Annotated in this window: 19 protein-coding genes and 1 pseudogene (2 of these 20 cut by a window edge); 14 read left to right on the top strand and 6 right to left on the bottom strand. The window is 49.8% G+C overall.

Annotation, left to right across the window (positions count from 1 at the left end):
* The 5 genes from ACOMG9_RS20385 to ACOMG9_RS20365 all read left to right on the top strand — a co-directional run.
* Window positions 1-430, top strand: partial view of a hypothetical protein gene (locus ACOMG9_RS20385; RefSeq protein ID WP_448218230.1) — the 3' portion only. Its footprint begins 137 nt before the window's first position; 430 of the gene's 567 nt are visible here — the last part of the coding sequence; its start codon lies beyond the left edge, outside the window; the stop codon is at window positions 428-430.
* A gap of 174 nt (window positions 431-604) precedes the next feature.
* The gene (locus tag ACOMG9_RS20380) at window positions 605-1,183 is read left to right on the top strand and encodes a hypothetical protein (protein ID WP_494529309.1); all 579 of its coding nucleotides are present in this window, start codon (window positions 605-607) and stop codon (window positions 1,181-1,183) included.
* Window positions 1,184-1,252: 69 nt separating this feature from the next.
* Window positions 1,253-2,533 carry an ISKra4 family transposase gene (locus ACOMG9_RS20375; RefSeq protein WP_494529308.1) on the top strand — a complete coding sequence of 427 codons (1,281 nt, stop codon included), beginning with the start codon at window positions 1,253-1,255 and terminating at the stop codon, window positions 2,531-2,533.
* A 32-nt stretch (window positions 2,534-2,565) separates the two neighbouring features.
* Entirely contained in the window at window positions 2,566-3,063 is a 498-nt protein-coding gene (locus tag ACOMG9_RS20370) for a hypothetical protein (RefSeq protein WP_494529307.1), read from the top strand.
* Window positions 3,064-3,227: 164 nt separating this feature from the next.
* Entirely contained in the window at window positions 3,228-4,286 is a 1,059-nt protein-coding gene (locus ACOMG9_RS20365) for a hypothetical protein (protein ID WP_494529306.1), read from the top strand.
* Between the two features lie 532 nt (window positions 4,287-4,818).
* Here the strand turns inward: ACOMG9_RS20365 and ACOMG9_RS20360 are convergent.
* Both ACOMG9_RS20360 and ACOMG9_RS20355 read right to left on the bottom strand, forming a co-directional pair.
* Window positions 4,819-5,904 carry an IS630 family transposase gene (locus ACOMG9_RS20360; RefSeq protein WP_448218589.1) on the bottom strand — a complete coding sequence of 362 codons (1,086 nt, stop codon included), beginning with the start codon at window positions 5,902-5,904 and terminating at the stop codon, window positions 4,819-4,821.
* A gap of 63 nt (window positions 5,905-5,967) precedes the next feature.
* Window positions 5,968-6,789 (bottom strand): hypothetical protein, encoded by an 822-nt coding sequence (locus ACOMG9_RS20355; protein ID WP_494529305.1) that lies wholly within the window; start codon window positions 6,787-6,789, stop codon window positions 5,968-5,970.
* A gap of 454 nt (window positions 6,790-7,243) precedes the next feature.
* Between ACOMG9_RS20355 and ACOMG9_RS20350 the strand changes: the two genes are divergently transcribed.
* Window positions 7,244-7,840 (top strand): CPBP family intramembrane glutamic endopeptidase, encoded by a 597-nt coding sequence (locus tag ACOMG9_RS20350; protein WP_448218226.1) that lies wholly within the window; start codon window positions 7,244-7,246, stop codon window positions 7,838-7,840.
* A gap of 241 nt (window positions 7,841-8,081) precedes the next feature.
* On the opposite strand, the gene ACOMG9_RS20345 is transcribed toward ACOMG9_RS20350, so the two are convergent.
* Both ACOMG9_RS20345 and ACOMG9_RS20340 read right to left on the bottom strand, forming a co-directional pair.
* A complete protein-coding gene (locus ACOMG9_RS20345; protein WP_494530399.1) occupies window positions 8,082-8,633 on the bottom strand; it encodes a hypothetical protein in 552 nt (183 codons plus the stop codon).
* Entirely contained in the window at window positions 8,591-8,965 is a 375-nt protein-coding gene (locus ACOMG9_RS20340) for a trypsin-like serine protease (protein WP_494529304.1), read from the bottom strand. Before ACOMG9_RS20340 ends, ACOMG9_RS20345 begins: the two co-directional genes overlap by 43 nt.
* 394 nt (window positions 8,966-9,359) lie before the next feature.
* On the opposite strand from ACOMG9_RS20340, the gene ACOMG9_RS20335 reads away from it, so the two are divergent.
* The gene (locus ACOMG9_RS20335; protein ID WP_448218224.1) at window positions 9,360-10,001 is read left to right on the top strand and encodes a hypothetical protein; all 642 of its coding nucleotides are present in this window, start codon (window positions 9,360-9,362) and stop codon (window positions 9,999-10,001) included.
* Window positions 10,002-10,036: 35 nt separating this feature from the next.
* Here the strand turns inward: ACOMG9_RS20335 and yhbY are convergent, their stop codons facing one another.
* Window positions 10,037-10,342 carry a ribosome assembly RNA-binding protein YhbY gene (gene yhbY / locus ACOMG9_RS20330; RefSeq protein WP_448218223.1) on the bottom strand — a complete coding sequence of 102 codons (306 nt, stop codon included), beginning with the start codon at window positions 10,340-10,342 and terminating at the stop codon, window positions 10,037-10,039.
* Window positions 10,343-10,604: 262 nt separating this feature from the next.
* Between yhbY and rlmE the strand changes: the two genes are divergently transcribed.
* The 7 genes and pseudogenes from rlmE (at window position 10,605) to ACOMG9_RS20295 (ending at window position 22,990) form a co-directional block, all read left to right on the top strand.
* Complete coding sequence (gene rlmE / locus ACOMG9_RS20325) at window positions 10,605-11,225, top strand: 23S rRNA (uridine(2552)-2'-O)-methyltransferase RlmE (RefSeq protein ID WP_422135258.1); 621 nt, start codon at window positions 10,605-10,607, stop codon at window positions 11,223-11,225.
* Between the two features lie 324 nt (window positions 11,226-11,549).
* A complete protein-coding gene (ftsH, locus tag ACOMG9_RS20320; protein ID WP_448218222.1) occupies window positions 11,550-13,538 on the top strand; it encodes an ATP-dependent zinc metalloprotease FtsH in 1,989 nt (662 codons plus the stop codon).
* A gap of 334 nt (window positions 13,539-13,872) precedes the next feature.
* Complete coding sequence (locus ACOMG9_RS20315; RefSeq protein ID WP_494529303.1) at window positions 13,873-17,121, top strand: CHY zinc finger protein; 3,249 nt, start codon at window positions 13,873-13,875, stop codon at window positions 17,119-17,121.
* A 293-nt stretch (window positions 17,122-17,414) separates the two neighbouring features.
* Window positions 17,415-18,266, top strand: coding sequence for a dihydropteroate synthase (gene folP / locus ACOMG9_RS20310; protein ID WP_494529302.1), 852 nt, complete (start codon window positions 17,415-17,417; stop codon window positions 18,264-18,266).
* 313 nt (window positions 18,267-18,579) lie between these two features.
* Window positions 18,580-19,917 (top strand): phosphoglucosamine mutase, encoded by a 1,338-nt coding sequence (gene glmM / locus ACOMG9_RS20305; RefSeq protein ID WP_494529301.1) that lies wholly within the window; start codon window positions 18,580-18,582, stop codon window positions 19,915-19,917.
* 211 nt (window positions 19,918-20,128) lie between these two features.
* Window positions 20,129-21,539 (top strand): annotated as a pseudogene (locus ACOMG9_RS20300) (ISNCY family transposase).
* Between the two features lie 710 nt (window positions 21,540-22,249).
* Window positions 22,250-22,990 (top strand): 4'-phosphopantetheinyl transferase family protein, encoded by a 741-nt coding sequence (locus ACOMG9_RS20295; RefSeq protein WP_494529300.1) that lies wholly within the window; start codon window positions 22,250-22,252, stop codon window positions 22,988-22,990.
* A 694-nt stretch (window positions 22,991-23,684) separates the two neighbouring features.
* Here the strand turns inward: ACOMG9_RS20295 and ACOMG9_RS20290 are convergent.
* A protein-coding gene (locus tag ACOMG9_RS20290; protein WP_494529299.1) for a non-ribosomal peptide synthase/polyketide synthase crosses the window boundary here: on the bottom strand, window positions 23,685-57,671 show its 3' portion. The gene runs 31,302 nt beyond the window's last position; the window shows 33,987 of its 65,289 coding nt (coding positions 31,303-65,289); the start codon falls outside the window, past its right edge; it ends in the stop codon at window positions 23,685-23,687.

The following is a 57,671-nucleotide window of genomic DNA, read 5'->3' as shown; positions in this document are numbered from 1 at the left end:
TGATTATGAAGGTGGAGAAAAAGTTCAAACGAGTGAGGGGCGCACATTTTATATTGCAAACAAAGATGGCTGGCAGTCTGATTTTGGCCGAATGGTTAAAGTTTTCTTAAGAAATGAAATTGAATTGAACAAAGGGTTGCTTTATTTAACTGGTTCTGAAATGAGTGCAGGTGTTTTTGAAAATTTTAAAGACTGGATACAAGGTAAGAATGCTATTTGTACATGCAGTAACCCAGCTTGCGAAGCGGGATTTACAACAACAGTTCCGGATAGAACCTACCGTTCGACTATTAAAGTAAACAATGAAATGACTTACTCAATAACATTTATTATCGAAAATAATGCACTTACCCTGACAGTTGTGGATGATACGGCGCCTTCAAATAGTGTGAAAATAACATACGAATGCGCAGTCAATTCAAGCAGTTAACCTATTGAGTCAGTTTATGGGGACAGGTAATGCCGGATTCATTGTCAGGTGGCATGTATCTTGAGGTAGTTCACAAGGATTCTATTATCTTATTGATATATTAAACAAGGGAACTTTTTACAAGAGGTTTGGTCAAAGGATGTATGATCAAAGAAATTGAAAGGATGCTAATCCATGAAAAATAAAGCTTACTTATTATTATTTCTTTCTCTGGCGTTCTCACGTTATTCATACCCGTGTCTTGTAAGTGATAATTACAAAGGCTACAGGTCAGAGGCCATTTGTACTGAGGAACCTCTGTCTATCGAAGAAAAAGCTAAAAAGATTCTGGCTAATATCGAAAAACGTCCATTGAAACAGAAGAAAATAAACGCCTCTATAAAATCAGCTTACTTAGAGATCAGATCATTGACCAATAGGCTAAGTAATGGCAAATCTACAGAAAGGTTATTTTTAGTTGTACGCGATCAAAATAGAACGTTTTCAAAGGATATAACTGAGTATTCACTCGTACTCTTTAATGATGGGATGCTCCTGTTCCCGGATGCATATGATCTTATGCATGTAATGGAAGATTCAGGATTTTCAATTTCATATATTAATAAAATTAAAGATAAATTAAAGAATAAGCATTTGACAATGGCTTTTCCAGAAGTCCTTTCAGATCTTGGTATTCCTATGGATCAAATTTTTATAAAAGATGGATTTTCAAAGTATATATCGAGAATTAAAGTAATGGGGTGTTCTCTCTGAATGATTGAAACAAATGTACACTCAATTTACAGCTATTATGGAGACACCTTTTCTTAGTGGTAACCCGCCATGTCTGCTTCTGTCATTGCCCGCCGAGAGAAAACTATTGTCCTTCAGATTGAGGTGCCTATCAATTCTGGGAACATGCTGAATCTTGAAGATGGTTTGCAGAGAGCACTGAATGAAGCAGGGCAGCTCGGAACCCAAGAGTTACTGAAGCTATTTGAGCCACCTAATAAAGAACCCATCGTCGTTAACCAGCAGAAGTGGAGCTACAAGGGAAAAGTGCTGAAGCACTATGAAACCTTATACGGGCGCGTACCCATGGAACGTTCTGTTTATCAGGGGGTAAGGGGTGGAAGCACTTTGGCACCGCTTGATCTTCGCACTGGAATCGTTGGCTCTGCTACACCCAAATTTGCCAAGACGCTTGCCTGGAAATACAGTCAGATGCCTGCTCCTGCTGTAAAAGAAGATTTTGAAACCAATCATCAAAGAGTACTGTCAAACTCGTACATCAAGCATTTATCCGACAGAGTAGGTGCGTTAGTCGAAGACCTGAAAGACACTCGCTACGACTTGCCATCACTTACAGAACCTGTGGAAACAATCGCTATCGGACTGGATGGCACCTGCATGCTGCTTTGTGAAGAAGGCTGGCGAGAAGCAATGTGTGGAACATTGAGTCTTTATTCTGCGGATGGCGACAGGCTCCACACCATCTATACTGCGAGCTCACCAGAATATGGCAAGCAGGGCTTCACGAGTAAGCTTAACGAGGAAATTGCAGAGCTCAAACGGCTCTATCCAAAAGCGACATATGTTGGAGTAGCTGATGGTGCCAAAGAAAACTGGCGTTATCTTAAACAACATACCACAGCTCAGATACTTGATTTTTATCATGCATCAGAATATCTGGCAGGGGCAGCAGAAGCGCTGTTTCCAACCAGTAAATCAAAGCGGCATCACTGGCTTGAAGACAGGCTTCATAGCTTGAAAAATAAGCGTGGAGCAGCCAGGAAAATACTTGAAGAAATTGAATCAGCCGAGCTTCCGAAAAAGACAATTGCACTGACCGAAAAGCGTTACAAGGCAGTGACCTACTTTACAAACAATCACCATCTGATGAAATATCACCAGGCTCTTAAGCATAACTGGCCCATAGGTTCCGGAGTGACAGAAGCGGCATGTAAGACACTGGTAAAACAACGATTGTGTAGTTCAGGGATGAGGTGGAAACCCACTGGTGCAGAAGTTCTTTTGGCAACAAGATCTCTAATCCAAAGCAAAGGACGCTGGGATCAGCTTTGGTCTAATTTCATGTCTGGGAAAATGTTAATTGACGTATGAGTCAGTTATCAAATTGAGAGAGCACCCAAGTAATGATTGACGCTTCTAAAAAAGAAGCATCGCTTTCTGGAATGTTGCATAGGAATACGCCTCATGTTATTGCTTTATTGCGATGTCATTTTCCTGATATCAAACAACTACATTTGGATATAATACCCGGTACTAATAACGCGGTTTTTGTGTACGAAGCAGCTTTACTTGTACGTTATTTCTCTTTAGACACACACATAGGAAAAGACAGTCACGTTTATTCTGGGGGTGTTATATTGTTTTTCTCAGGTGCGAACAATTTTTTTCACAGTCGAGCAATATTAAAATTTCACGGTTGGCAGGCAAATACTATTGAACAGGGTCAACCTGGGAGTGAATTTAGTGATGTACAATTAATGCTCAACGATTTAACAGAAACGCTTGGTTACCCTGTTTTGCTTAAGGAATTGACAAAAAGTTTAACACCTGACATCTTTCATCGATTTACACCTGATGAGTTATCATCTATGGGGGCTGTTCTCGTTAATGATGAGCTTTGAGGCATAAACCTTTAAAACGCAGGTTGACGAAATGTAATGATTTTCTCAGGATAAATGGACATAGGTTTAATAGCTAAGTTAACCATCTCGTGTTCTACTTTAGGTCGGTCATTGCAACACACATAATCAAAGATATATGATCAAAATTAAAAGGATGTTTACCTATGAAAAATAAAACTTACTTATTATTAATTCTTTCTCTGGCGTTCTCAAGTTATTCATACCCGTGTCTTGTAAGTGATAATTACAAAGGCTACAGGTCAGAGGCCATTTGTACTAAGGAACCTCTGTCTATCGAAGAAAAAGCTAAAAAGATTCTGTCCAATATCGAAAAACGCCCATTGAAAGAGAAGAAAATAAACGCCTCTATAAAATCATCTTTTTTAGAGATTAGATCTTTGTCCAAAAGGCTAAGTAATGGCAAATCTACAGAAAGATTATTTGTAGTCGTGCGTGATCAAAATAGAACGTTTTCAAAAGATATAACTGAGTATTCAGTTATAGTCTTTAATGATGGATTGATCGTGTTCCCAGATGTTTTTGATCTTATTCTTGTAATGAAAGATTCAGGATTTTCAAACTCATATATTAATAAGCTCGAAGATAAATTAAAGAATAAGCATTTGGCAATGGCTTTTCCAGAAGTCCTTTCAGAACTTGGCATTCCTATGGATCAAGTTTTTATAAAAAATAGATTTTCAAAGTATTTATCGAGAATTAGAGTAAAGGTTGATACTTCTGAAAAAGTAGCATCGCTTTCTGGAAAACTGCATAAGAATACACCTTATATTATTCCCTTGTTGCGACAATATTTTCCTGATATCGAACAGTTGCATTTAGATAAAATATCCGGTACTAACTACTTAGTTCATGTGTTCGAGGCAGCTTTGCTTGTACGATATTTCTCTTTAGACACATACATAGGAAAAGACAGTCTCGTTTATTCTGGCGGGGTTACATTGTTTTTCTCAGGTGCAAACAAATTTTTTCACAGTGGAGCAATATTAGAAGCGCACGGTTGGAAGTCAGATACTATTGAACAGGGCCAACCAGGAAGTGAATTTAGTGACCAGCAATTAATGCTCAATGATTTAAGAGAAACTCTTGGTTACCCCGTTTTGCTAAAGGAATTGACAAAAAATTTAACACCTAAAGACTTTCATCGATTCACACCTGATGAGTTATCATCTATGGGGGCTGTTCTCGTTGATGATAAGCTTTGAAGCATAAACCTTTAAAGCGCTAGTGTCGAACGTAATGATTTTCTCGAGTTAAAATGGACATGGGTTTACTAGCAAAGTTGTCCATCTCGTGTTCTACTGGAGGCCTGTCATTTAAGATCAAAACTATTAACTCTCTGCGGCTCTGATTATCTGCATAAATTTTATTCTGTCTTGATCATTATAAACAGTATTTTCACTCAAGCTGCGATCAATATCACTGGATCGGGAAGATAGAATTATAGATTCCTCCTTAGTAATGTGTGCCAAAATCAACCTTAAAAAATCTATGGCTGTCTCAGCATTTATCAATCTGACTTTGGTTAAATGTTCACAAGCAGAGATTGTATCTTTTACATCTGATCTGGATTGACGAGCATAGCGTGCAATTTTACGAAAAGTCTTGGATTTATTTAATTGATACAAACGCTCAAATAATTCGTTTCTTGTGCAAGTCCCGGTGTGATCTTGGCTTGAAATGAGAGATGAATAAGCACAAATTGCATCTTCAGCCAGTGGAATAGCTCTAATGTATCTAGTGTAGTGCGTCGTTCTTTTTGCAACTTAACCGGCGATTAGCCCGAACGACTTTTTCTAAGATATCATTTGCCTTAGCAGTCCAGATAAACGGCTTTGGATTTTGATTATGCTTTTCAATATATTCATCAATCGCACTGACTAGCTGTGGCACACTGACAAACACACCACGGCGTAAACGCTGACTCGTGAGATCCCGAAAAAATCTCTCAACCATGTTTAACCATGATGCTGACGTTGGCGTAAAGTGCATATGAAAACGAGGATGTTTTTCCAGCCATTCTCGCACCTTCGGGTGTTTGTGAGTCGCATAGTTGTCGCAAATCAGGTGCAGCTCTTTGTCTTTTGCCGTTTCCCTATTTATCTGTTTAAGAAACTTCAACCATTCCACATGGGTATGACGCTGCTGGCACTGACCGATGACAGCACCATCAAGTACATTCAGTGCTGCAAAGAGAGTGGTTGTACCATGTCGTTTATAATCATGAGTCATTGTTGCGGCACGCCCTTTCTTCAACGGTAAGCCAGGCTGTGTTCGATCGAGTGCCTGAACCTGACTTTTTTCATCACAGCACAGCACCAACGCATGTTCAGGAGGAGACAGATAGAGTCCGACAATATCTTCAAGCTTCTCCACAAATTTCGGGTCTCGGGACACCTTGAATGTCTTTTCCAGGTGAGGCTTGAGGCCATATGCATGCCATATCCGGCGAACACTTCTCTCACTGATACCGCTAACAGCAGCCATAGTTCGGGTGCTCCAGTGAGTGGCATTTTCCGGAAGGGTGTTTGTGGTCAGACTCACAATCTCAGCAGCATCAATCTTCTTTTTACGGCCACTGCGAGCTCGATCCTGTTCAATCCCGGAGAAGCCTTCCTGAGCATATCGGTCACGCCAGCGGCTGACCTGATGACGACCGATCTTCAGTATTTGCGCAATCTCAAGATTGCTTTTTCCTTCTGCAGAGAGAAGAACAATCTGGGCACGGCGGGCCAAGCGAAGAGGGCAAGTATTTGATGAAGTAATCTTTCTGAGTCGTATTTCTTCAGAAGCATCAAGTATTATCTCTGTGGCAACTCGCATAGTAAAAACAGGCAGTGGTTGGAATAACATCCATAGTAGACCGTTAGGAGTCTTTATGTACTGTTAATTAGGTCGCACTACACTAGTGTTTTCCACGCCTTGAACTAAACCATTGAAAGGGTTCATCGAATAGAAGTTACCAAAGTATTCAATTACATTAGATATGTTAAAATAAGAGACTTCTAGATTTTCCTCTACCAGTATTTTAATTAGACTATCCATGTCATCTTTTGAGAAATAGTTTGCCTCTATGGCTTGTATACGGCATTCACTTAAAGCTGATTTGAATTCCTCTAATCTGCTTTGCGATGAGAGACAGTGTAGCTCTCCCATTGCTTCTTTATACATTGCCGCTGATTCTAAAATTTCTGATTCTACTTCGTCTGCTATACATCCTGATTTCTTTAAAAGCTCTAAAGATGACTGGACTAACTCATCAAAAATTTCGGGATTGATTAAAGTTAAGAAGGTCAATTTTTCCAATATTTTTTCAATGAATTTTAAAAGAACAGAGTCGCAGTCAACTTGTATGATCAATTTTGATATTCTTGAAAGCTCTGGTATACAAGATAGTAAACCTGACTCACCCGTTACAATGGATACTCTTCTTTCATTTACTGTGGGTGAGTTACGAATCCCAGCAATAGTTGATGCTAACGAAACATGTTCGCATGCATAAACTGATGAAATTTCATTTGTAAACCAGAAATGACTTTTCAGGGAATGATTTTCTAATTTTGAAATTGGAAATCGGTTTGCAAGTCTGTCAGCAACTCTGGAAACATTAAACCCAGCAAACTTACAAGGAGGCCTGGTTTCAGGCTCCAGATTATAACTTGCTTGTATGTTCTCTGTTGATAATGATAAAGACGAAATATGGTTCATTTTATTAACATCCCTGTTATTCATTTATCATTTAGACAATTTTTTTATTCTTTAGTTCAAAGTTGTAAGCGTTATCTTGTGTCTAAGACTTGCAGCAAAGGAGGCGAATACAATGAACTATCATCTTCCCCGATAAAATAGACCCCGAAAAAATCGACATAGGTCTATAGCTAAGTTGTCAGCTCGTATTCTACCGGCGATTGCTTATTGAAGCTTGAATGACATTGAACTCGATTATAAAAATGCTGTCTGTATCCCGCTATAGCATCTCAAAGATGCTGGATTATCCGTAACGTCTTTACGAACACGAGCTTCACCTTCAAGGTTTCGAAGAAGAGGACCATTTCAGCGTTTCTGACGAGCTTTAGGAATATGGCTCTCGTTTCAGTTGGATTTAATGCCGGAATTTTTTTTTAGATGCTAAACTTCCTGATTTGTATATGAATAGCTGCCAATGAAAACTTTTCTACTTATTACACTTTTGCTGTGCCCATTAATCGCAAGCTCTGTCTATGAAGAGAAACCAGAGTCTTCATTAAGGATCATAAGCAGACAGATAATGATTGGTGTGATCTGTGGTACCATTGAATTTACTTTTTCAACTTGCATTATAGTCCCGATAGCTTCTATATTCCTTCCTGAAGGTCAAAGGATATGCGATGATTGTGCAACCAGTCGGCCTGTTTTTATCAGGGGTTTAGCGCTTGTTGTTGGGTCAGCCATGGAAGAAGTCTTTTTTCGCTTTTATTTGCAGCCAATGCTGAATTATGTCCTGTGCCGAAGATTGTGCCGTCCCCGATCATTCATTGATACTTTATTTGTCAGCCAACGTTGTATTGCCAGTGATCTCTCTTTATGTTTTAGCAACATTTTTTTTGGATTTTGTCATTTATTAGGTCCAAGCTGGTCACCTGTCCAAGCTTTTAGTGCTACAGTAGCAGGTTTTTACTTTTCATATATATATAACCATCATGGTCCAATCGCTGTAATCACCTGTCATGCCACACACAATCTTATCTGGCTTGTTCTGAGACCCTACCTTAAAAGATAAAAGGCAACTGACGCTTGTGAAAGCAAGATAGTTAAGTACTCAACCATACGAAATCATATTTTCTGACTTATTCTTCAGGCACTCGCGGCAACTGCTCCTGCGTTGCTCTAGCTCCTGCATCCATGCAGTCGTGATGCGTTGCAACTCTGGTCACATAGCTTGCTATGTTCCCGTCGTTGCGCCTTGCAGAGCACCTGCCCAATAAGCCAGAAATATTCGATTCCGTATGGCTGAGTACTTACTATCGTAAATGCCATGTAGAATGTGTTAAAAACACAACTAAAAAAAGCATAGTCGTTGAAGCCTTTGATGTTGATGAGGCAGTTGAAGCCGGTGGGCATTCTAAAGAAATCCACTCAATTTGGGGTTGAAATTGAGCTGAATCTTCAGAGTTTTGGAAGTGGCTTGTTGAATTTTGTATGAAATCAACATTATGCATCATAGTTTCATAAATGTTACCACAGTTATTGCAAAACAAACTTTGAATTGCTACGCCTAAAACATGGTAAGAATTATTTCCCCAATAGAATAATGGCGAGCCTGAATCGCCTCTTTCAGAGTAGCCATCATAGGATAAATAGTATTTATAAGGACCATTAGGCTCAGCACATTCTTGATTTGTTTCCCATGTTAAATTAGCTTCTCTCAGAGAAGTTCGCATTGCATATCCTGAACCAATGAGACTCTGAAAACTGTATAGCTCTTTACATGTATAGGGTTGAAAGTCAATAGCAGGCGTTGATGATAGTATTAGTTTTTCTTCAACAGGGGTTGATAATTCAAGAACAGCGATGTCATTAAATATATTTTTTTGTAATTATATAGAGGGGATAATGCGATTCTATTTATCTGTATGAAAAATGGGTTTTGATAATTAAGAAAGTGTACAGATAAGCACCTCCTTTTCTCAATATTATCAACAACATGTGCCGCTGTTAATACATATCGTTTGTTGATTAAAAACCCGCTGGACTGACGACCCCTTTGATTGATTGTCTGAATTATCCAAGGGTATTTATTAATTGGTACTTTAATACTTGTATGAGAGTACCTTTTTACAATTCCCTGAGCCTGTAAAATTGATGAAAGAGCTACAAGGACAAAAATTTTACACGCTGCTTTCATGAAAAATCAATCCATCAACTTGCAAAATTTCAAGATTAGCTGTTTTCCCTGATTTGGCAATATTACGAATTCTTAGAAAAAATCACCATAAAAGCTGTTATCTTCAAGAGAGGCTGAAACGGATTTTGCGTTTGAAACACTCTCTCTCAGAAGTCAGGAAACCCTGATAATCCCTCACACCGTACTCTGCTTTCAATACTTCCAGATCCACTTGATGGGCATACGGTTTTCTGAGAGAGAAGTTTACAAGTGCTAAATCTGATAGAGCGGCTTTGATATAATTGGATGACTGCAAAAGGATTAAATTAATATTCAAAGTGAGTGTCTTGGAGAGAGTAGCCTTAGAAATGTTTTTTCTACAGGCCCGTTATATTGATTCAGAAAGGTATCAACAATGTATTACTTTTTCTTTTTATTATTTTTTGCAGTGGTCAGCGCAGTTAAGGCTTCTCCTGATCAATGTGAAAAAGGTTATCTGATTTTAAAGCTAGGCGAAATGACAAAACAAGAAATCATACAACAAGGTAATAAATCTGAGAATAAAATTTATCTGGAAGATGATGCAGGAAACAGAATAGATCTTCACTTTATAAAGCAGTTGCCTGAAGAATTATCTAGCGACTTTTTTCAATATAGCTATATGGGGGTTAATTCTGTCTCAGAAATAAATTCTGCATACGGAGGAGATTGCCTGTTTTTTAGTTTTGATTTGCCTGAAAATCTTTATTTGACCGGATTCTTTGGTTCCTTCCCTATATTCAATAAAATAAAACATGAATGTTTAAAATGTTCAATATACGTGTTCTTGGATGATGATTTGTACTGGGCTACAGGCCGTTGGTTTGGATTTACAAAGGAGTCAGGGGACTTCTTGTCACTTATATTGCCAAGGTATGAAATTAAGTGGAAAAGAAAAAACAATGAAGTTTTACGAGAGCTTTTACTATTACCCCCAGACAAAAACAAAGGCTTCCCTGGAGGTATGGAATATCTAAAAGCTAAAGCTCATTTTGAAAGTTATACGAAAAAGAACTGATCAGGGCGCCTGAAACATACAGGCACCCTCAAAAGTCAGAAGCTTTTGATATTAGACAGGTTGGGCTTGGCGTCTTTATTCTCTTTGAAGATAAGAGCAATGTTACCAATGGTCTGAATCAGTTCTGCCTGAGTCTGGTTGCACAGCTCGTCAATAGCTTCTTTCTTGACTTCACGGTCACCTACTGCAAACTTCACCTTGATCAGCTCGTGATCGTGCAGGGCGCGCTGTGTTTCTTCAATAACGCCGTCACTCAAACCGTTGCCCGCTACCATGACAACAGGCTTCAGTTTATGGCCGAGGGAACGGTAGTGTCTCTTTTTTTCAGAACTAATGCTCATGATTTCAGAATCCTGAGGCTGCTTATCCAGTAAGCCGATTGCCTACAGCCATGGCAATCGGGCAACAGATTCCTGATGAGCGATTAAACAAGGTTGTATTTTACAGACCTGAATCGGGGCTCGTTTCCCGGTTTTTATAAGATTGGGAAAAACCGGGTTGGAAACTGTTGATCAAAAGTTCATCATTGTACTTTATTCTCTGTGGCTCACAAGTCCAGTAGTCATGAATAATGCTTTTTAAGCTAGGTAATGTAAGGTAGAAATGGCCAGATCCAAAAGCAGTGCCCGCTGGCTGCAGGAGCACTTTGAAGACAAATACGTAAAGCGTTCACAGGAAGACGGCTATCGATCCAGGGCCAGCTATAAGCTGATTGAAATCCAGGAGAAGGACAAGCTGATCAGGCCGGGGATGAAGGTCGTTGATCTGGGGGCGGCTCCTGGCGGCTGGTCTCAGGTGGCTATCGAAATGGTAGGGGATAACGGTCGTGTGGTGGCTTCAGACATTCTTCCCATGAACCCCATTGCCGGAGTCGATTTTATTCAGGGCGATTTTACCGAGGACGCTGTACTGGAAAAAATCCTCGAGACGATCGGAAGTGATAAAGTAGACCTTGTAATTTCAGATATGGCCCCCAATATGAGTGGTACACTGGCGGTTGATCAGCCCAGAGCTATGTATCTGGCTGAGCTGGCTCTGGATCTGGCCAGACAGGTGCTGAAGAAAAATGGCTCTTTTCTGACCAAAACATTTCAGGGTGAAGGGTATCAGGAGTATCACAAGGATATGAAAACCTCATTCCAAAAAGTGATTACCCGAAAACCGGGCTCCTCAAGAGCACGATCCAGAGAGGTGTTTCTGCTGGCCAGAAATTTTGTATCTTGAGAACATTGCTTTAACCTGGACGTTGCAATGTTTTGTCTGTTCAAGGGTGATGGTTAAACGCTATCGAATCTTGACAGAAACCTGACAACGCGTTAGGTAAACGCGAAAAACCTTGTCGCAGCGCAGTTTCAAGCAGACCTGTCGGCATTATAGATTTTTTCTATCTGCCCAATAGCCAGCTGATGACTGTCACCCTCACTGCCATTCGTGTATGGTAGAAGCTGCGGATTAACCATAAGAGAGAGCAGAGCCGGTAATTATGCCCTTTAAAACCGTTAGCCACAGGCTTCAGTACGCTCAAGTGAGGGTAGCCCTTTGAATGATATGGCAAAAAACTTGATTTTATGGGTCATCATTGCCTTGGTGCTGTTGACCGTATTCAAAAACTTCGATGGCATGCAGTCTTCTACTCAGAAGCTCAGTTATTCAGATTTCATCAGTGCAGTAGAAAACCGTCAGGTCAGCAAGGTAGTGATTGACGGGTTTTCCATTACTGGACTCATGAACAACAGTGAGCGTTTTGAGACCAACCTGCCCCCGGCAGTGCCCGATAATCAGCTGATGGACGAGCTATTGCGCGGTAATGTTCAAATTGAGTCCAAACCTATTGAAAAGCAGAGCATCTGGACACAGTTGCTGGTTGCCAGTTTCCCGATTCTGGTGATTCTTGCCGTCTTCATGTTCTTTATGCGACAGATGCAGGGCGGCGGCGGTGGCCGTGGTGGCCCAATGAGCTTTGGCAAGAGCAAAGCCCGATTGTTGTCGGAAGATCAGATCAAGACGACTTTTGCTGATGTAGCGGGTGTTGAAGAAGCCAAGGAAGACGTACAGGAACTGGTGGATTTCCTGAAAGACCCGGGCAAGTTCCAGCGTCTGGGTGGCCGCATTCCCCGTGGTGTCCTGATGGTAGGTCCTCCGGGTACTGGTAAAACTCTGCTGGCCAAGGCTATTGCAGGTGAAGCCAAGGTTCCGTTCTTCACCATCTCTGGTTCTGATTTTGTTGAAATGTTCGTGGGTGTGGGTGCTTCCCGTGTCCGTGACATGTTCGAACAAGCTAAAAAGCAGGCACCCTGCATTATCTTCATCGATGAGATTGATGCTGTAGGTCGTCACCGTGGTGCTGGTATGGGTGGTGGTCATGATGAGCGTGAGCAAACACTTAACCAGTTACTGGTAGAAATGGATGGCTTCGAAGCAAACGACGGTATTATCGTAATTGCGGCAACGAACCGTCCCGACGTACTGGATCCGGCGCTGCTGCGTCCCGGCCGTTTTGACCGTCAGGTTGTGGTAGGTCTGCCAGACATCCGTGGTCGTGAACAGATCCTGAAAGTTCATATGCGCAAGGTGCCTATTGGAGATGACGTTGAGCCGGCAGTGATTGCCCGTGGTACTCCCGGTTTCTCCGGTGCAGATCTTTCCAATCTGGTCAATGAAGCGGCACTTTTCTCTGCCCGCGCCGACAAGCGCACGGTAGGTATGCATGAGTTCGATCTTGCCAAAGATAAAATCATGATGGGTGCCGAGCGCAAATCCATGGTGATGAGTGAGAAAGAGAAACGAAATACGGCCTATCATGAAGCCGGTCACGCTATTGTTGGCCGTCTGGTGCCTGATCATGATCCTGTATACAAGGTCAGCATTATTCCTCGTGGTCGAGCACTGGGTGTCACCATGTTCCTGCCCGAGGAAGACCGTTACAGTCAGAGCAAAGAGGCTCTGATGAGTCAGATCTGTTCACTGTTCGGTGGTCGTATTGCCGAAGAAATGACGCTGGGTAAATCGGGTGTCACCACTGGTGCTTCCAATGACATTCAGCGTGCAACCCAGATTGCCAGGAATATGGTGACCAAGTGGGGTCTGTCAGAGAAGCTGGGTCCTCTTCAGTATGATGATGAAGAAGGAGAAGTGTTTCTGGGCAAGAACTACGGCAGTGGTGGCGGACGCATGAATGTGTCTGGCGAAACTGCCAAGATGATCGACGAAGAAGTGCGCAGCATCATTGATGAGTGCTATGACACTGCTGAGAGACTTCTAAAGGAAAACCGCGACAAGCTGGATCTGATGTCTGATGCATTGATGCAATACGAAACCATTGATACTGATCAGATTGATGACATTATGGAAGGCAAGAAGCCTCGACCACCCAAGGAATCTTCCGGCTCTTCATCCAACGGTGATGGTGGTGCGGGTATCAAGGCAGAAGAGACTCCTGAAGCATCCAAGTCAAAAGGTGCTGACGGTGATAATAATGCCAACAGCGACAATGATGATAAGAAAGGACCTATTGGTGGGCCGGCTGGCGAACATTGATCCCTTCTTATGAAACAAAAAAGGCAGGATTGTTATCCTGCCTTTTTTGTATGGCTTGAGAAGAGGCTAAGTTTGTTGGGCTGGTTTGTAATGGATAAGTACTTTTCCGGTGAAGAGGTTGATCCTGTGGAAAGCTCTGTGGCACAAGACAACCAGTCCATATAGCGATTCAGAAATTCTTGGCTATTCTCTCTCTGTACTTCGAATAATGAAATTGGCCAATGGCGTTCCTTTATTTTTCCAGAGCAGAAAGTCAACACAGATTGAATTGGTTTTCTATCAGACAAAGTGGGCGGAGTTGGTATTATTGACCAAATTGTACAGAGAGACTTTAGTGCATTTTTACCGCTCATTGGTAGCCTTAATAGCGTTTGTTTTTTCATTAATAACAACGGTGGTTGTGCAGTTATGCTATTCCTCAACCGTCATTGATCGGCATACTCCTGATGGTTACAAGCTTCGGATTGAAATCAATGATGATGCAGATCCGCAGGATAAGATTCAGTGGCAATTGATTTTGCTGCTCCCGGAGGGTTTCAATGACCGAAACAGTATTCTTTGCTTTAATGCACCTGTGGCGCCAGCAAATTCGAACAGTATCGCAATATCAATCACGAACGACTTGAGCAACTATTGCTATCAGCTACTGATACTGTCAGAGGGGCAAATATCCATTTTCCAGCATGTATCAAAAGGTGTCTCGGAAAATGGCATAACTGTTCGTTTAAAATCCACGACGGCAGACAGACCTGAGCTTACTTCTGTAAACACCGATCCGCTTCTGAATAACAAACCCCATGCTACCTCACTTATTCTTCTGGCCTATTCCGACAACATGACTGTCAGTGAGCTGGAAACGCAGCAAGCTCTGAATAACACAATGACATTGACAGGAGGCAAGCTCACTGGCATTGCTGATTTTTCCAGTGACGGGGGTGGTGGCTTTTTCTATTCGCTCCCACCCCCGCCTCCGCCCGGAGGCGGCGGCAGGCCGTCGGGATTATTCGAAATAGACCTGCTTATCCTGAAACCCGTCATCACATGGTTGATGTCCATTGGCAAGGATTCTATTTCGTTTGACCAGCAGTCATCCCCGGCACACCTGAAAATTACACGCGTTAATAGCGATGGTACTTCCAGCGAAGTCGCTATACCCGTTAGCTGGCTTGACTTTCTCGATATTGAACAATTGATCGATGTTGATTTCTGGAATACTCTTCTCCGGCGTGCAGCCAATACCTGTCCTGCCAGCGAAAGTCTTCAGTGGCAGCTTGGCTGTTTCAAACTATTTCTTGAGAGTGCTGTCTTGAAGGCTGGTAATGGGGATGGACAACCCTCTTATAGCGTATCCGATGCAGGACCTGAGAACGGAAATAACGACCATCAAGAGGAGGAAAGAGAAGAACCTGAAGATCAGGAGGGCCAATCATCTGGAGAAGACAGTGATGGTAGCGGAAATGAAAATAACAGAAAAGACGATGATGGTGACAAGAGTGAAAAAAATGCGACGACTCAAGACCTTCAGGAACTTGCTGACCAGCTTATTGCCATTATTGAAGGCAGCGATCGCAATGCAGTTTATAAGCTGAGACAAATACTGGATGAACTGGACAGGCCTCAACGTTTACAGGTTTTGGAAACAAAAGGCACGAACATCAGGGGGAATACTGTCACTCCTCTTGAGGCGGTACTGGAACTGCGGCGTTCTTGCAAAGAGAATTCATTGCGCAACCGTTTTATCGAGCATCTGATAGAAGCCACGAGCGATACAAAACAGACTTTGAATGACCTTGGTATTCTGTCTTCACTGCAACCGATCATTCCAACTGACGAGACACTGCTCAAAGTCGGCGAAAACAACCTGATGATTTTGCATAAGATTGTTCAGGACGTGATTCATAGGGTCAATCAACCTGATCAACAGCCACCTATAGGACAATTTGAAAAATGTTGCTTTACTGAGTACTTCGTTCATTTGTTCCTGATCTATTCAAACCCCATTGAACTTATTCGTAATCTGTTAGGGAAAATATCAGATGTCGCTATAAGTCACGATATCATGATTTATGCACAATCATTTACATTTTCCACCTCTTTTCTGGATACCCTTATACGATTTGATCAGCACCCATCATCCCGTGAATTAATACGCCTTTCAGAGAAACTGTACATGCAGTTGCAATCTTGCTCTTCAGCACAAGAGCCTGTGATCTGTAGCAGTGATAATATTGCCAACGAAATAATTGCCAGCAATGCAAATACATTCACAGATCCCATCCAGCAGATTGTTAGCTACGCGAGTGCCTCTGGCTTTGCGGGCAGTTCCTCTAATCTGACAGCTGACAAATACTTACAGCAGGGAGCAAGGCCAAAACAGCCCGGGTTTGCTGATCAGCAAAATGACTCTTCCCGAAAGAGAGCCAGCCTTGGACAACCTTCAGACCTCCCGACGATTACTCCGGTAAATGCAGTGAATGCTGACAATAGCTCCAACGATCAACGGTCTGAAAATTTGAAACGTGATTTGAAAAAGTTAGAAAGTGTTGTATGGAATTACCTCAGGCTTAGAAAAGAAATTGATCTGAAAAGAATCGCTAAGGAAAAAGAAGAGCAAAAAAGACAACAGATAGAAAGAGAACAGACTGAAAAGTTAACGGTAGAGTTTCAAAGGTTAACAGTAGAAAATCAAGAATTAACACAGGAGGTTCAGGGGGTAAGAGCAGAGAATCAGGAGTTGGCTATAAAGAATCAAAATCTTACTGCAGTAGCTCAAAGGCTCTGGGAACGGGTGACCCATTCAGACACTGAAAACCAACGCTTGAGGGAAAATATCGAAAAGTTGGAGGCTGAGCTCGGGAAACAACAAGAATTAACAGACTTAATGATCCAGCAAGCCCTCCAACAGGCGGCAGCGGCCAGCCCGGCGATGTCAGCCAGTGACCCGAAGAGTTCTGCTTCTTGCCAGCAGTCGAGCCTACCTGATGTGAAGGCAAATCGTTCGGTTGAGGTGTTGCCGCTATCTCAACAAGAAACCATAAAGCCAATGTGCGAACATTACCACAGGCGCTGCCTTGTGAAATTCAAGTGCTGTGGCCTTTATTTCCCCTGCCATAGATGTCATAACGCAAGCCCCCGCTGTCAAGCTGAAAATTGCAAGGCTTCTGACGCAACACACCTTCAATGTACAGTCTGTGAATATGAAGGTGAAATTACGGATGGTTCCCAGACATGCCCGGGATGCAACGAGCGGATGTCTGACTTTTTCTGTGCAAAGTGTAAACACTTCATCAGTGCAGAACTAAATCCGTACCACTGTGATAAATGCGGCATTTGTCGAGTATATGAGGAGAAAAACTATCACTGTGATGTTTGCAACATCTGCCTGAATAAAAAGTTAAAAGGTGATCACATATGCCGACCCGATTCAGGGCACGATGAATGCTGTATCTGTCTGGAAGACTCTTTCGGCGGCTGCCAGATACTGCCCTGCTCCCACAGAGTCCATACGGAATGCATCGAGGCGATGATTCAAAATGGAGTGAGAAGCTGCCCAGTGTGCAGGGATCCCCTCCGGTTATGGTGAATACCACATCTGCGCCACCCTTGGCCTGGAGGTTGAATGCAGTGGTGGAAATATTAACCTTGCCAGGCTGTATTTGTGGATTAATGGCCTGAGGTTTGAGTGTGGAAACGGTCTGTTGTGGAAAATCTTCGCTTCGGCTATAAGCTTCTATTCTCAGGTGTTTGAGGGTTTCCAGACGGGCGCTGTAAAGCCTGATTGATGGGCAGAATGAAAGAGAGTCTCAACAATTGGCCTGTAAAATCAGGCAGTAGCTGAGTCTGGATGATTTTTAGTGGTATTCGTAGATTGGGTATATGAAAAAAATGAAGACGTTAAATTGTGCCGGAAAGTCTCTGACTTTTGACCGAACGCTGGTCATGGGAGTATTGAATATTACCCCGGATTCCTTTTATGAAAGCAGTCGTTATCAGAGTCTGGATCAGGTGCTGAGTACTGCTGAGCAAATGGTTCGCGATGGGGTCGATATTCTGGATGTGGGTGGTGAATCCACAAGGCCGGGAGCTGACGGGATGGTCTCCAGTGAGCAGGAGCTTGAGAGGGTTGTGCCTGTTGTAGAGGCTTTGAGAACGAACTTTGATCAAGTGGTCTCTGTGGATACCAGTTCTGCCCTGGTTATTTCTGAAGCCAGCAAAGCCGGTGCAGGGATGATTAATGATGTGCGTGCTTTGCTGAGGCCCGGAGCTCTTGAGGCGGCAGCGGCAACCAGTCTTCCTGTCGTTTTGATGCACTCGCTGGTTGAACAGCCAGAAACGGGGTTTGTGCCTCAATACGATGATGTGGTCAGCAAAGTTAATGAGTATCTGCTTCAGCGTGTCAGTGCCTGTGAAACGGCCGGTATTACCAGAGATCGACTGATACTTGATCCGGGATTTGGTGGGGGCATGTTTGGAAAAACACCTGCCCATGATCTGCAGTTACTCAAACATCTGGATCGTGTGCTTGCTCTTGGCTTCCCGGTGTTGGCAGGAATGTCCAGAAAGTCATTCCTTGGTGCTGTGTTGAATAAGCCTGCAGAGCAGAGGTTAAGTGCAAGTCTGGCCGTTGCTACTCTGGCTGCCCGGGCAGGGGCTCAAATTATTCGAGTTCATGATGTTGCTGAGACCGTTGATGCTGTTCGCATGGTGGATGCAGTCAGGAACGCCTGAGGTGTTTAAATCGCCTGTTCTTTTGGGCAGGCATTGGCTCTGGTTCTTTTTTTATTTCTTCCTTTTTGCCTGGCGTTTGCTCTGAGCGCAGGTAGGGAGAATTTTGTCATTTGTAAGACAATCATTTCTATTAAGTCTGTATGACAGTCATGTCATAATTCAGAGTATATCTTCAGTATTTTTTGTTCTGCGACGCCATCATGGCAAAGCAGAATATCGCCTGTTTTCACCTGTCACTCCTTTTTGTCTAGCCATTTGAGAGTGCTGTCTGACAGCGGATTCAGGCGCCAGATTATTGCATAAGGGTTGCTTTATGGGTCGCAAATTTTTCGGCACCGATGGTATTCGTGGCAAGGTGGGTGAATTTCCTATTACCCCGGATTTTGTTCTCAAGCTGGGCTGGGCTGCGGGTAAGGTTCTGGCAGCAGAGGGTGAGGGTAAAGTCGTTATTGGTAAGGATACCCGTATCTCCGGCTACATGTTTGAGTCTGCTCTGGAGGCCGGTCTGTCTGCGGCGGGTATTGACGTATGTTTGACCGGCCCTATGCCGACACCTGCTATCGCTTATCTGACCCGCACTTTTAATGGTCAGGCCGGAATTGTAATCAGTGCCTCTCATAATCCTTTCTACGACAACGGTATCAAGTTCTTTACCGGTAATGGCAGCAAATTGCCAGACGATGTTGAAGCAAAAATCGAGGCTCTGATAGAAGGTGTTATTGAGGTCGTTGACTCTGGTGAGCTGGGTAAAGTGACCCGACTGGATGATGCTTCCGGTCGTTATATCGAATATTGCAAAGCCAGTACTGTCTACCCTCTCGACTTGCGCGGCATGAATATCGTGATTGATGCCGGTCATGGTGCTACCTATCAGGTGGGTCCTGCTGTTTTCAGAGAGCTGGGTGCCAATGTTCACGCCATTGGAATTAACCCGAACGGTTTGAATATCAATGAGGGTTGTGGTTCTACCCAGCCTGACAATCTGGCCGAAATTGTCAAAGAACGTGAAGCTGATCTGGGAATTGCTTTTGATGGTGATGGCGATCGAGTCATCATGGTGGATGACAATGGTGAGATTGTTGATGGTGATGAGTTGCTGTTCGCTATTGCTCTGGATCGTCTTCAACATAATGAGCTGAAGGGAGGGGTTGTCGGCACTCTGATGACAAACCTGGGAATGGAGAAAGCTCTGGAAGCTAACAATATTCCTTTTGCCCGAGCCAAAGTCGGCGATCGTTATGTCAATGAGTTACTGCTGGAGCACGATTGGCAGATAGGTGGAGAGTCCTCCGGTCATATCATCTGTAGAGATGTGTCCACCACCGGTGATGGTATTGTCTCTGCGCTGCAAGTTTTGAAGGCCGTAGTTCGTTCTGGTAAAAAACTGTCTGAGCTGCGTAGAGGAATGAGCAAGTACCCGCAGACCATGATTAATGTCCGGGTAAAAGAGAAAAAAGACACTGATAAAGTACCGGGTATTGTTGCCGCTGTGCGACAGTCTGAAACTGAACTGGCAGGTCGTGGTCGTGTACTCTTGAGGCCTTCCGGCACTGAGCCTGTTATCCGTGTCATGGTAGAGGGTGAGAATGCCGAAGAAGTTCGTGCTCACACCGAAAGACTGGCCATGGTGGTTGAACGGGAAATGTCCTGATTCTTATTTCTACAGGCTGGCCGGATGATTTCCAGTCAGTCTGATGCTTTTGAAGTTTATTATTGATCTACGACAGTTTTAAGCAACCTCTTGCTTCTCTGAATTACTTTCCTTAGGTAGTGCCTGTCCGAAAACCCTCAAGCACTTGAAAACATAGGCTTATAGCTCAATATAAGGAACGAAGATTTTCCACAACGAGCCTTTTCCACTTATGCGCCAAACCATCAACCCACAAATGCAGCTTGGCGAGGTTGACATCTCTGCCATCACATTCAACCTCAGGTCAAGGGACGATATTCCTCGATTACTCCTGGCATTGCAGTATATCTGAACAAATATCGAGTTGAGGAACCAGGTTTTTCACGTGCTTGAGGGTATGATAACTGCCGACCAAGGTAACGGGCGTCCCGGAATGGATCTCTGGAGGGTGTTGGTTTTTGGCACTTTGCGGCTGGTCATTAACTGCGACTACGACCGGCTTCTTGAGCTGGCCAACGAGCATGGAACTCTCCGAAAGATGCTGGGCCATGGGCCTTATTGTGAGCATCAGTACAAACTGCAAACTTTGCAAGACAATATCTCGCTGTTCACACCGGAAATCCTTGATCAAATCAATCAGGTCGTCGTCAATGCCGGTCACCAGCTGGTAAAAAAAAAGAAGAGCGGCTATGCGCCCGCGCTGACTCGTTCGTCGTAAAAACCAAGGTTCACTTTCCGACGGATATCAACCTGCTCAGGGATGCCACGCGCAAGATGATAGAGTGGGCAACCACTCTGTCTTCGGAGCAGCATGAAAGCCTGTGGCGGCAGAGCCGCTACTTGCAGGTGCAGCATAAGAAGCAATTTCACAAAGCCCGCAACCTGAAACGATCCACCTCGACCAGAGAGGCGCTTCGGGATGCTCGGCAGAATGATATTGAAGCGGCCCATGCCGACTATGTTGCCTACAGCCAGAAGCTTATTAGCAAGGCAGAAATCACCTTAAAGCTCCTGAGAGCACGTACGCCGGGAGACGTGCGGCTAAAAGAACTGGAACGTTGGGTAAAAGATTCATACTACCAGTGTCAGCTGATTGTCCCTCGTGTATTAAACCATGAAAGCGTCCCTCATAATGAGAAGGTTTTTTCTTTGTTCGAACGTCATACCGAATGGATCAGCAAAGGTAAGGCTGGAACCCCTATGGAGCTTGGCCTCAGAGTCTGCGTATTGCAGGATTAGTTTGGCTTTACCCTGCACCATCTGGTTATGGAAAAACAGACGGACGACCAAGTGACTGTACTTATTGCGGAAGGTACCAAACAGCGATTTCCCCAGGTATCTCAAGTCAGTTATGACCGAGGTTTCTGGTCAAAGAAAACCTTGAAAAACTGAAAGAATTTCTCGACCGGGCCGTGTTGCCAAAAAAAGGCAGGTGGTCGAAACAGGATAGACTTCGTGAGCGACACCCGGAGTTTATCAGGGCAAAAAGGAAGCACTCCGCTGTAGAATCTGACATTAATGCCCTCGAACAGCATGGGCTGGACCGATGCCCGGATACTGGCATTGATGGCTTCCGTTGTTATGTGTCACTGGCAGTTCTGGGAACCAATCTGCATCGATTGGGTACCTTGCTGCAAAAGTAGGCAGCCCAGACAAGTAAAAAAGCGGCCTGAAAAGAGAAACGGGCTTGTTGGCGACCAGGTTCACCTTTGGGTGAGGATGCCCTGTGCTCAAAAATCGGGAAGTTGTTCATAAAATGAACAGAAATTAACCAAAAAGTAGCACCCTCAAATGAGTAGGCTAAATTTTAATTCAAAAAAATTTGGCTGCTGCCTGCTGTATTGGATTATTTGTGGGTTTTCGGGCAGGCACTAATTAGCCTCGTGTTCATGATGATTTTCATCCAGTAATAATGGACGAAAGATCCAAAAGCGTGATGCTCATTTCATGCTGGAAACAGGAGACCCCTTTAGGCTCATTTCATGTTGGAAGAGACTAGCTCTTGCCATATCAGTTGAGCGTGGGCTAAAGTGAAGTGTCGTGAATCATGGTTAGAGTGAAACTCCAGGCAAGGTGGATAAAGCTGGATTTAAGAGTACTTTGTTTTCGACAGTACCTCAATCTGAAGAAATGGCTGATTTGTTGGAAGCGACAATAACTGAGAATCAGCTGCGTACCAACAGCAGTTTTTGGAGCAGGGTGTCTGGTTAGATGGTATCCATGTCGATGGGATGAAAATTGTAATTACCAGTGTGATTATGCCTCTAAACGTGTTGGCTGCCGTCCGTTCTCGGGTATCAGCTTCTGAAAAAACGAAGACCTAACATAGTTAGCGCTACTTAAACAATGACATATGATTGATGCATTATCAGAGAACAAGAATTTTCATGGTTTGAAGGATGTAGATCGGCAGATTCCATGGCCCCATTTAATGAAGCAGAATATGTGTTTTACCTCAGGGCGGTTTGATCAAAGTATTGTTTGCGAAGCTACAATAGCTAGCTTGACCCAATCGCTGCCGGAATCGTATTTTTCTTCTGTCAAAAGCCGTAGGGCTGAGTATTTAGCGGGAAGAATGTGCGCTGCTGATGCAATAAATCGGTTACTAGGTTGCTGGTTAACACCCGGTAGTAGTATATCAGGATCACCCATCTGGCCGGAAGGCGTAGTGGGTTCTCTCAGCCACAGTGATCATAATGTTGCTTCTGTCGTGATGAGTACTTATGGTCGATTGAAGGGTATCGGGCTTGATTTGGAACAAATTGTACCTTATGACCAGATGGATGCGCTGGTGGATTTGGTATTATTGCCTGATGAGAGAAAACGATTTGTTGTAAAAGAGTTTTCGCGTTGGCTACAGAGAATAAATACCTCCATGGTTTTTTCTCTTAAAGAGAGTCTTTTCAAAGCATTATATCCACTGGTCGGTAAGCTCTTTTATTTTGATGCTGCAGAGGTTCTGAATTGTACTTTAGGTGGGCTTGCGTATCTGCGGGTTATTGAAAATTTATCACCATCATACGGACATGGTTTTCAAGCGTGTGGATGCAGTTGTCTTCATAGAGGTAATATATTAACTATTGTATATGTTTGATTTGTTTTCCTTTTTTTTGCCAGCCATATGGCACACAAGGTTCTTGTGTAAATCCAGACTTATCAACTAAAACCTCGATTTTAGAGTTTGACAAAAACCAACGTTCTATTTAATCCCCAGACAAGAGACAGCCTGATCCACCAGACTCGGCATCCAAGTCCGGTTTTATATTCGGTTTTTTTGAGAAGTGGCGTCCTTATACCGACTTCAAATAAATAAAGTTGTACGATCGTTTATCTTTTCTATTTCAAACTCATATTTTTGCCTATATCGGTTCCAACCCTCGCGAATAGCAAACCTCGGGATAATTCCAGAAAGGGGTACTCTCATCATCCCGGCAGTGGTGGTGTCTACCACCCGCCAGGGAATTCGTGAAATATTGAGGCTAACATTATTGGTTAATCAGTAACCGGGACAACTATCCTATGACACAGTGGGCTTTTAAAGCAATCAGAAAGCCTTGACTGGTCAGGCTTCCCAGTATTTTCTGGCGGGCTCCACCTTTCATGTTGAGCTCTGAACTTTAGTGGTTATTTGTCGTTTATTATTCAGGAAAACTGCTCTTATCTGGTCAACTGTATAGTTGATCAGATAAGAGCATTGGTAATTTTTAGCCGCCACTGACGCGCCATTATCAGGCAAGATTGGCAGATTTTATAACTTGCTGAATTGAACTTTAAAGCACATAAAACAATTAGTCGTGAGAATCTATAAGATATTTGATGCCTTTAATTGTGGGGTTGTTGAAGAATGATGGAAGGTAAAGTCTCTTGCCTGATTTTTTCTCAATTTGCTTGCTCATAAAGACCGCCTGAAGGGAGCTTCCCCCTAGTTCAAAAAAACTGTCATGATCATTAATGGAATCTTTAGATAAAGATAATATGCTTTGCCAGATTTCCTTAATCTCTTTTGTTTGAATGGGAGTGAGCGCAGTACTTGCTTTGGATGTAGGAGGTTCGTAGACGTATAATGATTTTCGATCAGATTCAGATAAAGATGTATGATCGTCAGTTTCAGGACATTGCAGGCTTTTTCTGGCAGACAGCTGAATATCCGATAGTTTACCGTCTGAGTTATTCACCATCCTATTTAAAATATGGATATAGTTTGTCCAGAGATAATTGATGGTTTCTTCTTTGAAACAAGAGGTTGCGTAGTCTAATTGAGCAATCATACAGGATGGTTTGTCATCAATAACCAACTTCAGGTCAAACCAGGTTGTGTCTCTTTGATAATGGATGTTTTCAGTGCCGTGAATTTCAGTGTAATCAAAATGTTGTACATTAAACATAACCTGAAACAAAGGGTTTTTCTCAGAGCTTCGGGGATTATTGAGAGCTTCTACTATATGTTGAAAAGGCAGTTCTTTAAGCTGATTAACATATGTAACTTTCTTATGGCAGTCAGATATTAGCTGACTTAATCCTTTGTCCGGTGCGATGTTTGTTCTTATGACTGCAGTGTGTACTAAAAATCCAACCAGTGTTTTAAGTTGTGGATGGTTTCTTGTAGCTACCTGAGTACCAATTGCAATATCATCTGTATCACTGTACCGGCATAACAATAGGCTAAAGGCACTAAGCATAATACTGAAGATGGTAACCGCTTCTTGCTTTGCCAGACTCCGCAATTGATCCGATAGCTCTTCTGACAATACAAAAGATTTAACGTGTCCACGATAATCAAATTGTGGTGGTCGGGGGTAATCGGTTGGCAGATGAAGGGGTCTTAGACCATCAAGTTCATGCCGCCACCAACGTTGTTGCTCCTTAATTAATGAGAGGGGCAGATTTTCCTGTTCCCAAACCGAAAAATCCAGAGAATCAATATCAGGTTCGGGGAGAGATGCCTCAGTACTATTTTTAGTATGGGGACCGGTGGCTAACAACTGGCTTAGTTCTTTAGAGAGGATCTCGAGGGACCAGGCATCAATTGCAATATGATGAAAGAGTAATAACAAAAAATGGTCTGTCTTGTCAGGTGTCTTACTATCCGCAGACAACCATAGCAGCCGCAGAGGGTATTGGGAGGTCAGATCAAAAGGCGTATTGATTTCCTTGTGAATAATAGAGCTAAGTTCGTTGTCATTGATTTGCCGGTAATCAACGCTCAATGTCTGTTCGTGTACCTGTTGAATCATTTCACCATCCTCAGTGGTCGCGAAGCAGGTACGAAGTGCTTTATGGCGGTGGACCAGTTGTTGCACCGAGGCGATAAATCTCTTGCAGGATTGAGCGTCAGAAAGTTTTAATACCCAGGGGATATGGTATGCAGCAGTCCCTTGCTCATACTGTTCGATAAACCAGAGACGTTGTTGCGCGAAGGACATGGGCGCCTGGCTCAGGTGGCGAGCCGGTATCGGCTCAATATCCCGGGTCAGTTCCGGAGCCAGCCGGGCAATGGTCGGATGCTGGAACAACAGGGCGACTGGTACGTCCACCGACAGCGCCTGGGCAATACGCTGGCAAAGTCGTATGGCTAGCAGGGAGTCACCGCCGAGCTGGAAGAAGTTGTCGTGTATGCCGATCTGCTCAATGTTCAGCAGTTCCTGCCAGAGGTCACAGAGTCGTGTTTCGTCGAGGGTAGTGGGTGGAGCGTACTGCACATGACTGCTGATCTCTGGTTCAGGCAGAGCCTTGCGATCCAGTTTGCCAGTGCGGGTCATGGGGAATGACTCAACGGCAATAAAAGCCTTTGGGATCATGTATTCTGGCAGTTCCTGACGCAATTGAGCCTGTAGCGAAGCTTCAACCTGTGGCTGTTCGCAGGTATACCAGCAGACGAGGTAGTCATACTGATCCTGCGAATCATTGCGTCGGCTGCGTGGTTGCACAAAGGCCCCGGTGATGCCGGGTATGGTCGTCAGTGTCTGTTCGATTTCAGCCGGCTCTATTCTGTGCCCCCGGATTTTAACCTGCTGATCGATACGGCCTATGTAAAGCAATTCGCCATTGTCGAGCCACTTGACCTTGTCACCTGTTCGATAGACATGGCCATGTATTCCTGGCGGAAGCGAAGGCACATCTATAAAGGCTGCTTTCGTCAACTCAGGTTGATTCAGATAACCACGGGCCAACCCGTGACCACCGATATACAGTTCGCCTGGAATGCCGACGGGGACTGGCTGCAGGTATTGATCCAGCACATAGACCTGTGTATTGGTTAATGGCTTGCCAATGGATAGGTAATCCCTGTTTTGAGTGGGGCTCAATCGCACCTGGGCAGTAGTGGCGACAACCGCAGTCTCAGCTGGGCCGTAGGCGTTAAATACCAGAGTGTGGTGTGGGCAGGCGGTAATGAACCGGTGAGCAAGGTCGTCATTAAATGTTTCTCCAATGACAAAAACCAGCCTCAGACACTGAAGAGAATCTGAACTTTTTTGTGAAATGGTTTTGAGAAATCTTTCCAGCTGTGTTGGAACAAATATGATGATGGATACAGAGTGTTGACAGATCGTGGTCGCTAATGTGTCCGGGTCATAGCGAACATCAAGCGAAGCAATGACTGTATGCCCTTTTGAAGACATACTAAATAATATTTCCCATATGGAAACATCAAACCCATGGGATATCTTCTGGATAAGAACATCGCTGTGATCCGTGGGATACCGAATCAGGCAGTCCTGAATAAAGTTGACACTGGCCCCGTGTGAAATCATCACCCCTTTTGGCTGTCCGGTGGTGCCGGAGGTGAAGATAATATAAGCGAGTTGATCATGGCTGATCAGTGCGGGCGGGTTGTACAGTGTTTGCTCTGTCCATGATATGTCGTCCAGCATCACGACAGAAACGCTATCCGGTTCATCGTGGTTGTCCCAGAAGCAGGGTTGGTGAGACGTCGTCAACACCATCCGGGATTGTGTGTCATTAAAGATAAAACGAAGACGTTCCACCGGATCGGTATGGTTCACCGGGACATACACGCACCCTGCCTTCAATACCGCCATGGCAGCAAGGTTAAATTCAAGACAGGGCTTACAGCAGACCGTGACACAGGTTTCCGGCGGGATGACACCGTCGCATTGTGCTTTTATTGTCTCCTGAATCATCATTGCCAGCTGGTTGGCCCGGTTGTTGACCTCCCGGTTGGTTAACTGTTGCTCTTCAAATACAAGACAGAGGTTATCCGGGTACTGTTCGGCCTGCTGTTCAAACAACTGGTGCAGCAGGAGGCTTTCCTGGCCTTCGGGCAGGGGAGCGTCGGTCTGGTTCCAGTCAACGACGATCTGCTGGTATTCCTCAACACTGAGCAGGGAGATCTCCCGGGTTAAACACTCCGGCCGGGCAACAAACTGCTCAAGTACCCGCTTATAGTGCTGCCACAGGCGTGTTACGGTCTCTTCCCGGAACAGGGCTGTTGCGTATTCGAGATTGGCATGAAGTCTGTCTTGCTGGTCATCCACTATCAGGGTCAGGTCAAACTTTGTAGTCTGTGCCTCCGGTGGCAGGGGAAGCTGTGATATGCCCTGACCTTGAGCCAGGGTAAAGTGCTGCACAGCAAACATCACCTGGAACAGCGGGTGACGGGAAGGGTCCCGTTCTACCTGCAACTGATCAACCAGCTGCTCAAAGGGAATATCCTGATGCTGTTGCACGACGGCGACTGATTGGTGCACCTGGCGAATCAGTTCACAGCAGGTCTGTTCAGGGGCAAGCCGGGTACGGATCACCAGGGTGTTGGCAAAAAAACCGGCAAGGGATTCCAGCTGCGGGTGCTGGCGATTGGCGACCGGGCTACCAACGGCAACATCGTCCTGACTGCAGTAACGGCTGAGCAGTACGGCAAAGGCACTGAGCATGACCGTGTACAGGGTGGTATTTTCACGATTGGCCAGTTGGCGCAACTGCGCAGAGAGTTCCGGTGACAGCGAACATTGGCAATGGCCACCGCGGTAGTCGATTTGCCGTGGTCGAGGATAATCCAGTGGCAGGTTCAGGGGTTCCAGGTCTGCCAGTTCCTGCTGCCACCATCGGGTCTGGGTTTCCAGCAGCTGGTCCTGCCAGGTTTCCTGCTGCCAGAGGGTGAAGTCCAGGTAATCGATGGGCAATTCGGGAAGCACGGTTTCCGGCGTATTCTGGTGGGATGGCAGTGCGCCCATCACGCCCATCAATAGTGTCAGCTCTCTGGAAAGCATTTCCAGGGACCAGCCGTCCACGGCAATGTGATGAAAGAGTAACAGGAAAATGTCTTCTTCTTGACGGATTTCAGACGCAGCGCCTGGCGGATTATCACTGACCGTAAACCAGACGACGCGAAGCGGATACTGAGTGCTGAGATTAAACGGTGTGTTAATGGAACGGGACAGAGCCGGGTTTAACTCCGCTTTAGCCAGTGTTTTTTGCTCAACCGGTAATGGGCCTTTCTGAACTTGTTGCAGAGGCTGACCATCATCATCCGTGCTGAAAAAAGTCCTTAGGGTTTTATGGCGTTGAACCAGTAGTTGCAAGGCCCCGACCAGCGTTTGTGCCTGCTTTGGCTGATGGAGTTTCAGCACCATGGGAATGTGATAGGCGGCAGTCCCCTGCTCATACTGTTCGATAAACCAGAGACGCTGTTGCGCGAAGGACATGGGCGCCTGGCTCAGGTGGCGGGCCGGTATCGGCTCAATATCCCGGGTTAGTTCCGGAGCCAGCCGGGCAATGGTCGGATGCTGGAACAACAGGGCGACTGGCACGTCCACCGACAGCGCCTGGGCAATACGCTGGCAGAGTCGTATGGCCAGCAGGGAGTCACCGCCGAGCTGGAAGAAGTTGTCGTGTACGCCGATCTGCGCGATGTTCAGCAGTTCCTGCCAGAGGTCACAGAGTCGTGTTTCGTCGGGGGTAGTGGGTGGGGCATACTGCACATGGCTGCTGATCTCTGGTTCAGGCAGAGCCTTGCGATCCAGTTTGCCAGTGCGGGTCATGGGGAATGACTCAACGGCAATAAAAGCCTTTGGGATCATGTATTCTGGCAGTTTCTGACGCAATTGAGCCTGTAGCGACGCTTCAACCTGTGGCTGTTCGCAGGTATACCAGCAGACGAGGTAGTCATACTGATCCTGCGAACCATTGCTTCGGCTGCGTGGTTGCACAAAGGCCCTGGTGATGCCGGGTATGGTCGTCAGTGTCTGTTCGATTTCAGCCGGCTCTATTCTGTGCCCCCGGATTTTAACCTGCTGATCGATACGGCCTATGTAAAGCAATTCGCCATTGTCGAGCCACTTGACCTTGTCACCTGTTCGATAGACATGGCCATGTATTCCTGGCGGAAGCGAAGGCACATCCATAAAGGCTGCTTTCGTCAACTCAGGTTGATTCAGATAACCACGGGCCAACCCGTGACCACCGATATACAGTTCGCCTGGAATGCCGACGGGGACTGGCTGCAGGTATTGATCCAGCACATAGACCCGTGTATTGGTTAATGGCTTGCCAATGGATAGGGAATCTCTGTTTTGAGCGGGACTCAATCGCACCTGGGCAGTAGTGGCAACCCCAGTCTCAGTTGGGCCGTAGGCATTAAATACCAGAGTGTGGTGTGGGCAGACGGTAATGAACCGGTGAGCAAGGTCGTCATTAAATGTTTCTCCACTGACCAAAACCAGCCTCAGACACTGAAGAGAATCTGAACTTTTTTGTGAAATGGTTTTGAGAAATCTTTCCAGCTGTGTTGGAACAAACATGATGATGGATACAGAGTGTTTACAGATCATGGTCGCCAATGTGTCTGGATCATAGCGAGCATCAAGCGAAGCAATGACTGTATGCCCTTTTGAAGACATACTAAATAATATTTCCCATATGGAAACATCAAACCCATGGGATATCTTCTGGATAAGAACATCGCTGTGATCCGTGGGATACCGAACCAGGCAGTCCTGAATAAAGTTGACACTGGCAGCATGTGAAATCATGACACCTTTAGGCTGACCAGTGGTGCCGGAGGTGTAGATTATATAGGCGAGGTGGTCTTTGGTAACCAGTGAGTCCGGATTGTGCCGTGTCAGATCAGCCCATAATATTTTATCCAGCATTACTGCAGAAACGTTTTCCTGATGATCAGGACTGTCCCAGAATGATGGTTGGTGAGACGTTGTCAACACCACCCGGGATCCTGTGTCATTGAGGATAAAACGAAGACGTTCAATTGGGTCGGTATGGTTCACCGGAACATACACGCACCCTGCCTTCAATACCGCCATGGCAGCAAGGTTAAATTCAAGACAGGGCTTACAGCAGACCATGACACAGGTTTCCGGTGGGATGACACCGCCGCATTGTGCTTTTATTGTCTCCTGAATCATCATTGCCAGCTGGTTGGCCCGGTTGTTGACCTCCCGGTTGGTTAACTGCTGCTCTTCAAATACAAGACAGAGGTTATCCGGGTACTGTTCGGCCTGCTGTTCAAACAACTGGTGCAGCAGGAGGCTTTCCTGGCCTTCGGGCAGGGGAGCGTCGGTCTGGTTCCAGTCAACGACGATCTGCTGGTATTCCTCAACACTGAGCAGGGAGATCTCCCGGGTTAAACACTCCGGCCGGGCAACAAACTGCTCAAGTACGCGCTTATAGTGCTGCCACAGGCATGTTACGGTCTCTTCCCGGAACAGGGCTGTTGCGTATTCGAGATTGGCATGAAGTCTGTCTTCCTGGTCATCCACCATCAGGGTCAGGTCAAACTTTGTAGTCTGTGCCTCCGGTGGCAGGGGAAGCTGTGATATGCCCTGACCTTGAGCCAGGGTAAAGTGCTGCACAGCAAACATCACCTGGAACAGCGGGTGACGGGAAGTGTCCCGTTCTACCTGCAACTGATCAACCAGCTGCTCAAAGGGAATATCCTGATGCTGTTGCACGACGGCGACTGATTGGTGCACCTGGCGAATCAGTTCACAGCAGGTCTGTTCAGGGGCAAGCCGGGTACGGATCACCAGGGTGTTGGCAAAAAAACCGGCAAGGGATTCCAGCTGCGGGTGCTGGCGATTGGCGACCGGGCTACCAACGGCAACATCGTCCTGACTGCAGTAACGGCTGAGCAGTACGGCAAAGGCACTGAGCATGACCGTGTACAGGGTGGTATTTTCACGATTGGCCAATTGGCGCAACTGCGCAGAGAGTTCCGGTGACAGCGAACATTGGCAATGGCCACCGCGGTAGTCGATTTGCCGTGGTCGAGGATAATCCAGTGGCAGGTTCAGGGGTTCCAGGTCTGCCAGTTCCTGCTGCCACCATCGGGTCTGGGTTTCCAGCAGCTGGTCCTGCCAGGTTTCCTGCTGCCAGAGGGTGAAGTCCAGGTAATCGATGGGCAATTCGGGAAGCACGGTTTCCGGCGTATTCTGGTGGGATGACAGCGCGCCCATCAATAGTGTCAGCTCTCTGGAAAGCATTTCCAGGGACCAGCCGTCCACGGCAATGTGATGAAAGAGTAACAGGAAAATGTCCTCTTCCTGACCGGTTTCAGACGCAGCGCCCGACGGATTATCACTGACCGTAAACCAGACGACGCGAAGCGGATACTGAGTGCTGAGATTAAACGGTGTGTTAATGGAACGGGACAGAGCCGGGCTTAACTCCGCTTTAGCCAGTGTTTTTTGCTCAACCGGTAATGGGCCTTTCTGAACTTGTTGCAGAGGCTGACCATCATCATCCGTGCTGAAAAAAGTCCTTAGGGTTTTATGGCGTTGAACCAGTAGTTGCAAGGCCCCGACCAGCGTTTGTGCCTGCTTTGGCTGATGGAGTTTCAGCACCATGGGAATGTGATAGGCGGCAGTCCCCTGCTCATACTGTTCGATAAACCAGAGACGCTGTTGCGCGAAGGACATGGGCGCCTGGCTCAGGTGGCGGGCCGGTATCGGCTCAATATCCCGGGTTAGTTCCGGAGCCAGCCGGGCAATGGTCGGATGCTGGAACAACAGGGCGACTGGCACGTCCACCGACAGCGCCTGGGCAATACGCTGGCAGAGTCGTATGGCCAGCAGGGAGTCACCGCCGAGCTGGAAGAAGTTGTCGTGTATGCCGATCTGCGCGATGTTCAGCAGTTCCTGCCAGAGGTCACAGAGTCGTGTTTCGTCGGGGGTAGTGGGTGGGGCATACTGCACATGGCTGCTGATCTCTGGTTCAGGCAGAGCCTTGCGATCCAGTTTGCCAGTGCGGGTCATGGGGAATGACTCAACGGCAATAAAAGCCTTTGGGATCATGTATTCTGGCAGTTTCTGACGCAATTGAGCCTGTAGCGACGCTTCAACCTGTGGCTGTTCGCAGGTATACCAGCAGACGAGGTAGTCATACTGATCCTGAGAATCATTGCTTCGGCTGCGTGGTTGCACAAAGGCCCTGGTGATGCCGGGTATGGTCGTCAGTGTCTGTTCGATTTCAGCCGGCTCTATTCTGTGCCCCCGGATTTTAACCTGCTGATCGATACGGCTTATGTAAAGCAATTCGCCATTGTCGAGCCACTTGACCTTGTCACCTGTTCGATAGACATGGCCGTGTATTGGAAGCGAAGGCACATCTATAAAGGCTGCTTTCGTCAACTCAGGTTGATTCTGATAACCACGGGCCAACCCGTGACCACCGATATACAGTTCGCCTGGAATGCCGACGGGGACTGGCTGCAGGTATTGATCCAGCACATAGACCCGTGTATTGGTTAATGGCTTGCCAATGGATAGGGAATCCCTGTTTTGAGCGGGACTCAATCGCACCTGGGCAGTAGTGGCAACCCCAGTCTCAGTTGGGCCGTAGGCATTAAATACCAGAGTGTGGTGTGGGCAGACGGTAATGAACCGGTGAGCAAGGTCGTCATTAAATGTTTCTCCACTGACCAAAACCAGCCTCAGACACTGAAGAGAATCTGAACTTTTTTGTGAAATGGTTTTGAGAAATCTTTCCAGCTGTGTTGGAACAAACATGATGATGGATACAGAGTGTTTACAGATCATGGTCGCCAATGTGTCTGGATCATAGCGAGCATCAAGCGAAGCAATGACTGTATGCCCTTTTGAAGACATACTAAATAATATTTCCCATATGGAAACATCAAACCCATGGGATATCTTCTGGATAAGAACATCGCTGTGATCCGTGGGATACCGAACCAGGCAGTCCTGAATAAAGTTGACACTGGCCCCGTGTGAAATCATCACACCTTTAGGCTGACCAGTGGTGCCGGAGGTGTAGATTATATAGGCGAGGTGGTCTTTGGTAACCAGTGAGTCCGGATTGTGCCGTGTCAGATCAGCCCATAATATTTTATCCAGCATTACTGCAGAAACGTTTTCCTGATGATCAGGACTGTCCCAGAATGATGGTTGGTGAGACGTTGTCAACACCACCCGGGATCCTGTGTCATTGAGGATAAAACGAAGACGTTCAATTGGGTCGGTATGGTTCACCGGAACATACACGCACCCTGCCTTCAATACCGCCATGGCAGCAATGTTAAATTCAAGACAGGGCTTACAGCAGACCATGACACAGGTTTCCGGTGGGATGACACCGTCGCATTGTGCTTTTATTGTCTCCTGAATCATCATTGCCAGCTGGTTGGCCCGGTTGTTGACCTCCCGGTTGGTTAACTGCTGCTCTTCAAATACAAGACAGAGGTTATTGGGATACTGTTTGGCCTGCTGTTCAAACAACTGGTGCAGCAGGAGGCTTTCCTGGCCTTCGGGCAGGAGAGCGTCGGTCTGGTTCCAGTCAACGACGATCTGCTGGTATTCCTCAACACTGAGCAGGGAGATCTCCCGGGTTAAACACTCAGGCCGGGCAATAAACTGCTCAAGTACGCGCTTATAGTGCTGCCACAGGCGTGTTACGGTCTCTTCCCGGAACAGGGCTGTTGCGTATTCGATATTGGCATGAAGTCTGTCTTCCTGGTCATCCACCATCAGGGTCAGGTCAAACTTTGTAGTCTGTGCCTCCGGTGGCAGGGGAAGCTGTGATATGCCCTGACCTTGAGCCAGGGTAAAGTGCTGCACGGCAAACATCACCTGGAACAGCGGGTGACGGGAAGGGTCCCGTTCTACCTGCAACTGATCAACCAGCTGCTCAAAGGGAATATCCTGATGCTGTTGCACGACGGCGACTGATTGGTGCACCTGGCGAATCAGTTCACGACAGGTCTGTTCAGGGGCAAGCCGGGTACGGATCACCAGGGTGTTGGCAAAAAAACCGGCAAGGGATTCCAGCTGCGGGTGCTGGCGATTGGCGACCGGGCTACCAACGGCAACATCGTCCTGACTGCAGTAACGGCTGAGCAGTACGGCAAAGGCACTGAGCATGACCGTGTACAGGGTGGTATTTTCACGATTGGCCAGTTGGCGCAACTGCGTAGAGAGTTCCGGTGACAGCGAACATTGGCAATGGCCACCGCGGTAGTCGATTTGCCGTGGTCGAGGATAATCCAGTGGCAGTTTCAGGGGTTCCAGGTCTGCCAGTTCCTGCTGCCACCATCGGGTCTGGGTTTCCAGCAGCTGGTCCCGCCAGGTTTCCTGCTGCCAGAGGGTGAAGTCCAGGTAATCGATGGGCAATTCGGGAAGCACGGTTTCCGGCGTATTCTGGTGGGATGGCAGTGCGCCCATCACGCCCATCAATAGTGTCAGCTCTCTGGAAAGAACTTCCAGGGACCAGCCGTCCACGGCAATGTGATGAAAGAGTAACAGGAAAATGTCTTCTTCCTGACGGGTTTCAGAGGCAGCGCCTGACGGATTATCACTGACCGTAAACCAGACGACGCGAAGCGGATACTGAGTGCTGAGATTAAACGGTGTGTTAATGGAACGGGACAGAGCCGGGTTTAACTCCGCTTTAGCCAGTGTTTTTTGCTCAACCGGTAATGGGTCTTTCTGAACTTGTTGCAGAGGCTGACCATCATCATCCGTGCTGAAAAAAGTCCTCAGGGTTTTATGACGTTGAACCAGTAGTTGCAAGGCCCCGACCAGCGTTTGTGCCTGTTTTGGCTGATGGAGTTTCAGCACCATGGGAATGTGATAGGCGGCAGTCCCCTGCTCATACTGTTCGATAAACCAGAGACGCTGTTGCGCGAAGGACATGGGCGCCTGGCTCAGGTGGCGGGCCGGTATCGGCTCAATATCCCGGGTCAGTTCCGGAGCCAGCCGGGCAATGGTCGGATGCTGGAACAACAGGGCGACTGGTACGTCCACCGACAGCGCCTGGGAAATACGCTGGCAGAGTCGTATGGCCAGCAGTGAGTCACCGCCGAGCTGGAAGAAGTTGTCGTGTATGCCGATCTGCTCAATGTTCAGCAGTTCCTGCCAGAGGTCACAGAGTCGTGTTTCGCTAGGTGTGCCGGGCGCCGTGTACTGTTTTCTCTCTGGTATGGATTCAACGCTGGAAAACTGTTTTCGATCTATTTTTCCACTGGCTAACCTGGGGAGTGTCTGTAACATATGCACGTGCTGTGGCAGCATCCACTCAGGGAGTTGTTGAGACAGTAATCCCCGAACTTTCTCTGCGTCAAGCCCCAGAACCTGGTTCGATTGCCTGGCCACAAAAAGCCGTAAATCCAAAGCGGCTGCCAGACCGCCTGTGGGGGTTGCACCGCTCTGGGCAACAGAGAACAGACGGTTGAGTCGATCAAGCCACTGATTTTCACTTAATAAGTCATGTTCACGATCGTCCTGATATTCATCACTGCCTACCTGAAGGCCTTTAAATAGATCCATTTGTGGCCAATATGTACACCCTTCAATGAAGAACAAGACTCCCCCGGGGCTTAGCAGGCTGCGAATATCTTCAAGGGCATGATCAATAACGTGAGCAACGTGCAAACTGTTTGAGGCGAATATGAAATCGAAGCTTGCCGGGTTTATACCCTGGAGTGATGATGCTTTATTAAGATCAAAAAAACGATATTCCATGCATGTGTCACCGTACTCTGCTCGTGCTTCCTTGAGAAAGAGGTCGGATACATCCGTAAAGACATAGTTAAATTCATGATTGGATTCACGCAGGAGAGGTATAATATGGCGTGTCAATGACCCCATGCCTGCCCCAATTTCCAGGCATCGGACCGGGCTATCCTGCTGGCTGCCTGAGGTGGCCAACAAGGCTGTGATCAGTTTTTCGATTTGTTGAAAGCAATAAAGGTGAGAATGCTGGTACATAATGTCAGTATTCTCTGTAAGGTAGATTTCTGCTGCATGCCTTCGACCCGTAATAATAGAAATCAGATCAAGGCTATTAACACTCCCGGTCGGTTGGTTGTTTTGGTTGTTTTGGTTGTTTTGGTTGTTTTGTTTGTTATGAGTAGCCAGATATGTTTTTACTGGTATCAGGCACCGATAGGGCACGGCATCATTTTCCGGATGCGGCTTTTGGCCGGTCAGGATGTTCTCACTGACAAGATGGTTCAGGCAACGTGTTAACCAACGTGTAAAGCGGGGCAGAATAGAACCATGGGCCATGACCTGTTGTACGGTCAGTGCTTCACCGGGCTTACTAAAAAGCCTCAGGTTATCGAACATCTCACAGAGCGTCAGGGTGAAAATACGACATTGGATTTTTATGTGCTGGTGAAAATAATGGTTGGCATCAGTGGATGAAAGCTCACGGCCACAGATTGTGCGTTGAAGCGATTTCTCCGCTTCATTATCCGGCTTGCTCAGATGGTGTTGAATGATTGAATTATCAAACTGCAATCCCGGTGGTGGTACAGGGCTGAATAGAACAGCATTGGGACTATCTGGAGTTACCCAGGCAACCAGCTGATTATCCCTGGCAATAACAACAGCATCCTTGAGTCCGGGAAGTTGTTTCAGCGACGCTTCTAACTCACCCAGCTCCACCCGGTGTCCATGGATTTTCACCTGGGTATCTTCCCGCCCTTCAAAGACCAGGAGGCCTTCCCCATCAAGATGCCCCAGGTCACCGGTCCGGTATAAATGACCATAGTCTGGATGCTCAATAAAGGCGGACGCTGTCTTTTGCGGGTCACCCAGGTAGCCCTGCGCCAGCCCGGCACCACCGATGCACAGCTCACCGGTCACCCCCGGTGGGCACAGTAGCCGACTGTCCGGCTGCAGAATGTAGAACTGCTGGTTAGCCAGCGGCGTGCCGTAGGGAATGGATGACCAGTGTTGTTTACTCTCCGTTACGGTATCCGTCACGGTAAAGCAGTTGGACCAGATGGCCGCTTCCGTTGCGCCACCCAGGGCGAGCACCTGAATGCCCGGTGCTGCCTCACGCAGCCTGTCCGGCAGGGTCAGGGGAATCCAGTCACCACTGAGCAGGGCCAGGCGCAGGCTGCCCAGGGCACCCGCCGGTGCCGCTTCAATCAGCAGTTCCGCCAGCGCAGGGACGGTATTCCAGACCGTGACCCGGTGCTGTTCTACCTGGTGACGCCAGTGTTGAGGCGATTTCACCAGGCAGTTGTCCGGTAATACCAGGGTGGCCCCGGCACAGAGCGTACCAAAGATATCCCACACCGACAGGTCAAAAGAGAGGGCGGACAAGCCGTATACCCGGTCTTCAGCGTTCAGTGACACACGACGGTTCACATCCCGGAGCGTATTCAGCACCGCCCGGTGGGTCATCATGACGCCTTTGGGGGTGCCGGTGGAACCGGAAGTGAAGATGATGTAGGCCAGGTCGTCCGGTTGGGTACGGGGTAATTCGACCTGATGATTGGCTGGTTCACCGTCGTCAATCAGCAGCATGGTCACGGCATCCGACGCCAGCGAATGCAGATTACCAGCCCATTCAGCATCGGTCACCACCACCGGCTGATCCAGTTGCGCCAACACCTGCCGGATACGGGCGATGGGCCATTCCGGGTTCAGGGGCACGTAGAAGGCACCGGTCAACAGGGTCGCCAGTACCGCTGTCACCTGCCCGGCACTTTTCTCCAGGTAAATGGCCACCGGGCTACAGGGCTGAACACCCTGATCCATCATGACGCCAGCCAGTGAACGGGCCCTGGCCAGTAATGTCTGGTAATCCAGCGTTTCATCACTGCTGACCAGGGCGGGTTGCCTGCTCCGTTGTTCAGCCTGTTGCAGAATGTCCGTCAGCAGGGTGGCCCGGTCATTATCCGCCCATGCATAATCCGTGTCGTTTAATGCCTGCCACAGGACAAGATCCGGTTGTGGGAGGGAAGGGGGCACCGGTGCTTTCCAGCACTGTGGCGCGGTCGCCAGGGTCTGCAGCAGGGAGTTCCAGCTGGCAAACAGGCTGTTCAGCACGGCCGGGTCAAACAACTGCTCGACAGCATCCCAGTTGTAGACCAACGCACCATTGAGCTCCATCACCTGGTGATCCAGCCAGACCTGCGGGGTCTGGGAGATGGCATAACCGGGCGTGCCGAACAGCGGGTTGTCCATCAATGTGTCCAGTGCCTGGTGGTCCAGCCCCAGGGTGGAGGTAAAGACCACGGGCATCAGGACATCGGTACTGGTTTGCTGGCGCAGGGCACGGAGCACCTCCACGCCACTGAACAACCGGTGTGATAAATCAGACGACAACTGTTGTTGCACACGCTGGGCCTGCGACAGGAAATCCACAGTGGGGTCAGGGTGAATTTCCAGCAGGCTCAGGGCGGTGAAGTCGCCAATGATCCGGTCGACCTCCTCATGCACCGGCAGTCGCTGGAAGGTGGTCAGGTTCAGGGTCATGGCCGGTTCCCGGCACCAGCGGGCCAGCACCAGGGACCAGGCGGTTAACAGGACGGCATTGGCCGTCAGTCCCTGCTGACGGGCCTGGTTCTGCAGTGCCTGCCAGTGTTCAGGCGACAGTGTGCCGGAGCGCCGGACAAAGCGCGGTTGTTCTTCAGGTGCCAGGGCTGTCACCGGTAACTGGGGTGCCGGTGGCAGGGTATCAAGCCGTTCCAGCCAGTAGTCGCGGTCCCGGAGACGGGCCGGATGATCCTCCGGCACTGCCAGCAAATAGTCTCGGAAGGTCAGCTGCAGTGGCGGGTAGACAACCTCCGGATGTTGGTAGCGATCGGCCAGTTCGGCAAAGATCAGCAAGAAACTGCCGGCGTCAGCGACCAGGGAGTCCATACGGAACAGCAAGCGGCCACGCTGGTTGGGTAACCGAATCAACTGACAGTCGAACAGGGGCCATTGTTCAGGATCGCTGACCCGGTGAGACTCGTTCTGTCGTATAGCCAGCAGATGCTGTTCCAGTGCCGCCGGGTCATTCAGGGCGGTCAGGTCGGTGATGGCAAGGGCAAAGTCAGGTACTTCTGCCAGTACCTGTTGCTCACCGGAGGGCAGGATAACGGTACGCAGCATATCGTGGCGATCCACCAGGGTCTGCCATGCCTGCTCCAGGCGGCGAACATCCAGCTGTCCAATGTCGTCCAGATCCCACTCCATGTAAGCTTGCGTAGCCACCTGTCCCAGCTCAAAACCGGACTGCCGTCCGAGCCAGTAGGCCTGTTGAATGGCGTTGAGGGGAAAGGGCTCAAAGCGGTGATCAGGTTCAGGCACCAGGGCGGGCAGCTGCATCTGCGGCAGGGTCTCCAGCGATTGAATGTGTTGAGCCAGTGCCGTGACCGTGGGGTGCTGGAACAGCAAGGCGACGGGCACCTCTATCGAAAACACCTGACCAATACACTGGCAGAGTCGTATGGCCAGCAGGGAGTCACCGCCGAGCTGGAAGAAGTTGTCGTGTATACCGATCTGCCCGATGTTCAGCAGTTCCTGCCAGAGGTCACAGAGTCGTGTTTCGTCGGGGGTAGTGGGTGGAGCATACTGCACATGGCTGCTGATCTCTGGTTCAGGCAGAGCCTTGCGATCCAGTTTGCCAGTGCGGGTCATGGGGAATGACTCAACGGCAATAAAAGCCTTTGGGATCATGTATTCTGGCAGTTTCTGACGCAATTGAGCCTGTAGCGAAGCTTCAACCTGTGGCTGTTCGCAGGTATACCAGCAGACGAGGTAGTCATACTGATCCTGCCAATCATTGCTTCGGCTGCGTGGTTGCACAAAGGCCCTGGTGATGCCGGGTATGGTCGTCAGTGTCTGTTCGATTTCAGCCGGCTCTATTCTGTGCCCCCGGATTTTAACCTGCTGATCGATACGGCCTATGTAGAGCAATTCGCCATTGTTGAGCCACTTGACCTTGTCACCTGTTCGATAGACATGGTCATGTATTCCTGGCGGAAGCGAAGGCACATCTATAAAGGCTGCTTTCGTCAACTCAGGTTGATTCAGATAACTACGGGCCAACCCGTGACCACCGATATACAGTTCGCCTGGAATCCCGACGGGGACTGGCTGCAGATATTGATCCAGCACATAGACCCGTGTATTGGTTAATGGCTTGCCAATGGATAGGGAATCCCTGTTTTGAGCGGGGCTCAATCGCACCTGGGCAGTAGTGGCGATAACCGCAGTCTCAGCTGGGCCGTAGGCATTAAATACCAGAGTGTGGTGTGGGCAGGCGGTAATGAACCGGTGAGCAAGGTCGTCATCAAATGTTTCTCCACTGACAAAAACCAGCCTCAGACACTGAAGGGAATCTGAACTTTTTTGTGAAATGGTTTTGAGAAATCTTTCCAGCTGTGTTGGAACAAATATGATGATGGATACAGAGTGTTGACAGATCATGGTCGCCAATGTGTCCGGGTCATAGCGAGCATCAAGAGAAGCAATTACCGTATGCCCTTTTGAAGACATACTAAAAAATATTTCCCATATGGAAACATCAAACCCATGGGATATCTTCTGGATAAGAACATCGCTGTGATCCGTGGGATACCGAACCAGGCAGTCCTGAATAAAGTTGACACTGGCCCCGTGTGAAATCATCACCCCTTTTGGCTGTCCGGTGGTGCCGGAGGTGAAGATAATATAAGCGAGTTGATCATGGCTGATCAGTGCGGGCGGGTTGTACAGTGTTTGGTCTGTCCATGATATGTCGTCCAGCATCACGACAGAAACGCTATCCGGTTTATCGTGGTTGTCCCAGAAGCAGGGTTGGTGAGACGTCGTCAATACCATCCGGGATTGTGTGTCATTAAAGATAAAACGAAGACGTTCCACCGGATCGGTATGGTTCACCGGAACATACACGCACCCTGCCTTCAATACCGCCATGGCAGCAATGTTAAATTCAAGACAGGGCTTACAGCAGACCATGACACAGGTTTCCGGTGGGATGACACCGTCGCATTGTGCTTTTATTGTCTCCTGAATCATCATTGCCAGCTGGTTGGCCCGGTTGTTGACCTCCCGGTTGGTTAACTGCTGCTCTTCAAATACAAGACAGAGGTTATCCGGGTACTGTTCGGCCTGCTGTTCAAACAACTGGTGCAGCAGGAGGCTTTCCTGGCCTTCGGGCAGGGGAGCGTCGGTCTGGTTCCAGTCAACGACGATCTGCTGGTATTCCTCAGCACTGAGCAGGGAGATCTCCCGGGTTAAACACTCCGGCCGGGCAACAAACTGCTCAATTACGCGCTTATAGTGCTGCCACAGGCGTGTTACGGTCTCTTCCCGGAACAGGGCTGTTGCGTATTCGAGATTGGCATGAAGTCTGTCTTCCTGGTCATCCACTATCAGGGTCAGGTCAAACTTTGTAGTCTGTGCCTCCGGTGGCAGGGGAAGCTGTGATATGCCCTGACCTTGAGCCAGGGTAAAGTGCTGCACAGCAAACATCACCTGGAACAGCGGGTGACGGGAAGCGTCCCGTTCTACCTGCAACTGATCAACCAGCTGCTCAAAGGGAATATCCTGATGCTGTTGCACGACGGCGACTGATTGGTGCACCTGGCGAATCAGTTCACGACAGGTCTGTTCAGGGGCAAGCCGGGTACGGATCACCAGGGTGTTGGCAAAAAAACCGGCAAGGGATTCCAGCTGCGGGTGCTGGCGATTGGCGACCGGGCTACCAACGGCAACATCGTCCTGACTGCAGTAACGGCTGAGCAGTAGGGCAAAGGCACTGAGCATGACCGTGTACAGGGTGGTATTTTCACGATTGGCCAGTTGGCGCAACTGCGCAGAGAGTTCCGGTGACAGCGAACATTGGCAATGGCCACCGCGGTAGTCGATTTGCCGTGGTCGAGGATAATCCAGTGGCAGGTTCAGGGGTTCCAGGTCTGCCAGTTCCTGCTGCCACCATCGGGTCTGGGTTGCCAGCAGCTGGTCCTGCCAGGTTTCCTGCTGCCAGAGGGTGAAGTCCAGGTAATCAATGGGCAATTCGGGAAGCACGGTTTCCAGCGTATTCTGGTGGGATGACAGTGCGCCCATCACGCCCATCAATAGTGTCAGCTCTCTGGAAAGCATTTCCAGGGACCAGCCGTCCACGGCAATGTGATGAAAGAGTAACAGGAAAATGTCTTCTTCCTGACGGGTTTCAGACGCAGCGCCTGACGGATTATCACTGACCGTAAACCAGACGACGCGAAGCGGATACTGAGTGCTGAGATTAAACGGTGTGTTAATGGAACGGGACAGAGCCGGGCTTAACTCCGCTTTAGCCAGTGTTTTTTGCTCAACCGGTAATGGGTCTTTCTGAACTTGTTGCAGAGGCTGACCATCATCATCCGTGCTGAAAAAAGTCCTCAGGGTTTTATGGCGTTGAACCAGTAGTTGCAAGGCCCCGACCAGCGTTTGTGCCTGCTTTGGCTGATGGAGTTTCAGCACCATGGGAATGTGATAGGCGGCAGTCCCCTGCTCATACTGTTCGATAAACCAGAGACGCTGTTGCGCGAAGGACATGGGCGCCTGGCTCAGGTGGCGGGCCGGTATCGGCTCAATATCCCGGGTCAGTTCCGAAGCCAGCCGGGCAATGGTCGGATGCTGGAACAACAGGGCGACTGGTACGTCCACCGACAGCGCCTGGGCAATACGCTGGCAGAGTCGTATGGCCAGCAGGGAGTCACCGCCGAGCTGGAAGAAGTTGTCGTGTATGCCGATCTGCTCGATGTTCAGCAGTTCCTGCCAGAGGTCACAGAGTCGTGTTTCGTTAGGTGTGCCGGGCGCCGTGTACTGTTTTCTTTCTGGTATGGATTCGACGCTGGAAAACTGTTTTCGATCTATTTTTCCACTGGCTAACCTGGGGAGTGTCCGTAACATATGCACGTGCTGTGGCAGCATCCACTCAGGGAGTTGTTGAGACAGTAATCCCCGAACTTTCTCTGCGTCAAGGCCCAGAACCTGGTTCGATTGCCTGGCCACAAAAAGCCGTAAATCCAAAGCGGCTGCCAGACCGCCTGTGGGGGTTGCACCGCTCTGGGCAACAGAGAACAGACGGTTGAGTCGATCAAGCCACTGATTTTCACTTAATAAGTCATGTTCACGATCGTCCTGATATTCATCACTGCCTACCTGAAGGCCTTTAAATAGATCCATTTGCGGCCAATATGTACACCCTTCAATGAAGAACAAGACTCCCCCGGGGCTCAGCAGGCTGCGAATATCTTCAAGGGCATGATCGATAACGTGAGCAACGTGCAAACTGTTTGAGGCGAATATGAAATCGAAGCTTGCCGGGTTTATACCCTGGAGTGATGGTGCTTTATTAAGATCAAAAAAACGATATTCCATGCATGTATCACCGTACTCTGCTCGTGCTTCCTTGAGAAAGAGGCTGGATACATCCGTAAAGACATAGTTAAATTCATGTTTGGATTCACGCAGGAGAGGTATAATATGCCGTGTCAATGACCCGATGCCTGCCCCAATTTCCAGGCATCGGACCGGGCTATCCTGCTGGCTGCCTGAGGTGGTTAACAAGGCTGTGATCAGTTTTTCGATTTGTTGAAAGCAATAAAGGTGAGAATGCTGGTACATAATGTCAGTATTCTCTGTAAGGTAGATTTCTGCTGCATGCCTTCGACCCGTAATAATAGTAATCAGATCAAGGCTATTAACACTCCCGGTCGGTTGGTTGTTTTGTTTGTTATGAGTAGCCAGATATGTTTTTACCGGTATCAGGCACCGGTAGGACACGGCATCATTTTCCGGATGCGGCTTTTGGCCGGTCAGGATGTTCTCACTGACAAGATGGTTCAGGCAACGTGTTAACCAACGTGTAAAGCGGGGCAGAATAGAACCATGGGCTATGACCTGTTGTGCGGTCAGTGCTTCACCGGGCTTGCTAAAAAGCCCCAGGTTATCGAACATCTCACAGAGCGTCAGGGTGAAAATACGACATTGGATTTTTATGTGCTGGTGAAAATAATGGTTGGCATCAGTGGATGAAAGCTCACGGCCACAGATTGTGCGTTGAAGCGATTTCTCCGCTTCATTATCCGGCTTGCCCAGATGGTGTTGAATGATTGAATTATCAAACTGCAATCCCGGTGGTGGTACAGGGCTGAATAGAACAGCATTGGGACTATCTGGAGTGACCCAGGCAACCAGCTGATTATCCCTGGCAATAACAACAGCATCCTTGAGTCCGGGAAGCTGTTTCAGCGACGCTTCTAACTCACCCAGCTCCACCCGGTGTCCATGGATTTTTACCTGGGTATCTTCCCGCCCTTCAAAGACCAGGAGGCCTTCCCCATCAAGATGCCCCAGGTCACCGGTCCGGTATAAATGACCATAGTCTGGATGCTCAATAAAGGCGGACGCTGTCTTTTGCGGGTCACCCAGGTAGCCCTGCGCCAGCCCGGCACCACCGATGCACAGCTCACCGGTCACCCCCGGTGGGCACAGTAGCCGGCTGTCCGGCTGCAGAATGTAGAACTGCTGGTTAGCCAGCGGCGTGCCGTAGGGAATGGATGACCAGTGTTGCTTACTCTCGGTTACGGTAAAGCAGTTGGACCAGATGGCTGCTTCCGTTGCGCCACCCAGGGCGAGCACCTGAATGCCCGGTGCTGCCTCACGCAGCCTGTCCGGCAGGGTCAGGGGAATCCAGTCACCACTGAGCAGGGCCAGGCGCAGGCTGCCCAGGGCATCCGCCGGTGCCGCTTCAATCAGCAGTTCCGCCAGCGCAGGGACGGTATTCCAGACCGTGACCCGGTGCTGTTCCACCTGGTGACGCCAGTGTTGAGGCGATTTCACCAGGCAGCTGTCCGGTAATACCAGGGTGGCCCCGGCACAGAGCGTACCAAAGATATCCCACACCGACAGGTCAAAAGAGAGGGCGGACAAGCCGTATACCCGGTCTTCAGCGTTCAGTGACACACGACGGTTCACATCCCGGAGCGTATTCAGCACCGCCCGGTGGGTCATCATGACGCCTTTGGGGGTGCCAGTGGAACCGGAAGTGAAGATGATGTAGGCCAGGTCGTCCGGTTGGGTACGGGGTAATTCGACCTGATGATTGGCTGGTTCAGCGTCGTCAATCAGCAGCGTGGTCACGGCATCCGATGCCAGCGAATGCAGATTACCAGCCCATTCAGCATCGGTCACCACCACCGGCTGATCCAGTTGCGCCAACACCTGCCGGATACGGGCGATGGGCCATTCCGGGTTCAGGGGCACGTAGAAGGCACCGGTCAACAGGGTCGCCAGTACCGCTGTCACCTGCCCGATACTTTTCTCCAGGTAAATGGCCACCGGGCTACAGGGCTGAACACCCTGATCCATCATGACGCCAGCCAGTGAACGGGCCCTGGCCAGTAATGTCCGGTAATCCAGCGTTTCATCACTGCTGACCAGGGCGGGTTGCCTGCCCCGTTGTTCAGCCTGTTGCAGAATGTCCGTCAGCAGGGTGGCCCGGTCATCATCCGCCCATGCATAATCCGTGTCGTTTAATGCCTGCCACAGGACAAGATCCGGTTGTGGGAGGGAAGGGGATACCGGTGCCTTCCAGCACTGTGGCGCGGTCGCCAGGGTCTGCAGCAGGGAGTTCCAGCTGGCAAACAGGCTGTTCAGCACGGCCGGGTCAAACAACTGCTCGACAGCATCCCAGTTGTAGACCAACGCACCATTGTGCTCCATCACCTGGTGATCCAGCCAGACCTGCGGGGTCTGGGAGATGGCATAACCGGGCGTGCCGAACAGCGGGTTGTCCATCAATGTGTCCAGTGCCTGGTGGTCCAGCCCCAGGGTGGAGGTAAAGACCACGGGCATCAGGACATCGGTACTGGTTTGTTGGCGCAGGGCACGGAGCACCTCCACGCCACTGAACAACCGGTGTGATAAATCAGACGACAACTGTTGTTGCACACGCTGGGCCTGCGACAGGAAATCCACAGTGGGGTCAGGGTGAATTTCCAGCAGGCTCAGGGCGGTGAAGTCGCCAATGATCCGGTCGACCTCCTCATGCACCGGCAGTCGCTGGAAGGTGGTCAGGTTCAGGGTCATGGCCGGTTCCCGGCACCAGCGGGCCAGCACCAGGGACCAGGCGGTTAACAGGACGGCATTGGCCGTCAGTCCCTGCTGACGGGCCTGGTTTTGCAGTGCCTGCCAGTGTTCAGGCGACAGTGTGCCGGAGCGCCGGACAAAGCGCGGTTGTTCTTCAGACGCCAGGGCTGTCACCGGTAACTGGGGTGCCGGTGGCAGGGTATCAAGCCGTTCCAGCCAGTAGTCCCGGTCCCGGAGACGGGCCGGATGATCCTCCGGCACTGCCAGCAAATAGTCCCGGAAGGTCAGCTGCAGTGGCGGGTAGACAACCTCCGGATGTTGGTAGCGATCGGCCAGTTCGGCAAAGATCAGCAAGAAACTGCCGGCGTCAGCGACCAGGGCGTCCATACGGAACAGCAAGCGGCCACGCTGGTTGGGTAAGCGAAACAACTGACAGTCGAACAGGGGCCATTGTTCAGGATCGCTGACCCGGTGAGACTCGTTCTGTCGTATAGCCAGCAGATGCTGTTCCAGTGCCGCCGGGTCATTCAGGGCGGTCAGGTCGGTGATGGCAAGGGTAAAGTCAGGCACTTCTGCCAGTACCTGTTGCTCACCGGAGGGCAGGATAACGGTACGCAGCATATCGTGGCGATCCACCAGGGTCTGCCATGCCTGCTCCAGGCGGTGAACATCCAGCTGTCCAACGTCGTCCAGATCCCACTCCATGTAAGCTTGCGTAGCCACCTGTCCCAGCTCAAAACCGGACTGCCGTCCAAGCCAGTAGGCCTGTTGAATGGCGTTGAGGGGAAAGGGCTCAAAGCGGTGATCAGGTTCAGGCACCAGGGCGGGCAGCTGCATCTGCGGCAGGGCATCCAGCGATTGAATGTGTTGAGCCAGTGTCGTGACCGTGGGGTGCTGGAACAGCAAGGCGACGGGCACCTCTATCGAAAACACCTGACCAATACGCTGGCAAAGTCGTATGGCCAGCAGGGAGTCACCGCCGAGCTGGAAGAAGTTGTCGTGTATGCCGATCTGCCCGATGTTCAGCAGTTCCTGCCAGAGGTCACAGAGTCGTGTTTCGTCGAGGGTAGTGGGTGGAGCGTACTGCACATGACTGCTGATCTCTGGTTCAGGCAGAGCCTTGCGATCCAGTTTGCCAGTGCGGGTCATGGGGAATGACTCAACGGCAATAAAAGCCTTTGGGATCATGTATTCTGGCAGTTTTTGACGCAATTGAGCCTGTAGCGAAGCTTCAACCTGTGGCTGTTCGCAGGTATACCAGCAGACGAGGTAGTCATACTGAACCTGAGAATCATTGCTTCGGCTGCGTGGTTGCACAAAGGCCCTGGTGATGCCGGGTATGGTCGTCAGTGTCTGTTCGATTTCAGCCGGCTCTATTCTGTGCCCCCGGATTTTAACCTGCTGATCGATACGGCCTATGTAAAGCAATTCACCATTGTCGAGCCACTTGACCTCGTCACCTGTTCGATAGACATGGCCATGTATTCCTGGCGGAAGCGAAGGCACATCTATAAAGGCTGCTTTCGTCAACTCAGGTTGATTCAGATAACCACGGGCCAACCCGTGACCACCGATATACAGTTCGCCTGGAATGCCGACGGGGACTGGCTGCAGGTATTGATCCAGCACATAGACCCGTGTATTGGTTAATGGCTTGCCAATGGATAGGTAATCCCTGTTTTGAGCAGGGCTCAATCGCACCTGGGCAGTAGTGGCGACAACCGCAGTCTCAGCTGGGCCGTAGGCATTAAATACCAGAGTGTGGTGTGGGCAGGCGGTAATGAACCGGTGAGCAAGGTCGTCATTAAATGTTTCTCCAATGACAAAAGCCAGCCTCAGACACTGAAGAGAATCTGAACTTTTTTGTGAAATGGTTTTGAGAAATCTTTCCAGCTGTGTTGGAACAAATATGATGATGGATACAGAGTGTTGACAGATCATGGTCGCCAATGTGTCCGGGTCATAGCGAGCATCAAGCGAAGCAATTACCGTATGCCCTTTTGAAGACATACTAAAAAATATTTCCCATATGGAAACATCAAACCCATGGGATATCTTCTGGATAAGAACATCGCTGTGATCCGTGGGATACCGAACCAGGCAGTCCTGAATAAAGTTGACACTGGCCCCGTGTGAAATCATCACCCCTTTTGGCTGTCCGGTGGTGCCGGAGGTGAAGATAATATAAGCGAGTTGATCATGGCTGATCAGTGCGGGCGGGTTGTACAGTGTTTGGTCTGTCCATGATAGGTCGTCCAGCATCACGACAGAAACGCTATCCGGTTCATCGTGGTTGTCCCAGAAGCAGGGTTGGTGAGACGTCGTCAACACCATCCGGGATTGTGTGTCATTAAAGATAAAACGAAGACGTTCCACCGGATCGGTATGGTTCACCGGAACATACACGCACCCTGCCTTCAATACCGCCATGACAGCAAGGTTAAATTCAAGACAGGGCTTACAGCAAACCATGACACAGGTTTCCGGTGGGATGACACCGTCGCATTGTGCTTTTATTGTCTCCTGAATCATCATTGCCAGCTGGTTGGCCCGGTTGTTGACCTCCCGGTTGGTTAACTGCTGCTCTTCAAATACAAGACAGAGGTTATCCGGATACTGTTCGGCCTGCTGTTCAAACAACTGGTGCAGCAGGAGGCTTTCCTGGCCTTCGGGCAGGGGAGCGTCGGTCTGGTTCCAGTCAACGACGATCTGCTGGTATTCCTCAATACTGAGCAGGGAGATCTCCCGGGTTAAACACTCCGGCCGGGCAACAAACTGCTCAAGTACGCGCTTATAGTGCTGCCACAGGCGTGTTACGGTCTCTTCCCGGAACAGGGCTGTTGCGTATTCGAGATTGGCATGAAGTCTGTCTTGCTGGTCATCCACCATCAGGGTCAGGTCAAACTTTGTAGTCTGTGCCTCCGGTGGCAGGGGAAGCTGTGATATGCCCTGACCTTGAGCCAGGGTAAAGTGCTGCACAGCAAACATCACCTGGAACAGCGGGTGACGGGAAGTGTCCCGTTCTACCTGCAACTGATCAACCAGCTGCTCAAAGGGAATATCCTGATGCTGTTGCACGACGGCGACTGATTGATGCACCTGGCGAATCAGTTCACAGCAGGTCTGTTCAGGGGCAAGCCGGGTACGGATCACCAGGGTGTTGGCAAAAAAACCGGCAAGGGATTCCAGCTGCGGGTGCTGGCGATTGGCGACCGGGCTACCAACGGCAACATCGTCCTGACTGCAGTAACGGCTGAGCAGTACGGCAAAGGCACTGAGCATGACCGTGTACAGGGTGGTATTTTCACGATTGGCCAATTGGCGCAACTGCGCAGAGAGTTCCGGTGACAGCGAACATTGGCAATGGCCACCGCGGTAGTCGATTTGCCGTGGTCGAGGATAATCCAGTGGCAGGTTCAGGGGTTCCAGGTCTGCCAGTTCCTGCTGCCACCATCGGGTCTGGGTTTCCAGCAGCTGGTCCTGCCAGGTTTCCTGCTGCCAGAGGGTGAAGTCCAGGTAATCGATGGGCAATTCGGGAAGCACGGTTTCCGGCGTATTCTGGTGGGATGACAGCGCGCCCATCAATAGTGTCAGCTCTCTGGAAAGCATTTCCAGGGACCAGCCGTCCACGGCAATGTGATGAAAGAGTAACAGGAAAATGTCTTCTTCCTGACGGGTTTCAGAGGCAGCGCCTGACGGATTATCACTGACCGTAAACCAGACAACGCGAAGCGGATACTGAGCGCTGAGATTAAACGGTGTGTTAATGGAACGGGACAGAGCCGGGTTTAACTCAGCTTTAGCCAGTGTTTTTTGCTCAACCGGTAATGGGCCTTTCTGAACTTGTTGCAGAGGCTGACCATCATCATCCGTGCTGAAAAAAGTCCTCAGGGTTTTATGGCGTTGAACCAGTAGTTGCAAGGCCCCGACCAGCGTTTGTGCCTGCTTTGGCTGATGGAGTTTCAGCACCATGGGAATGTGATAGGCGGCAGTCCCCTGCTCATACTGTTCGATAAACCAGAGACGCTGTTGCGCGAAGGACATGGGCGCCTGGCTCAGGTGGCGGGCCGGTATCGGCTTAATATCCCGGGTCAGTTCCGAAGCCAGCCGGGCAATGGTCGGATGCTGGAACAACAGGGCGACTGGTACGTCCACCGACAGCGCCTGGGCAATACGCTGGCAGAGTCGTATGGCCAACAGGGAGTCACCGCCGAGCTGGAAGAAGTTGTCGTGTATGCCGATCTGCGCGATGTTCAGCAGTTCCTGCCAGAGGTCACAGAGTCGTGTTTCGTCGGGGGTAGTGGGTGGCGCATACTGCACATGGCTGCTGATCTCTGGTTCAGGCAGAGCCTTGCGATCCAGTTTGCCAGTGCTCGTTTTGGGCAGGGCATCCAGTGGCACATACAACGCTGGCAGCATGTAATGTGGCAGGTGCTGTTTCAGGCGCTGACTGAGGACGCGGGCCAGGTCGATGGATTGCTGACCGGGTTGCTGCCAGGCATCAGGCAAGACCCTGCCACCGATCAGGGCATGCAACACGGTTTCTCCCAGGCAAGATGGCTCTGGCCACTGCCCCAGTGGGCACAGCCCTATCGCCTGATCCATGGCGGTCAGTTGCAGTTGCTGCCCCAGGTGACCCGCTGCCAGTCGGTGGTGATGATCATCCGTACCGGTGATGACCAGGGCAATACCACTGTTGAACCAGAGTGATAACTGCGTTAATACAGGCGTTGCCACAGATTTATCAGGTCGTTCCAGCCATTGCCAGCCGTCTTCCTGGTCAGCGGTTGATCGCCAGAGAATATGCAACCGGAGTCCCTTATTTTTACCCCATTCCATGGGTGAACCCAGCCAGCGCAGCAGTTTATCGCAATCCGGCTCCCAGGTTTCAAAATTGCGGAAGCTGCGACGCTGGCGCAGGGATCTTTCCGTAGGGCCATCAGCCGACTCCCTGATGGCCGCCAGTTCGCACTCCAGCAGTACCAGGTGCGAATCGTCCTGAAACGATGGCTCGTCCGCTAGTCGGTTGACCAGCGCTAACCCAAGGGGGAGCGCACAGGCTTCCAGCTGGGCCAGCATATAACCGGCCTCCAGTTCACAAAACGGCAAGGCCAGTTGACCATACATCGGTTCAATGGCAGACCGTCGGGCATTCAGAATAAGCTCAATGCGTTCAGCGCCAATATCATCGTTTCCAAGCCAGAGCAGCTGGTGATCCGGATGATAGTAGTAACGGCCGGCAGGTATCTCGTCAATGGCACCGGAACCGATACGCAGAACCAGTTGCACGGGGTAAAGGCTGCCAGCGGACGGATAACCGTATTTGGGTAGCGGAGTACTGTCGTCGGAGTAACTGCGTAACCCGGCCAGCAGTGCACTGAACCTGTCCAGCGACAGCGGTGTGATATCGGATATTGCCAGGGGCTCCGAAGCATCAGCAAACCAGGCAGGACAGAAACGGAACCGGTCGTTGGAAGCACTGCTTAACGGAATAATGGTATCGTCCTTACGGATGTGCCGTACACCATGACGAGCCATTTTGAAATCAATACGCTCCGCCTTATCCCGGATCTCTGCCTGCCCCGGCTGCTGGTCAGGCCCGGGTAGCCTCTGCTGGTCGACGACCAGGAAACCGACCAGCGTTTCCTGCTGGCAGGTCACGGCAGCCTGATCGATCCACGGCAGTTGTTCCAGTGCGTATTCAATCTCACCCAGCTCCACCCGGTGTCCATGGATTTTCACCTGGGTATCTTCCCGCCCTTCAAAGACCAGGAGGCCTTCCCCATCAAGATGCCCCAGGTCACCGGTCCGGTATAAATGACCATAGTCCGGATGCTCAATAAAGGCGGACGCTGTCTTTTGCGGGTCGCCCAGGTAGCCCTGCGCCAGCCCGGCACCACCGATGCACAGCTCACCGGTCACCCCCGGTGGGCACAGTAGCCGGCTGTCCGGCTGCAGAATGTAGAACTGCTGGTTAGCCAGCGGCGTGCCGTAGGGAATGGATGACCAGTGTTGCTTACTCTCGGTTACGGTAAAGCAGTTGGACCAGATGGCCGCTTCCGTTGCGCCACCCAGGGCGAGCACCTGGATGCCCGGTGCCGCCTCACGCAGCCTGTCCGGCAGGGTCAGGGGAATCCAGTCACCACTGAGCAGGGCCAGGCGCAGGCTGCCCAGGGCATCCGCCGGTGCCGCTTCAATCAGCAGTTCCGCCAGCGCAGGGACGGTACTCCAGACCGTGACCCGGTGCTGTTCCACCTGGTGACGCCAGTGTTGAGGCGATTTCACCAGGCAGCTGTCCGGTAATACCAGGGTGGCCCCGGCACAGAGCGTACCAACGATATCCCACACCGACAGGTCAAAAGAGAGGGCGGACAAGCCGTATACCCGGTCTTCAGCGTTCAGTGACACACGACGGTTCACATCCCGGAGCGTATTCAGCACCGCCCGGTGGGTCATCATGACGCCTTTGGGGGTGCCAGTGGAACCGGAAGTGAAGATGATGTAGGCCAGGTCGTCCGGTTGGGTACGGGGTAATTCGACCTGATGATTGGCTGGTTCAGCGTCGTCAATCAGCAGCGTGGTCACGGCATCCGATGCCAGCGAATGCAGATTACCAGCCCATTCAGCATCGGTCACCACCACCGGCTGATCCAGTTGCGCCAACACCTGCCGGATACGGGCGATGGGCCATTCCGGGTTCAGGGGCACGTAGAAGGCACCGGTCAACAGGGTCGCCAGTACCGCTGTCACCTGCCCGATACTTTTCTCCAGGTAAATGGCCACCGGGCTACAGGGCTGAACACCCTGATCCATCATGACGCCAGCCAGTGAACGGGCCCTGGCCAGTAATGTCCGGTAATCCAGCGTTTCATCACTGCTGACCAGGGCGGGTTGCCTGCCCCGTTGTTCAGCCTGTTGCAGAATGTCCGTCAGCAGGGTGGCCCGGTCATCATCCGCCCATGCATAATCCGTGTCGTTTAATGCCTGCCACAGGACAAGATCCGGTTGTGGGAGGGAAGGGGATACCGGTGCCTTCCAGCACTGTGGCCCGGTCGCCAGGGTCTGCAGCAGGGAGTTCCAGCTGGCAAACAGGCTGTCCAGCACGGCCGGGTCAAACAACTGCTCGACAGCATCCCAGTTGTAGATCAACGCACCATCATGCTCCATCACCTGGTGATCCAGCCAGACCTGCGGGGTCTGGGATATGGCACAACCGGGCGTGCCGAACAGCGGGTTGTCCATCAATGTGTCCAGTGCCTGGTGGTCCAGCCCCAGGGTGGAGGTAAAGACCACGGGCATCAGGACATCGGGACTGGTTTGCTGGCGCAGGGCACGGAGTACCTCCACGCCACTGAACAACCGGTGTGATAAATCAGACGACAACTGCTGTTGCACACGCTGGGCCTGCGACAGGAAACCCACAGTGGGGTCAGGGTGAATTTCCAGCAGGCTCAGGGCGGTGAAGTCGCCAATGATCCGGTCGACCTCCTCATGCACCGGCAGTCGCTGGAAGGTGGTCAGGTTCAGGGTCATGGCCGGTTCCCGGCACCAGCGGGCCAGCACCAGGGACCAGGCGGTTAACAGGACGGCATTGGCCGTCAGTCCCTGCTGACGGGCCTGGTTCTGCAGTGCCTGCCAGTGTTCAGGCGACAGTGTGCCGGAGCGCCGGACAAAGCGTGGTTGTTCTTCAGTCGCCAGGGCTGTCACCGGTAACCGGGGTGGCGGTGGCAGAGTATCAAGCCGTTCCAGCCAGTAGTCCCGGTCCCGGAGACGGGCCGGATGATCCTCCGGCACTGCCAGCAAATAGTCCCGGAAGGTCAGCTGCAGTGGCGGGTAGTCAACCTCCGGATGTTGGTAGCGATCGGCCAGTTCGGCAAAGATCAGCAAGAAACTGCCGGCGTCAGCGACCAGGGCGTCCATACGGAACAGCAAGCGGCCACGCTGGTTGGGTAACCGAATCAACTGACAGTCGAACAGGGGCCATTGTTCAGGATCGCTGACCCGGTGAGACTCGTTCTGTCGTATAGCCAGCAGATGCTGTTCCAGTGCCGCCGGGTCATTCAGGGCGGTCAGGTCGGTGATGGCAAGGGCAAAGTCAGGCACTTCTGCTAGTACCTGTTGCTCACCGGAGGGCAGGATAACGGTACGCAGCATATCGTGGCGATCCACCAGGGTCTGCCATGCCTGCTCCAGGCGGTGAACATCCAGCTGTCCAACGTCGTCCAGATCCCACTCCATGTAAGCTTGCGTAGCCACCTGCCCCAGCTCAAAACCAGACTGCCGTCCGAGCCAGTAGGCCTGTTGAATGGCGTTGAGGGGAAAGGGCTCAAAGCGGTGATCAGGTTCAGGCACCAGGGCGGGCAGCTGCATCTGCGGCAGGGCATCCAGCGATTGAATGTGTTGAGCCAGTGCCGTGACCGTGGGGTGCTGGAACAGCAAGGCGACGGGCACCTCTATCGAAAACACCTGACCAATACGCTGGCAGAGTCGTATGGCCAGCAGGGAGTCACCGCCGAGCTGGAAGAAGTTGTCGTGTATGCCGATCTGCTCAATGTTCAGCAGTTCCTGCCAGAGGTTACAGAGTCGTGTTTCGTTAGGTGTGCCGGGCGCAGTGTACTGTTTTCTCTCTGGTATGGATTCGACGCTGGAAAACTGTTTTCGATCTATTTTTCCACTGGCTAACCTGGGGAGTGTCTGTAACATATGCACGTGCTGTGGCAGCATCCACTCAGGGAGTTGTTGAGACAGTAATCCCCGAACTTTCTCTGCGTCAAGCCCCAGAACCTGGTTCGATTGCCTGGCCACAAAAAGCCGTAAATCCAAAGCGGCTGCCAGACCGCCTGTGGGGGTTGCACCGCTCTGGGCAACAGAGAACAGACGGTTGAGTCGATCAAGCCACTGATTTTCACTTAATAAGTTATGTTCACGATCGTCCTCATATTCATCACTGCCTACCTGAAGGCCTTGAATTAGATTCATTTGCGGCCAATATGTACACACTTCAATTAAGAACAAGACTCCCCCGGGGCTTAGCAGGCTGCGAATATCTTCAAGGGCATGATCGATAACGTGAGCCAAGTGCAAACTGTTTGAGGCGAATATGAAATCGAAGCTTGCCGGGTTTATACCCTGGAGTGATGGTGCTTTATTAAGATCAAAAAAACGATATTCCATGCATGTATCACCGTACTCTGCTCGTGCTTCCTTGAGAAAGAGGCTGGATACATCCGTAAAGACATAGTTAAATTCATGTTTGGATTCACGCAGGAGAGGTATAATATGCCGTGTCAATGACCCCATACCTGCCCCAATTTCCAGGCATCGGACCGGGCTATCCTGCTGGCTGCCTGAGGTGGTTAACAAGGCTGTGATCAGTTTTTCGATTTGTTGAAAGCAATAAAGGTGAGAATGCTGGTACATAATGTCAGTATTCTCTGTAAGGTAGATTTCTGCTGCATGCCTTCGACCCGTAATAATAGAAATCAGATCAAGGCTATTAACACTCCCGGTCGGTTGGTTGTTTTGTTTGTTATGAGTAGCCAGATATGTTTTTACTGGTATCAGGCACCGATAGGACACGGCATCATTTTCCGGATGCGGCTTTTGGCCGGTCAGGATGTTCTCACTGACAAGATGGTTCAGGCAACGTGTTAACCAACGTGTAAAGCGGGGCAGAATAGAACCATGGGCCATGACCTGTTGTACGGTCAGTGCTTCACCGGGCTTGCTAAAAAGCTCCAGGTTATCGAACATCTCACAGAGCGTCAGGGTGAAAATACGACATTGAATTTCTATGTGCTGGTGAAAATAATGGTTGGCATCAGTGGATGAAAGCTCACGGCCACAGATTGTGCGTTGAAGCGATTTCTCCGCTTCATTATCCGGCTTGCCCAGATGGTGTTGAATGATTGAATTATCAAACTGCAATCCCGGTGGTGGTACAGGGCTGAATAGAACAGCATTGGGACTATCTGGAGTTACCCAGGCAACCAGCTGATTATCCCTGGCAATAACAACAGCATCCTTGAGTCCGGGAAGTTGTTTCAGCGACGCTTCTAACTCACCCAGCTCCACCCGGTGTCCATGGATTTTCACCTGGGTATCTTCCCGCCCTTCAAAGACCAGGAGGCCTTCCCTATCAAGATGCCCCAGGTCACCGGTCCGGTATAAATGACCATAGTCTGGATGCTCAATAAAGGCGGACGCTGTCTTTTGCGGGTCACCCAGGTAGCCCTGCGCCAGCCCGGCACCGCCGATGCACAGCTCACCGGTCACCCCCGGTGGGCACAGTAGCCTACTATCCGGCTGCAGAATGTAGAACTGCTGGTTAGCCAGCGGCGTGCCGTAGGGAATGGATGACCAGTGTTGCTTACTCTCGGTTACGGTATCCGTGACGGTAAAGCAGTTGGACCAGATGGCTGCTTCCGTTGCGCCACCCAGGGCGAGCACCTGAATGCCCGGTGCTGCCTCACGCAGCCTGTCCGGCAGGGTCAGGGGTATCCAGTCACCACTGAGCAGGGCCAGGCGCAGGCTGCCCAGGGCATCCGCCGGTGCCGCTTCAATCAGCAGTTCAGCCAGCGCAGGGACGGTATTCCAGACCGTGACCCGGTGCTGTTCCACCTGGTGACGCCAGTGTTGAGGCGATTTCACCAGGCAGCTGTCCGGTAATACCAGGGTGGCCCCGGCACAGAGCGTACCAAAGATATCCCACACCGACAGGTCAAAAGAGAGGTCGGACAAGCCGTATACCCGGTCTTCAGCGTTCAGTGACACACGACGGTTCACATCCCGGAGCGTATTCAGCACCGCCCGGTGGGTCATCATGACGCCTTTGGGGGTGCCGGTGGAACCGGAAGTGAAGATGATGTAGGCCAGGTCGTCCGGTTGGGTATTGGGTAATTCGACCTGATGATTGGCTGGTTCACCGTCGTCAATCAGCAGCGTGGTCACGGCATCCGATGCCAGCGAATGCAGATTGCCAGCCCATTCCGCATCGGTCACCACCACCGGCTGATCCAGTTGCGCCAACACCTGCCGGATACGGGCGATGGGCCATTCCGGGTTCAGGGGCACGTAGAAGGCACCGGTCAACAGGGTCGCCAGCACCGCTGTCACCTGCCCGATACTTTTCTCCAGGTAAATGGCCACCGGGCTACAGGGCTGAACACCCTGATCCATCATGACGCCAGCCAGTGAACGGGCCCTGGCCAGTAATGTCTGGTAATCCAGCGTTTCATCACTGCTGACCAGGGCGGGTTGCCTGCCCCGTTGTTCAGCCTGTTGCAGAATGTCCGTCAGCAGGGTGGCCCGGTCATCATCCGCCCATGCATAATCCGTGTCGTTTAATGCCTGCCACAGGACAAGATCCGGTTGTGGGAGGGAAGGGGGCACCGGTGCTTTCCAGCACTGTGGCCCGGTCGCCAGGGTCAGCAGCAGGGAGTTCCAGCTGGCAAACAGGCTGTTCAGCACGGCCGGGTCAAA

Source organism: Endozoicomonas sp. PH6C (genome assembly GCF_059322965.1).
This window is presented reverse-complemented; position numbering and strand designations above follow the sequence as displayed.

Excerpts from the sequence above, each read along its gene's own strand:
- ACOMG9_RS20335 (WP_448218224.1), top strand. The coding sequence starts at position 9,360 with ATGTATTACTTTTTCTTTTTATTATTTTTTGCAGTGGTCAGCGCAGTT.
- glmM (WP_494529301.1), top strand. The coding sequence starts at position 18,580 with ATGGGTCGCAAATTTTTCGGCACCGATGGTATTCGTGGCAAGGTGGGT.
- ACOMG9_RS20295 (WP_494529300.1), top strand. The coding sequence starts at position 22,250 with ATGATTGATGCATTATCAGAGAACAAGAATTTTCATGGTTTGAAGGAT.
- ACOMG9_RS20355 (WP_494529305.1), bottom strand. The coding sequence starts at position 6,789 with ATGAACCATATTTCGTCTTTATCATTATCAACAGAGAACATACAAGCA.
- yhbY (WP_448218223.1), bottom strand. The coding sequence starts at position 10,342 with ATGAGCATTAGTTCTGAAAAAAAGAGACACTACCGTTCCCTCGGCCAT.
- folP (WP_494529302.1), top strand. The coding sequence starts at position 17,415 with ATGAAAAAAATGAAGACGTTAAATTGTGCCGGAAAGTCTCTGACTTTT.
- ACOMG9_RS20350 (WP_448218226.1), top strand. The coding sequence starts at position 7,244 with ATGAAAACTTTTCTACTTATTACACTTTTGCTGTGCCCATTAATCGCA.
- ACOMG9_RS20370 (WP_494529307.1), top strand. The coding sequence starts at position 2,566 with ATGATTGACGCTTCTAAAAAAGAAGCATCGCTTTCTGGAATGTTGCAT.
- ACOMG9_RS20380 (WP_494529309.1), top strand. The coding sequence starts at position 605 with ATGAAAAATAAAGCTTACTTATTATTATTTCTTTCTCTGGCGTTCTCA.
- ACOMG9_RS20360 (WP_448218589.1), bottom strand. The coding sequence starts at position 5,904 with ATGCGAGTTGCCACAGAGATAATACTTGATGCTTCTGAAGAAATACGA.
- ftsH (WP_448218222.1), top strand. The coding sequence starts at position 11,550 with ATGGCAAAAAACTTGATTTTATGGGTCATCATTGCCTTGGTGCTGTTG.
- ACOMG9_RS20365 (WP_494529306.1), top strand. The coding sequence starts at position 3,228 with ATGAAAAATAAAACTTACTTATTATTAATTCTTTCTCTGGCGTTCTCA.
- rlmE (WP_422135258.1), top strand. The coding sequence starts at position 10,605 with ATGGCCAGATCCAAAAGCAGTGCCCGCTGGCTGCAGGAGCACTTTGAA.
- ACOMG9_RS20375 (WP_494529308.1), top strand. The coding sequence starts at position 1,253 with ATGTCTGCTTCTGTCATTGCCCGCCGAGAGAAAACTATTGTCCTTCAG.
- ACOMG9_RS20340 (WP_494529304.1), bottom strand. The coding sequence starts at position 8,965 with ATGAAAGCAGCGTGTAAAATTTTTGTCCTTGTAGCTCTTTCATCAATT.